At 37.6% G+C, this 57671-nt stretch carries 51 protein-coding genes, 1 pseudogene and 1 other annotated feature (1 of these 53 only partly in view); of the genes and pseudogenes, 38 read left to right on the plus strand and 14 right to left on the minus strand.

Annotated elements, in window-relative coordinates:
• The first annotated feature begins 95 nt into the window (after positions 1 to 95).
• Entirely contained in the window at positions 96 to 1094 is a 999-nt protein-coding gene (ccpA, locus tag J2Z23_RS11290) for a catabolite control protein A (RefSeq protein WP_057985295.1), read from the plus strand.
• A 125-nt stretch (positions 1095 to 1219) separates the two neighbouring features.
• On the opposite strand, the gene J2Z23_RS11295 is transcribed toward ccpA, so the two are convergent.
• The 3 genes from J2Z23_RS11295 to J2Z23_RS11305 are packed head-to-tail and all read right to left on the minus strand — an operon-like array spanning position 1220 to position 3712.
• Positions 1220 to 2398, minus strand: a complete 1179-nt coding sequence (locus J2Z23_RS11295; protein ID WP_064468551.1) for an acetoin utilization protein AcuC — start codon at positions 2396 to 2398, stop codon at positions 1220 to 1222.
• A gap of 1 nt (position 2399) precedes the next feature.
• Positions 2400 to 3041 (minus strand): acetoin utilization AcuB family protein, encoded by a 642-nt coding sequence (locus J2Z23_RS11300; RefSeq protein WP_338011597.1) that lies wholly within the window; start codon positions 3039 to 3041, stop codon positions 2400 to 2402.
• 38 nt (positions 3042 to 3079) lie between these two features.
• Positions 3080 to 3712, minus strand: a complete 633-nt coding sequence (locus J2Z23_RS11305; protein ID WP_057994691.1) for a GNAT family N-acetyltransferase — start codon at positions 3710 to 3712, stop codon at positions 3080 to 3082.
• 212 nt (positions 3713 to 3924) lie between these two features.
• Here J2Z23_RS11305 and acsA point away from each other — a divergent pair, with 212 nt between their 5' ends.
• Entirely contained in the window at positions 3925 to 5643 is a 1719-nt protein-coding gene (gene acsA, locus J2Z23_RS11310; protein WP_209973948.1) for an acetate--CoA ligase, read from the plus strand.
• A gap of 532 nt (positions 5644 to 6175) precedes the next feature.
• On the opposite strand, the gene J2Z23_RS11315 is transcribed toward acsA, so the two are convergent.
• Positions 6176 to 9160, minus strand: a complete 2985-nt coding sequence (locus tag J2Z23_RS11315) for a transglycosylase domain-containing protein (RefSeq protein WP_064468554.1) — start codon at positions 9158 to 9160, stop codon at positions 6176 to 6178.
• 137 nt (positions 9161 to 9297) lie between these two features.
• Positions 9298 to 9519: a binding site (T-box leader), on the plus strand.
• A gap of 49 nt (positions 9520 to 9568) precedes the next feature.
• Between J2Z23_RS11315 and tyrS the strand changes: the two genes are divergently transcribed.
• The 6 genes from tyrS (at position 9569) to J2Z23_RS11345 (ending at position 14744) form a co-directional block, all read left to right on the plus strand.
• Positions 9569 to 10834 (plus strand): tyrosine--tRNA ligase, encoded by a 1266-nt coding sequence (gene tyrS, locus J2Z23_RS11320; protein WP_209973950.1) that lies wholly within the window; start codon positions 9569 to 9571, stop codon positions 10832 to 10834.
• A 191-nt stretch (positions 10835 to 11025) separates the two neighbouring features.
• Complete coding sequence (locus J2Z23_RS11325) at positions 11026 to 11655, plus strand: HD domain-containing protein (protein ID WP_174517081.1); 630 nt, start codon at positions 11026 to 11028, stop codon at positions 11653 to 11655.
• Between the two features lie 197 nt (positions 11656 to 11852).
• Positions 11853 to 11996, plus strand: coding sequence for a hypothetical protein (locus J2Z23_RS11330; protein ID WP_165589611.1), 144 nt, complete (start codon positions 11853 to 11855; stop codon positions 11994 to 11996).
• Positions 11997 to 12136: 140 nt separating this feature from the next.
• Positions 12137 to 12358 carry a hypothetical protein gene (locus J2Z23_RS11335; RefSeq protein WP_209973952.1) on the plus strand — a complete coding sequence of 74 codons (222 nt, stop codon included), beginning with the start codon at positions 12137 to 12139 and terminating at the stop codon, positions 12356 to 12358.
• A gap of 775 nt (positions 12359 to 13133) precedes the next feature.
• Entirely contained in the window at positions 13134 to 13769 is a 636-nt protein-coding gene (locus tag J2Z23_RS11340; RefSeq protein ID WP_057985276.1) for a DUF1232 domain-containing protein, read from the plus strand.
• Positions 13770 to 13784: 15 nt separating this feature from the next.
• Positions 13785 to 14744 (plus strand): LCP family protein, encoded by a 960-nt coding sequence (locus J2Z23_RS11345; protein ID WP_057985274.1) that lies wholly within the window; start codon positions 13785 to 13787, stop codon positions 14742 to 14744.
• 388 nt (positions 14745 to 15132) lie between these two features.
• Here J2Z23_RS11345 and J2Z23_RS11350 read toward each other — a convergent pair whose 3' ends face one another.
• Entirely contained in the window at positions 15133 to 16431 is a 1299-nt protein-coding gene (locus tag J2Z23_RS11350; RefSeq protein WP_064468558.1) for an ABC transporter substrate-binding protein, read from the minus strand.
• A gap of 808 nt (positions 16432 to 17239) precedes the next feature.
• Between J2Z23_RS11350 and J2Z23_RS11355 the strand changes: the two genes are divergently transcribed.
• The 5 genes from J2Z23_RS11355 (at position 17240) to J2Z23_RS11375 (ending at position 21635) form a co-directional block, all read left to right on the plus strand.
• Positions 17240 to 18322: a Gfo/Idh/MocA family protein gene (locus J2Z23_RS11355; RefSeq protein ID WP_057985269.1), complete on the plus strand. Its 1083-nt coding sequence runs from the start codon at positions 17240 to 17242 to the stop codon at positions 18320 to 18322.
• A 296-nt stretch (positions 18323 to 18618) separates the two neighbouring features.
• Positions 18619 to 19638: an ABC transporter substrate-binding protein gene (locus tag J2Z23_RS11360; RefSeq protein ID WP_209973953.1), complete on the plus strand. Its 1020-nt coding sequence runs from the start codon at positions 18619 to 18621 to the stop codon at positions 19636 to 19638.
• A complete protein-coding gene (locus J2Z23_RS11365; protein WP_082881411.1) occupies positions 19628 to 20659 on the plus strand; it encodes a FecCD family ABC transporter permease in 1032 nt (343 codons plus the stop codon). The genes J2Z23_RS11360 and J2Z23_RS11365 overlap by 11 nt, the downstream gene beginning before the upstream one ends.
• Positions 20659 to 21441 (plus strand): ABC transporter ATP-binding protein, encoded by a 783-nt coding sequence (locus J2Z23_RS11370; RefSeq protein WP_057985266.1) that lies wholly within the window; start codon positions 20659 to 20661, stop codon positions 21439 to 21441. Before J2Z23_RS11365 ends, J2Z23_RS11370 begins: the two co-directional genes overlap by 1 nt.
• 50 nt (positions 21442 to 21491) lie before the next feature.
• Complete coding sequence (locus J2Z23_RS11375; RefSeq protein ID WP_209973982.1) at positions 21492 to 21635, plus strand: hypothetical protein; 144 nt, start codon at positions 21492 to 21494, stop codon at positions 21633 to 21635.
• Positions 21636 to 21910: 275 nt separating this feature from the next.
• Here J2Z23_RS11375 and rpsD read toward each other — a convergent pair whose 3' ends face one another.
• On the minus strand, positions 21911 to 22513 hold the full coding sequence (rpsD, locus tag J2Z23_RS11380; RefSeq protein WP_057985265.1) for a 30S ribosomal protein S4: 603 nt from the start codon (positions 22511 to 22513) through the stop codon (positions 21911 to 21913).
• 364 nt (positions 22514 to 22877) lie between these two features.
• Between rpsD and J2Z23_RS11385 the strand changes: the two genes are divergently transcribed.
• Positions 22878 to 24275 carry a sensor domain-containing diguanylate cyclase gene (locus J2Z23_RS11385; protein WP_209973955.1) on the plus strand — a complete coding sequence of 466 codons (1398 nt, stop codon included), beginning with the start codon at positions 22878 to 22880 and terminating at the stop codon, positions 24273 to 24275.
• Positions 24276 to 24363: 88 nt separating this feature from the next.
• Here the strand turns inward: J2Z23_RS11385 and J2Z23_RS11390 are convergent, their stop codons facing one another.
• Positions 24364 to 24843 (minus strand): GAF domain-containing protein, encoded by a 480-nt coding sequence (locus tag J2Z23_RS11390; RefSeq protein ID WP_057985261.1) that lies wholly within the window; start codon positions 24841 to 24843, stop codon positions 24364 to 24366.
• Positions 24844 to 25156: 313 nt separating this feature from the next.
• Between J2Z23_RS11390 and refZ the strand changes: the two genes are divergently transcribed.
• The 5 genes from refZ (at position 25157) to J2Z23_RS11415 (ending at position 31430) form a co-directional block, all read left to right on the plus strand.
• Positions 25157 to 25810, plus strand: a complete 654-nt coding sequence (gene refZ, locus J2Z23_RS11395; protein ID WP_057985259.1) for a forespore capture DNA-binding protein RefZ — start codon at positions 25157 to 25159, stop codon at positions 25808 to 25810.
• Between the two features lie 886 nt (positions 25811 to 26696).
• Positions 26697 to 28412 carry a septation ring formation regulator EzrA gene (ezrA, locus tag J2Z23_RS11400; RefSeq protein ID WP_209973957.1) on the plus strand — a complete coding sequence of 572 codons (1716 nt, stop codon included), beginning with the start codon at positions 26697 to 26699 and terminating at the stop codon, positions 28410 to 28412.
• Between the two features lie 335 nt (positions 28413 to 28747).
• Positions 28748 to 29890 (plus strand): cysteine desulfurase family protein, encoded by a 1143-nt coding sequence (locus tag J2Z23_RS11405; protein ID WP_057985348.1) that lies wholly within the window; start codon positions 28748 to 28750, stop codon positions 29888 to 29890.
• Positions 29891 to 29894: 4 nt separating this feature from the next.
• Positions 29895 to 31103 (plus strand): tRNA uracil 4-sulfurtransferase ThiI, encoded by a 1209-nt coding sequence (gene thiI / locus J2Z23_RS11410; RefSeq protein ID WP_057985256.1) that lies wholly within the window; start codon positions 29895 to 29897, stop codon positions 31101 to 31103.
• Between the two features lie 126 nt (positions 31104 to 31229).
• Positions 31230 to 31430: an alpha/beta-type small acid-soluble spore protein gene (locus J2Z23_RS11415; RefSeq protein ID WP_057985255.1), complete on the plus strand. Its 201-nt coding sequence runs from the start codon at positions 31230 to 31232 to the stop codon at positions 31428 to 31430.
• Positions 31431 to 31551: 121 nt separating this feature from the next.
• Here J2Z23_RS11415 and J2Z23_RS11420 read toward each other — a convergent pair whose 3' ends face one another.
• On the minus strand, positions 31552 to 32355 hold the full coding sequence (locus J2Z23_RS11420; RefSeq protein ID WP_057985254.1) for an NAD kinase: 804 nt from the start codon (positions 32353 to 32355) through the stop codon (positions 31552 to 31554).
• 128 nt (positions 32356 to 32483) lie between these two features.
• On the opposite strand from J2Z23_RS11420, the gene sppA reads away from it, so the two are divergent.
• The gene (gene sppA, locus J2Z23_RS11425; protein WP_209973959.1) at positions 32484 to 33494 is read left to right on the plus strand and encodes a signal peptide peptidase SppA; all 1011 of its coding nucleotides are present in this window, start codon (positions 32484 to 32486) and stop codon (positions 33492 to 33494) included.
• Between the two features lie 263 nt (positions 33495 to 33757).
• Positions 33758 to 34276, plus strand: coding sequence for an RDD family protein (locus J2Z23_RS11430; RefSeq protein ID WP_209973961.1), 519 nt, complete (start codon positions 33758 to 33760; stop codon positions 34274 to 34276).
• 192 nt (positions 34277 to 34468) lie between these two features.
• Here the strand turns inward: J2Z23_RS11430 and J2Z23_RS11435 are convergent.
• Positions 34469 to 35102: pseudogene (locus J2Z23_RS11435) on the minus strand (transposase); the annotation flags it as partial.
• A gap of 418 nt (positions 35103 to 35520) precedes the next feature.
• Between J2Z23_RS11435 and J2Z23_RS11440 the strand changes: the two are divergent.
• From J2Z23_RS11440 to argH, 9 genes are all read left to right on the plus strand, one after another.
• Entirely contained in the window at positions 35521 to 36168 is a 648-nt protein-coding gene (locus J2Z23_RS11440) for a DUF2953 domain-containing protein (protein ID WP_209973963.1), read from the plus strand.
• On the plus strand, positions 36161 to 36622 hold the full coding sequence (ytfJ, locus tag J2Z23_RS11445) for a GerW family sporulation protein (RefSeq protein ID WP_057985242.1): 462 nt from the start codon (positions 36161 to 36163) through the stop codon (positions 36620 to 36622). Before J2Z23_RS11440 ends, ytfJ begins: the two co-directional genes overlap by 8 nt.
• Before the next feature lie 469 nt (positions 36623 to 37091).
• Complete coding sequence (gene tpx / locus J2Z23_RS11450; RefSeq protein ID WP_057985240.1) at positions 37092 to 37592, plus strand: thiol peroxidase; 501 nt, start codon at positions 37092 to 37094, stop codon at positions 37590 to 37592.
• Positions 37593 to 38097: 505 nt separating this feature from the next.
• Positions 38098 to 39087 (plus strand): class I SAM-dependent methyltransferase, encoded by a 990-nt coding sequence (locus J2Z23_RS11455; RefSeq protein ID WP_128738625.1) that lies wholly within the window; start codon positions 38098 to 38100, stop codon positions 39085 to 39087.
• Between the two features lie 141 nt (positions 39088 to 39228).
• A complete protein-coding gene (locus J2Z23_RS11460) occupies positions 39229 to 40416 on the plus strand; it encodes an acetate kinase (protein ID WP_057985236.1) in 1188 nt (395 codons plus the stop codon).
• 31 nt (positions 40417 to 40447) lie between these two features.
• Positions 40448 to 41290, plus strand: coding sequence for an EcsC family protein (locus J2Z23_RS11465; RefSeq protein WP_057985233.1), 843 nt, complete (start codon positions 40448 to 40450; stop codon positions 41288 to 41290).
• Positions 41287 to 41790 (plus strand): MogA/MoaB family molybdenum cofactor biosynthesis protein, encoded by a 504-nt coding sequence (locus J2Z23_RS11470; protein ID WP_057985230.1) that lies wholly within the window; start codon positions 41287 to 41289, stop codon positions 41788 to 41790. The genes J2Z23_RS11465 and J2Z23_RS11470 overlap by 4 nt, the downstream gene beginning before the upstream one ends.
• Positions 41791 to 42188: 398 nt before the next feature.
• Positions 42189 to 43394, plus strand: a complete 1206-nt coding sequence (locus J2Z23_RS11475; RefSeq protein WP_064468566.1) for an argininosuccinate synthase — start codon at positions 42189 to 42191, stop codon at positions 43392 to 43394.
• The gene (argH, locus tag J2Z23_RS11480; protein WP_057985226.1) at positions 43391 to 44785 is read left to right on the plus strand and encodes an argininosuccinate lyase; all 1395 of its coding nucleotides are present in this window, start codon (positions 43391 to 43393) and stop codon (positions 44783 to 44785) included. The genes J2Z23_RS11475 and argH overlap by 4 nt, the downstream gene beginning before the upstream one ends.
• 305 nt (positions 44786 to 45090) lie before the next feature.
• On the opposite strand, the gene J2Z23_RS11485 is transcribed toward argH, so the two are convergent.
• Positions 45091 to 45552 (minus strand): universal stress protein, encoded by a 462-nt coding sequence (locus J2Z23_RS11485; protein WP_057985224.1) that lies wholly within the window; start codon positions 45550 to 45552, stop codon positions 45091 to 45093.
• Positions 45553 to 45652: 100 nt separating this feature from the next.
• Here J2Z23_RS11485 and J2Z23_RS22610 point away from each other — a divergent pair, with 100 nt between their 5' ends.
• From J2Z23_RS22610 to J2Z23_RS11495, 3 genes are all read left to right on the plus strand, one after another.
• Complete coding sequence (locus tag J2Z23_RS22610; protein WP_274380130.1) at positions 45653 to 45787, plus strand: hypothetical protein; 135 nt, start codon at positions 45653 to 45655, stop codon at positions 45785 to 45787.
• Between the two features lie 131 nt (positions 45788 to 45918).
• On the plus strand, positions 45919 to 47034 hold the full coding sequence (ald, locus tag J2Z23_RS11490; protein ID WP_209973965.1) for an alanine dehydrogenase: 1116 nt from the start codon (positions 45919 to 45921) through the stop codon (positions 47032 to 47034).
• A 102-nt stretch (positions 47035 to 47136) separates the two neighbouring features.
• Positions 47137 to 47343, plus strand: a complete 207-nt coding sequence (locus J2Z23_RS11495; RefSeq protein ID WP_057985220.1) for a zinc ribbon domain-containing protein — start codon at positions 47137 to 47139, stop codon at positions 47341 to 47343.
• A gap of 200 nt (positions 47344 to 47543) precedes the next feature.
• Here J2Z23_RS11495 and J2Z23_RS11500 read toward each other — a convergent pair whose 3' ends face one another.
• Positions 47544 to 48644 (minus strand): M24 family metallopeptidase, encoded by a 1101-nt coding sequence (locus J2Z23_RS11500; RefSeq protein ID WP_057985216.1) that lies wholly within the window; start codon positions 48642 to 48644, stop codon positions 47544 to 47546.
• A 198-nt stretch (positions 48645 to 48842) separates the two neighbouring features.
• Here J2Z23_RS11500 and J2Z23_RS11505 point away from each other — a divergent pair, with 198 nt between their 5' ends.
• The 3 genes from J2Z23_RS11505 (at position 48843) to J2Z23_RS11515 (ending at position 51409) form a co-directional block, all read left to right on the plus strand.
• On the plus strand, positions 48843 to 49526 hold the full coding sequence (locus J2Z23_RS11505) for a metal-dependent hydrolase (protein ID WP_057985214.1): 684 nt from the start codon (positions 48843 to 48845) through the stop codon (positions 49524 to 49526).
• Between the two features lie 248 nt (positions 49527 to 49774).
• Positions 49775 to 50020, plus strand: a complete 246-nt coding sequence (locus tag J2Z23_RS11510) for a hypothetical protein (protein ID WP_057985212.1) — start codon at positions 49775 to 49777, stop codon at positions 50018 to 50020.
• Positions 50021 to 50098: 78 nt separating this feature from the next.
• Positions 50099 to 51409 carry a DRTGG domain-containing protein gene (locus J2Z23_RS11515; protein ID WP_057985210.1) on the plus strand — a complete coding sequence of 437 codons (1311 nt, stop codon included), beginning with the start codon at positions 50099 to 50101 and terminating at the stop codon, positions 51407 to 51409.
• 50 nt (positions 51410 to 51459) lie between these two features.
• Here J2Z23_RS11515 and J2Z23_RS11520 read toward each other — a convergent pair whose 3' ends face one another.
• The gene (locus J2Z23_RS11520) at positions 51460 to 51762 is read right to left on the minus strand and encodes a YtpI family protein (RefSeq protein WP_057995509.1); all 303 of its coding nucleotides are present in this window, start codon (positions 51760 to 51762) and stop codon (positions 51460 to 51462) included.
• 341 nt (positions 51763 to 52103) lie between these two features.
• Here J2Z23_RS11520 and J2Z23_RS11525 point away from each other — a divergent pair, with 341 nt between their 5' ends.
• Positions 52104 to 53036 carry a DHH family phosphoesterase gene (locus J2Z23_RS11525; protein ID WP_057985206.1) on the plus strand — a complete coding sequence of 311 codons (933 nt, stop codon included), beginning with the start codon at positions 52104 to 52106 and terminating at the stop codon, positions 53034 to 53036.
• Positions 53037 to 53231: 195 nt separating this feature from the next.
• Here J2Z23_RS11525 and ytrI read toward each other — a convergent pair whose 3' ends face one another.
• Complete coding sequence (gene ytrI, locus J2Z23_RS11530) at positions 53232 to 53738, minus strand: sporulation membrane protein YtrI (protein ID WP_057985204.1); 507 nt, start codon at positions 53736 to 53738, stop codon at positions 53232 to 53234.
• Complete coding sequence (gene ytrH / locus J2Z23_RS11535) at positions 53735 to 54067, minus strand: sporulation membrane protein YtrH (protein ID WP_057985202.1); 333 nt, start codon at positions 54065 to 54067, stop codon at positions 53735 to 53737. Before ytrH ends, ytrI begins: the two co-directional genes overlap by 4 nt.
• A 461-nt stretch (positions 54068 to 54528) precedes the next feature.
• Here ytrH and dnaE point away from each other — a divergent pair, with 461 nt between their 5' ends.
• Positions 54529 to 57671 carry the 5' portion of a DNA polymerase III subunit alpha gene (dnaE, locus tag J2Z23_RS11540; RefSeq protein WP_209973968.1) on the plus strand. 205 nt of this gene lie beyond the right edge of the window, so only the first 3143 of its 3348 coding nucleotides appear in the window; the start codon lies at positions 54529 to 54531; its stop codon lies beyond the right edge, outside the window.

A 57671-nucleotide genomic window follows, 5' to 3' on the forward strand; every position in this document is an offset into this window, starting at 1 on the left:
TCATTAGCGTATGATAATAAAAATGGGATATTTTGTTTAAAAATGGTTAGTTTTTAGGTTTTTTGTTGACAATAAATAAGAGGAGTGTGAGACCAATGAATATCACAATATATGATGTCGCAAGAGAAGCTAATGTCTCCATGGCAACTGTATCCAGAGTTGTTAATGGTAATCCAAATGTGAAACCTGCGACCCGCAAAAAAGTAATGGAAGTAATCCAACGTCTAGAGTACCGTCCAAATGCTGTAGCAAGGGGTCTTGCAAGTAAAAAAACGACAACAGTCGGAGTGATTATCCCTGATATTTCAAGTATCTTCTATGCAGAATTAGCTCGAGGAATTGAAGATATTGCTACAATGTATAAATATAATATTATTCTAAGTAACTCTGATCAAAATTTGGATAAAGAAATGCACCTGCTAAATACAATGTTAGGAAAACAAGTGGATGGTATTGTCTTTATGGGTGGTCATATTACTGAAACTCATATCGATGAATTTAAACGTTCACCTGTTCCTGTTGTGTTAGCGGGATCCATAGATCCATCTGGAGGAGTTCCTTCGATTAATATTGATTATCGTCAAGCAACTTATGATGCAGTTTCTTCTCTCATTGAACAAGGTCATAAACACATCGGTTTTGTGATTGGACCTTTAAATAATCCAATTAATCTTGAACAAAAATTAGTTGGTTATAAGGATGCACTTGAAGCTGCAGGCATTGAATTTCAAGAGGAGTATGTTGTTGAAGGTGATGAAACATACGAATCAGGTCTTGAAGTTTGGAGCAAATTCACCGAAATGGAAAAACGCCCAACAGCTATTATTGCCGGAAATGATGATATGGCAATTGGAATTATGAATGGGGCACAAGATGAGGGAGTTTCCATTCCGAATGAATTAGAAATTATTTCCTCTGATGATACGAAATTAGCTACTATGGTACGACCACAACTATCTTCAATCTCTCAACCTCTTTATGATATTGGTGCAGTTGCCATGCGGTTACTAACAAAGTACATGAATAAAGAGGAAGTCGATGAAGGAACAGTCTTGCTTCCACATCGTATTGAATATCGTGACACAACGAAATAAACGACAAGGCAAATAACCATTTCTTTTCATATGTAGTAGTAGGTAGATCCAAATCAAAGTGATTTGGATCTTTTAATTATTTTGGAATGATAAAACTAGCCTAAGTAGACGCTTTCATATTGATTTTAATTTTTTCCTTTTAATTGTTTCTGTTGTTGTCTAACAAAGTATAATGCCCGTTCTAATGTTTGCTCGTTTTTTTCTTCGATGTCTAAGCGGCGTGGGATTGGTTCATACATATCAGCCGGATCTTCCCAATTTTTAATTAAGGGAACAGGAGCCTTTTCTTGCCAGCTATCAATCCATTCCTTTGGTAGGGGACCAGACATTTTAGTTTGCTCTGTCATTTCTAACCAAATAAATGACCAGGCTCTTGGGACTACTCTCCATATGTCATATCCGCCACCCCCAACTGCTATCCATTTTCCACCACAATATTGATGGGCGATTTTATGGGCTAACTTAGGAATTTCTTGATATGTCCTCATAGTAGTTGAAAGATGTGTTAATGGATCATAATAATGAGCATCAGCACCATTTTGGGTTAATAAAATATCAGGTTTAAAATACTCGGCTATTTCCGTAACAGCAGTTGAGTATGCGTTCAAAAAGGAATCATCCTCAGTAAAGGCATCGAGTGGAATATTAAAAGAATAACCATATCCACGGTCTTGTCCCCATTCATTGACATTCCCAGTCCCTGGAAAAAGATAGCGACCTGTCTCGTGGAGGGACAATGTACAAACATCATCATCATCATAAAAAGAAGCTTGTACACCATCTCCATGATGGGCATCAGTATCAACATACATTACTCGTGCATTGTATTTTTCGCGTAAATATTTAATGGCAACAGCACTATCATTATAAATACAAAATCCAGATGCTTTCCCACAAAATCCATGATGAAGCCCACCACCAAGATGAAGGGCGTGTAAGGCTTTCCCTTGCATGACTTGATCGACTGCCGTTAATGTACCTCCAACTAGTCTGCTACTCGCTTCATGCATACCTGGAAAGATGGGCGTATCTTCTGTACCAATACCATAGTTTTCAGCTTGGCTACTTGATAACTGGCCAACACTAGCAAGTTTGACCGCTTCAATATAGGACTGCTGATGATTAAGCCGTAATTCTTCCTCTGTCGCTATCCTTGGGACGACAATATCTTCTAAGCTAATTGCATTGATATTCTTTAGTAAATCCAAAGTTAATACTAATCTGTGCTGGTTAAAAGGGTGATGCTTCGAAAAGCGATAGGTAAGTAACTCATCGGAATAAATAAAAACGGAATCTTTTTTCATATTATCCTTCCAAACCAGGCGTATTTGGCCAAATAACATCAAGTCCAAACTCTTTCAAAGTTTGAACTAGCTTAAGTGGATTCATAGTGGCGACCCTAAATACCAGCACTTTATGGTCAAGGCTAAGAGAATCAGGATAAAGCAAGACACTTAAGACATTTATTTGGTTATTTTTAAAGATAGAAGTGACTTCATGTAAAATACCAACGCGATTAGGGACTCTAATTTCAATTTGTGAGCCAGGTTGATCAGCACCAGTTAACTTAACAAACGTATGTAATAAATCTGTCCCAGTTACAATTCCAACGAGTTTTTTATTTTGAACAATAGGCAGACAACCAATACGATGAATGTATAATACATAAGCCACTTCTTCAACAAAATCTAGAGGATGACCAGTGATTAAGCTTGTGATCATTAGTTTTGATAAAGGCTGTTCAAGTAAATCTTCGGCTTTATCTCCTTCTAATAAAACAGGTGTAGCGGCTTTAATATCTCTCTCTGTTACAAGTCCAACGATTTCATGCTTGTCATTTATCAGTGGTAAATGACGAATTTTAGCTTCATGCATAAGTTCTATCGCTGATCTCAATGAATCATCGGGAGTAAGGGTAATAACATTCTTTTTCATTATTTCTTCCACAATCAATCTAGTCAACTCCTTTTCTAGTAGTGAAATGATTAATACATGAAACGGTTAATAAATCGTATATTATCAAATTTCTGGATAGAATCTGGAGAAACTCTTTTGCCGACACGAACCATTAGACAATTGGCTGGGTGAGAGGTAATCTCTGGGTCGTCTGTTGCATACCAAACTAATCCACCTGAGCTCATCATTTTTTCCATCACTTTTCGGTATTCCCACACATTTAATCCTGTCCCCTTCAGATCCCAATGCCAGTAATACTCTGTTGTAATAATAATATAATCCTCCATTGCGTCATCCATCATCGCCACATCTAATAAAGCTTTACCGACTCCTGAGCCACGGAAATCGGGAGCAACCTCTATAGCACCAAGCTCGATTAAATTTTCGATATTTCCTTGAGACCAACGCTCAAGGGGATCAGGATAAAGAAAGGTGACATAGCCAACTACTTGGTTTTCCTCACGAGCAACAATAATTCGCCCTTCAGGAAGATCAGCAATTTCGATTAATGCTTCATGTTGCTGTTTAGCAGGTCTAAAAGCTACTAAACCTTCATGAAAATCTAGACTTGCTAGCGTATCCCCTGAGATCGGACCTTCGATAAGCAATGTCCCGCTTTTACTTTTAAGCTGTCTAGCATTATATGTTTTTTTATGTTCCATTAAAATGCCTCCTTCAGCTTACATCTATATAACGATAAAAATTATTAAATATATTGTGAAAAAATTGTGAATGCGTTACTCTTATATTATAATAGTATACACCATTTATAGTAAGCGTATACAGATAATGCTATATTTAAATGTTAGATTTATAGCGGTACGAATCTATAAAAATGGTTACTGTAAATCGAACAAAAGGGAGTTGTCAAGAAATGAACTTGGAAGCGTTACCAGTTGTTCAAGGAAAGTACAATCTAGAAAACTACGAAGACACATGTGCAAATTTTGATTGGTCTGATACAGAGAAACAATTCTCATGGTATGAAACAGGTCGAGTAAATATGGCTTATGAAGCTATTGATCGCCATGCGGAAACGTTTAGGAAAAATAAGGTTGCTCTTTATTTTCGTGATGATAATAGGGAAGAAAAATATACGTATCGTGATATGAAAATATTGACAAATAAAGCCGCCAATGTCTTGAAGACCCATGGTAATGTGGAAAAAGGAGACCGAGTGTTTATCTTTATGCCACGTTCTCCAGAACTGTATTTTGCCATATTAGGAACAATCAAGCTTGGTGCGATTGTTGGTCCGTTATTTGAAGCTTTTATGGAAGGGGCTGTAAAAGATAGATTAGAGGATAGTAAAGCAAAAGTTCTTGTTACTACTCCAGAATTGCTTGGGAGGGTGCCTGTTGAGGAATTGCCAGATTTAAAAAGCATTCTCTTAGTTGGGAATGATATTGAAGAAAATGACATAATCGTTGATTTTAATAAACGGCTGGCTGAAGCCGATCGCAAGTTAGACATTGAATGGGTTGAACGAGAGGATGGTTTAATTCTACATTATACTTCTGGTTCAACCGGTCGTCCTAAAGGTGTTCTTCACGTTCATAATGCAATGGTTCAGCAATACCAGACAGCACGCTGGGTATTAGATTTACAGGAAGAGGATGTATATTGGTGTACTGCTGATCCAGGATGGGTGACAGGGACTTCGTACGGAATTTTTGGTCCATGGTTAGCAGGTGCATCCAATGTGATTGTAGGCGGAAGATTTAAGCCAGATACTTGGTATCAAGTATTAGAAGATTTTGGAGTAACCGTTTGGTATAGCGCTCCAACCGCTTTCAGAATGTTGATGAGTGCTGGTGATGAGCTAGTTAAGCAATTTAACCTATCGGAACTTCGCCATGTATTGAGTGTGGGAGAACCGCTTAATCCAGAGGTTATACGTTGGGGATTAAAAGTTTTCAACAAGCGGATTCATGATACTTGGTGGATGACAGAAACCGGTGCACAATTGATTGTGAATTTTCCTTGTTTAGAAATTAAACCGGGCTCAATGGGCAAACCAATTCCTGGAGTTGAAGCGGCAATTGTAGACGATCAAGGAAAAGTCTTACCGCCTAATCGAATGGGGAACTTAGCAATTAAGAAGGGATGGCCTTCAATGATGCGGGAAATCTGGAATAACCAGGCGAAATACGACTCCTATTTCCTCCCAGGAGACTGGTATGTTTCAGGTGATTCAGCCTATGTTGATGAGGATGGATACTTCTTTTTCCAAGGCAGGGTAGATGATGTGATCATGACCTCAGGTGAGCGGGTTGGTCCGTTTGAAGTGGAAAGTAAAATACTTGAGCATCCTGCTGTGGCAGAAGCTGGTGTAATCGGAAAACCTGATCCAGTACGTGGTGAGATCATTAAAGCATTTGTGGCACTACTTGAAGGCAATGAGCCAACAGATGAATTAAAAGAAGATATTAGGCAATTTGTGAAAAAAGGTCTTGCTGCTCATGCAGCACCGCGTGAAATTGAATTCCGCGATAAGCTACCTAAGACACGAAGCGGGAAAATCATGCGTCGTGTATTAAAAGCTTGGGAACTTGATTTAGCAACAGGTGACCTCTCCACAATGGAAGACTAGAAAAGCGGAGGGCGGTTGCTTAGGGGCGACAAGCAAATGTTCTTGAACTAAAGAAGGGTGAACTATCCCTTCATTGGTTCAAGGTTATTTGACCTCGAGCCCCTACCGCCTGTAGCTAGCCTAAAAAAGCGGAGGGCGGTTGCTTAGGGGCGACAAGCAAATGTTCCTGAACCAAAGAAGGGTGAACTATCCCTTCATTGGTTCAGGGTTATTTGACCTCGAGCCCCTACCGCCTGTAGCTAGCCAAAGAAAAGCGGAGGCGCCTGTCAAGCGATGTACAAATTTGGCTAACAAGGATGAATGGCTAAAATCGCGCCGTCCTAGCGCAACGTTGTTCTAGCCAACATTCAGAAAGATTGAATAGCTATTGTCTCGTTAATAACGATAATATTAGTTATAAAATGCGGTGGTTGCTCTGTGATGGAGTAACCACTTTTTGTTGTATTCCATGATCACGTTAAGGAGGAATAGAATACAATAGAAAAACGGAGAAACAAAAGTTTCTCCGTTTTATTTAATGGACAATCGTGCTCTATTCTTCTTTTTTCTCTTGTTCTGGCTCAGGTTGTTCTTTCTTTTCTTCTTTCTCTACTTTCTCTTCTTCTTTCTTTTCCTTTTCTTTTTCTTTCTGTGCTTCCGCTTGTTGTTTCTCTTGTTCTATCTTTTTTGCTTCTTCAGCATTCTTTTGCTCTTCTATCTTTTGTTGATCCTCTTTTTTCTTGTTTGCATCATCCGCGCTCTTTTTTGCTACTTCTTCCTCTTTTGCCTTTTTCTCTTGGGCAGCTTTACCAACATGATTAGATGGTTTAGATTCTCTTCCTGCTATATCCACTGCTACGACATAGTATTTACCATTTCCAACATTATGAGAGAGTGTCCCATCAGAGAGGACAGAAGCAACTTTTTTACCCGCTTCATTATAGACACGATAACCAACTACATCATGACTTCCAGATTTATTCCATGTAATGGTTTGTCCATTCATTTTGGCAGAAACCGCTGCTGGAGCTTTTCCATCATCCTCTAATTTAGCATCTGCGACAACGAGCCTTTCCCATTGGGAATTAGCTGGAACGAGTTGGGAAAAGTCATTCACATAGCCGTATGTTATTCGATTCAGAAAACCTGGATTAATGATTAATCCTTCCCTAGTAAATTCTTTTGGTGTAGAAGATAAGGCGGCATATTTTTTTCCGTTTGCTAAAATATAACGACCACCAGCACCTAAACTATCATCGGTTTTGTTCGGTACATATTTTGCGTTGTATATATCTGTACGAACAAGTCCCGCTTTTTGACAGGCTTCGGAAGGAGCCATACCTGAAACAGCACAATAAGATCGGCTGACAATTCCTCCTGGAGCTTTAAAGCGTTCCTTAGGAGCAATCAAATCTGGATCAACATCATACGCCGAATTTATCAAGTTAGCCCAAATTCGATAATTCCGTTGACCATTATCTGTATTAGATGTCCGATTAGAGGCATAACCAATCCAAGTTCCGAAGGTAATATTTGGGTTCGAGCCGATTAACCATGAATCACGATACTCATTGGTTGTCCCTGTTTTACCTGCCCAATCTGTAGAAAACTTTAACATTCCTGGAATAGAGGAGGCTGTAGCTCCTGGTCGGTTAAAGACACCACGCATCATATCAATCATTAAATAGGCTGTTTGTGGACTAAATACTTCAACAGGTTTCTTCTTATGTTCATAGACAATATTGCCATCATGATCGGTAATTTTTTCAATCATATAGGCATCGACGAATTTACCACCATTGGCAAAAGTTGTATAGGCATTGGTATTCTCTTCAACCGTTACCCCGTGAGTGAGACCGCCGAGTGCAGAGGAGAGATAGCTCCCTTCCTCTTTACTTACAGAAGTGATCCCCATCTTACGTAAATATTGCCCAGGATCTTTATCGCGAATTTTCCAAAATGTACTAACAGCTGAAGCATTATAAGAATTAGCTAAAGCTTCCCGTGCCGATACAAGGCCATAATATCTCCAGGAAGAGTAGTTTCTCGGTGTGTAGGTCCCACCGGAGCCATTAGGAAAATTATATGGTAAATCTGCAATTACCGCGCCTGGTGCACTTTCGCCCATTTCGATCGCTGGTCCATACACAAGTAATGGTTTCATACTTGATCCATTTGCTCTTGGCACACTTGTAGCGTAATTCCATTGATCCAGTTTAAAATCTCGTCCACCAACAAAACTTAAGATTTTTCCTGATTTATTGTCAATTAGAATAGCACCAATTTGCATCGGATCGTCAACTTCTTCCAATTTGCCTGTTTCCGGATTCTTTCGCTCCCTTTTATAAGTGGGACCGAAGTTTTGAAAATCATTCTTTGTTTTATCAAGTGCCTCATACAGCTTTTTATCAATTGTAGAATGAATTTGATACCCATTTTGGCGAATATCTCGGTCTGCTAATGTCAAGTATTTACTGCTTAATGCTTCATCTTCCTTTAAGTCCTTCTTTTCATATCCATCTTGTTTAGCAAGTATTTCTGCTAATATTTCAATCGATCTTCCTTCAATTTCCTCGATTAAGGCAGGATACTTATCATAAGAACGTGGCTGTTTAGAAATGAAATCTTTAGTGATATCATATGCAATGGCCTCTTTGTATTCTTTTTCTGTAATGTATTCCTCTTTTTTCATTCTTTTTAACACAGTTTTCATCCGATTTAAACCAGGCTCTAGTAGCTCAGCATCTTTTATTTCCCCTTGATTTGTAAATGGGGTATATCGGAATGGACTTTGTGGCAAACCTGCAATAAAGGCCGCCTGTGGCAGTGAAAGATCTTTTGCGTCTTTTCCAAAGATCCCTTTAGCAGCTGCTTGGACACCACCAATATTTTGTCCAGAAGAATTTCGCCCGAACGTCGTGACATTCAAATAAGCTTCGAGTATTTCATCTTTTTCCATAAAACGTTCGATCCGCAGGGCGAGTAAAACCTCTTTTGCTTTTCGATCGAAGGAAACTTCATTTGTAAGGATTTGGTTTTTTATCAATTGCTGTGTAAGTGTACTTCCTCCCGATTGAACAGAGGAATTGGTAAACTCCTGGAATACAGCGCGAAATAAAGCTTTAGGTACCACTCCTTTATGCTCGTAAAAATATTCATCTTCCGTGGCAATTACGGCTTTCTTTAAATGATCGGAAATTTGATCTATCTTAATTTCTTCGCGGTCAATATCAGACCGTAATTTCCCTAAGGTTTTATTATTGGCAAAGTAAACCGTGGAAGTTTCTTCATATTGATAGACACTTTTGACCATTTCTTCTTTTGCTAATACTTTTTGGTCTTTGACAAGTGAGGCAAAATATCCTAAGCCAATCCCGCCAGCAAAGGCTCCCCCAATAATAAAGACAATGATAAATAAAAGCAGAAGATTCCAAGTTACACCATAGGTTAGCCTTGCTCCCCTTAAGATAGATTTATAATGAATTTTGGAAGCAAATGTTTTTATACTCTCCCAAATTTTATGCATCTGGTCTTTCATTCGTTTTCATCCCTCCCAAAAATCATTCCTATTATAGCATAATTAATGAATAGGAATGATAGAGTAAATGAAAATTTTATAGAAATTTGACAACCAAGGGGAAATATGGTTAAAATACTTTAAAGTTCATTAAAAATATACTTGCTTTGACAGGAATAAGTAGCGGGCTGTCCCTGTAAATTAGAGAATCGATGGTTGGTGCAAATCGATACACACAGTCTGACGAATTACCTCCTTGAGCATTTGTCGTGAGAAATCAATAATAGCGACAAACGGTATAATGCCGTTATAGATCAAGAGTGGGGAGTGGAGTAATCCATTCTCAAGTTGGGTGGTAACACGGTTAAATCGTCCCTTCGTTTTTACGAAGGGGCGTTTTTTTATTTTTTCAGGAAGAGAGGATCATATATGAGTACATTATTAGACGATTTAAAGTGGAGAGGGTTAATTTATCAAGAAACTGATGCAGATGGATTAGCAGATACATTAAATAAAGAAAAAATCTCTTTATACTGTGGGGTCGATCCAACTGCAGATAGTATGCATATCGGTCATTTATTGCCATTCTTAACATTAAGACGATTTCAAAATCATGGACATCGCCCTATTGTTTTGGTTGGTGGTGCAACTGGATTAATTGGTGACCCAAGTGGTAAAAAGGAAGAACGGAAGCTACAAACATTAGAACAAGTTGATAGCAATGTGCAAGGGCTTAAAAAGCAGCTGGAACAAATTTTTGATTTCCAAGGTGAAAATGGAGCCATTCTTACTAATAACTTTGATTGGGTAGGATCGATGGATCTAATTACTTTCCTAAGGGATTATGGTAAGAATATTGGTGTTAATTATATGTTGGCCAAGGATATTGTATCCTCACGGCTGGATTCAGGTATTTCATTTACAGAATTTACGTACACCATTCTACAAGCGATCGACTTTTATCAATTATACGAAAACTGGAATTGTAAAATGCAAATCGGTGGAAGTGATCAATGGGGAAATATTACAACTGGTTTAGAAATGATTCGAAAAATGGCGGGAGAAGGAGCAAAAGCCTACGGAATGACGATTCCACTGGTGACAAAAGCCGATGGAACGAAATTCGGAAAAACCGAGAGTGGTGCGATTTGGCTTGACCCTGTCAAAACGACACCATATGAATTTTATCAATTCTGGATTAATACATCTGACGCAGATGTGATTAAGTATTTAAAACTATTTACATTTTTGGATAGAGCAGAAATTGAAGAATTGGAAAAATCGGTACAAACAGAAGCACATCTACGAAAAGCACAACGGACATTGGCGGAAGAAATGACAAGGCTAATTCATGGAGATGAGGCCTTAGCACAAGCTATACGTATAACAGAAGCTTTATTTAGCGGAAATATCGCAACTTTAAGTGCGAAAGAAATTGAACAAGGCTTAAAGGATGTTCCTACATTTGAACATGAAGAAGGAATGGATGCTGGATTAGTTGAAATTCTTGTGCAAGCAAAAATCTCTCCATCTAAGCGACAAGCTAGGGAAGATATTCAAAATGGAGCTGTTTCTATTAATGGAGAAAAGACAACAGATCTAAACTATCAGCTAGAAGAGGAAGATAAGTTGGACGGAAAATTCACTGTCATCCGTCGTGGAAAGAAAAAATATTTTTTGATTCAATACAAGTAAGAAAAGCATTTGTCAAATGTAAAGCTTTTTACGAAAGCTGAACCATTAGTATGAAGAATCTATAGTTGTTAGGCAGCTGCAGATGTTTCGATTCCTACACTGAATGGGGTTCTAGTTATAAAAATGATCACATGGATAATATCTGTGTGATCATTTTACATATGTAACCAAAAGATATGGAGGGGAAAAACATGGATAAAGCCATGATCATTAACAAAACAGAAGAATGGGTCTTTCAAGAATTGAAGACAGAGACAAGTGGGCATGATTGGTGGCATATTTATCGGGTTACACAAACAGCAAAATCCATTGCACGGGTTGAAAAAGCAGATATATTTATTTGTGAGATGGCAGCGTTATTACATGATTTGGCTGATCCGAAATTATATGAGAATGAAGCAGCACAAATTGAAAAAATAAAAAAATGGTTAAAGGATTTAACAGTAGAAGAGCGGTTCATAACAGCTATAATAGAGATTATCAGTACAATGTCCTACAGAGGGGGAGGACGTCCAGCCATGAAGACAAAAGAAGGAGAAGTGGTTCAAGATGCCGATCGGCTTGATGCGATTGGAGCTATTGGAATCGCTCGTACATTTGTTTTTTCAGGAGCTATGAATCAATTAATTTATGATCCTTCTGAACAAATTCAAAACATCTCACTGAAAAATGCTAGTGCAATTCACCACTTTTATGATAAATTATTAAAATTAAAAAGTTTGATGAATACGGAATATGCGAGGAAATTAGCGGAATCCAGACATAGCTATATGGAAAATTTTTTAAAACAATTTTTTCAAGAGTGGTCAGGTGAACTTTAAATTCGCGAATTGAAAATGCGGGTTTATAAGGACTCAATAAAGGGAATATAATAAGTAGGAAACATAAATGGTATGTAGGCTTGATAATTGGCTAAATCAAGCTTTTTGTTTTGAATAGAGAGAATAAAAAAACAAAGCAACCGCCAAATGTTTTTAGAATATGGGGAATTTTATAAAAATGGGGAGGAAAGAACATCTTGAATAGTCCCGATAAAAACGTATTTGTAAATGAACTGGGTTGGTTACTTGATGAATATCGCCAGGCCCCAGCTTATTTGCGTGCTGTTATCCTGGATGATATATTGTTATTATGTAATGCTATTAGTTTGGCTGAAGCATAGTAATACCGTCATAGATATAGAACGAATTATTATCTATTACAATACTTCGTATTTTCATAAATATCAAGTATTTTGATCTTTCTTACGTTGTTCATAAGTTTGAATGGAAGGATGTGTTCTTAAGCTGATTGGAATTGGTATTGATAAACTTTAATAATTTATCAATACCATTTCCAATAGTGGATCATATGGATGTACTAATCGCGATTTTACCGCTCCTTATTATGGTTGTTGCTTTTATTGTGGTAATAGGCCTTGTCGTTTGGTTTGCCGTTACCGTTTTAAAAAAACAGAAGGAAAATAATATACTTTTGAAAAAGATACTGAAAAAATTAGATAGTTCTTATGAAAAAGTTGAATGAACTTTTTCATAATAAATCACGATTTGGGTGAACCGTAAAGAGTCTTCTTTTTTACAACCAATCTAGGTTTGTAAAAAAGAAGACTCTTTTAACTTTTTGTAGTGTAGCAATCCTGGATGATTTCCATAGAGGCTAATTTCTCATCTAACAACTCTATTTTATGACCTCTTATACAGGCTTATCCTAGCGCTTCTTTTAACTTGTCAGCTCATTTGTACTTGGTTTTGGGAAAGCCTTATAGGGTATGCCTATCATATCTCACTAATCCTTTTTTTGCTAATATCTCAAAATAATAACTTAATACAACAAGAGGTTTTAATACTTTTCAATACAAGCAATTCCGTGATGTATTTGACGTTTTGTCAACAGTCTCCTCTGGATATCGATTATTCTAGGAATTGCCCTTTCAGTAAATGCTCTTACAAATGGAGTAGGAGCAGGGCTTTTAGGGATATCCCCGATTATTATTTCAATATTATCAGCTGTGGGAAGTTTTATGGCGATTAGGGTTGAAGTAACCTGGGGAATGAAACTAAGGAATGTGCATCTAGGTAGATATACTTTAGGTGAATTCGGAACTTTCATAAGTGGCATCCTATTATTTTTTGTGGCGATGCTACTCTTTGTATAAGGGAAATATGATTGGTAAACCAAAACATTTAGAAGCTCGAGCCTGTGCTTTAAAATAGCTCGGTTTTTTCGTTGACAAAATGTCAATATTTTTATATCGTTTATAGCGAGGGGAATATATAGCATTTCAGAGGGGGAATATGAAATGAAGGAAAGTCAAGAGGAAAGGACTAAACTAGGTCTGCTTTTAAAGAGTTTATTAGATAGAAGGTCCCTTTCAATGAGAAGATTAAGTGAACTAACCGCGATTGATACTGCCACTATATCGCGAATTATAAATGGCAAGAGGAAAGCGACACTTGAGCATTTACACAGCTTTTCCATTCACTTGGATATTTCGATGAATGAGCTATTGGACGCTGCAGGTTACCCAATTAGGGAAGAAGAAAAAGCTGGATCAAAGCTTAGTGAGCATATAGAAAGTATCCAGCATTCACTTGAGTCATCCATCGCTCAACTTTCTGAGGAAGATATCGATCGAAAGTTAGAGGAATATGCAACATTTGTCCAAACAACTGATGGAAGAGAAGAAATTTTATCCGGGTTTGATCAGAAAGTTAGGAAAGTGGACAGTGTTGGACCGTTTATTCAGCATTTAAAAGGATTCTTTGAAAAATTCCAACTGAAAAAGGGCTCTTCAGCAGAATTAATTTTAATTGGTAGTGTCCTCTTATATTTCATTATCCCAGTTGATGTGATACCAGATTATTTGTTTCCTGTTGGTTATATTGATGATGCCATAGCAGTGCAATTGATTGCGAAAAAAATAGGGGAAAGTTAAAAGGGGGGAGAGGACTTGAGAACGAAAAACAAGAAATCGCGGCTAAAAAAAGGAATAATCGGATTTTGCTTATTTACTAGTTTTATAGTCACTTTACTTATTATTTATAGTATTAGCGAATATCAAAAGGGATTGGCAAATAACGCGGATGGGCAAGAAATAAGTGATATAGGAGAATCAACCCAGGAACCTTTTCAAGGAGAGGAAGTGCAGTTTGGTGAAATAAAGATCTTATTGATCGGCAGTGATGCTAGGAAGGAAGAACAAGGACGATCGGATGCTTTAATGGTTGGATATTATAATCAACACACTCATGAAATAAAGCTTGCGTCACTTATGCGTGATACATATGTGGATATTCCAGGATATGGGATGCAAAAGTTAAATGCGGCATATTCATTTGGAGGGCCTGAGTTAGTTAGAAAAACAATCAAACATAATTTTGATTTAGACATAAATTATTATGCCATTGTTAATTTTACCGGTTTCCCAAAACTAGTCGACTTGGTTGCTCCAGAAGGTATAGAAGTGGATATCGAAAAAGAAATGTCCACCGGAATCGGTATGACATTACATCCTGGAAAACAATTATTAGATGGCAATGAATTATTAGGTTATGTACGATTTAGAAAAGACCAATATAATGATTTTGGACGAGTTGAGAGGCAACAAGAAGCAATAGCCAAGGTCTTGGAGGAGGCTGTTAGCGTTCATAATATCGTCCAACTTCCCAAAATTGTCGGTACTGCGGCATCTTATGTGGACACGAATATAGATTCTCGAATTTTATTTACAATGGGAAAAGACATCATAATGAACAAGACAAGAGAAATGGAGAAAATGCGCATACCTATTCCAGATTCATATACCGATCAGAATGTCGATGTCGGAGCAGTACTAAGCATCAACCTTGAAGAAAATAAACAAGCATTGAACGAATTTTTCTCGGGAGAGGCAGTTGCGATAAAAGAATAGAACTTAAACCACTGAAAAAAACGATATTTTATTGTCAGAGTGTAGGTGTAGCTTATACTAGAAGAAAGCAAGCTAAAAAACAATACGTTTTCGTTTACCTGGCGTCAGTCTTATACGGTTAATCCCCAATGATTATGTTTTACTAAATTTTTCGGGTATGAATCTCTCTTTTCCTTAATATATTGTTTCTTAAAGAGTGAATGCACCTTCTGAGATAGAAACGTTGGCAATAAAAAAGCAAATCCTAAAGGAGAGATCCCTTAGGATTTGACCTTTATCCCTAAATTAACTCGTAGTAAATCTCCACTTCAAGAATTCGAGGAAGATAGAATGATAGTGTGGCCGACCTGCTAATTTAGCGGAAGAGAAAAAGAAATATACCGTTTCTTTACTGTGAGCTTTTTGCGTTTTGAATTTCTGCAGCGGCTTCTTCGGCAATCACTCGAAGGTATTCATTGCTATCCATATCGGATTCAGAATATCTTAGAAGATCTAAATTTACATACTGATCCCATTGACTAATTTGTTCTGGTGGTGTTGCTGGTGGATGGGCAAAAATGGAAGATACATTTTTATCGTGTGTTGATTCATAATCTTGAAAGAATGAATCTAGGACATCTTCATTTGTGCTTGAAGGTCCGATTCCATTGCGAGAAGCCCATTCCTGGTACTCATTCTCAGTAAAAAAGGTGATCACATCAAAAGCGGCATCCTTATGTTCACTCTCTGGATTGATGCTTAAACCGATAAGACCACCATCTGGACGGTGACTTACCGCTGGTCCATTATCCCAAACTGGTAAGGGAGCGACATCCATATTTAAACCTTCCGTTTCTTTCCACCAGTTTAATCCTTGCACGAATGCCACAACCATGGCTGTAGTTTGATCTCCATCGAATCTACCTTGGTTGAAAGCTTCTCCATCGCTCTTTCCTTGAATATCTAATATTTGATCAATGAGATCAAAATATTGGCCGAATTCTGGTTGATCTAATAATACTTCACCAGTTTCTGGATCTGTTTTATTCACAGCTAGTTGTTGAAGAGGTGCCTCGGCATTACCTAAATCAAGCCCTCGATAATGGACACCATTTCGTTCGCTAGTTAAATTGCGTGCAAGGTCTAATGCTTTATTCCATGTCAAATTTTCATCTGGATATGGCTGACCAAACAGATCAAAAATATCTTTATTGTAGAACAAAACATAGTAAATGACTTCATAAGGTAAGGCTAGTAATCTACCTTCTTTATCTTTTGATCGAATTGACTCAAGAAAAACGGGATTAATATGACTCAAATCATATGAATGTTTTTCAATCAACTCACTTAAATCATAATCAAGCTCGAGATATTCCATCGTTTGTTGCGAAAGCTCAAAGAAAATATCGGGAGACGTTCCACTTGCAAACACTTCTTCTAAATCTTCTTGTCCAGACCCCGCTCTCACCTGTTCTAACGTAATATGGGGAAACTGCTTTTCAATCGGCTCTTTAAAGCGTTCATTAAACATTTCTTCATCCCAATGGACAAGTACAGAGATCGTAACAGGTTCTTTTTCATCCTCCTTTGCGGAATCAGGAGAATCGGTTGGATCTACTTTTTCGTTCTTGCCAGAACAGGCTACACACAATAGGCCAAAAAATAAAATCAATAATAACGAAATAATCATTCTAGAAATCGCTTTCACTTTTGAATACCCTCCAATACGATAAATTTGAAATCCTCCATATCTTGTTAGGAGTTAGGATTAGATTTTCTTTGATCGTGCAAAGAAGGATGTATGTTAACAAATGTATGCATTTATATGAACATCTATTCTATTAAGGAGAATTTAAAAAGATTGCAATCACAAATCGAGAAATTGGAAAGTTAACTTCAGGGAAATCTTTTTATACATGAAAAACATGGCTTATTTGTCTCAAGTCTTTTCAAGGGGGCGAAGCCCAACGATAAGAGGGAGATGAATGTCGGTTGGCGCAAGCCAGGGAAAGCACTTTCATCTTTGGAACGAATGTTCTATAATGGAGTTAGATATAGCAGAGGAAGTGATGGATGTGTTGGTCAATCAAAAATATGAGGTTTTCCCAACAGAAAAACAAAAAATGCGGAACGATACTTGATCGTGACCATAACACTAGTCGAAACATCTTACAAAAAGCATTAGATGAATATTACCATAACGAAATAGTCATAACTGTAGGGCAAGGTTGTGTCCGAACAGTATAATCTACGCCTGTGGAGACCGTGTAGACATATTGGCACAACCCCATTATGCGACGGTTCATGAAACAGGAAGCCCCTTCTTCAAACAACTCTATAGGGGGGGAAGAGGGATCATTCACCAAAGAGACAAGGATATTTCTGAAAAAGATAGAATATATAGTAAGATGTGGGAATACACATACATTGTCTGTGTACACGGATCCTCAGGAATGAATCCGTGCACATCATATGGGACAAGTCTTTTAAAAATCTAATGTAAAGGGTGGAATCATTTGAAGAGCAAAGTGAAAATTGGGATTATTGGTAGTGGTGGCATTGCTGGAGCTCATGTTCGTGCTTACAAACAAATGCCTGATGTGGAAATTGTAGGAGTTGCAGATGTAATCCCAGGGAAAGCGGAGGAATTTGTACATAGACAGGAATTAGCGAATGCTCAGGCTTTTGAAAGCCATTTGGAGTTATTAGAAATGGACATAGATGGTGTAAGTATTTGTACCCCGAATATTGCCCATCATCAAACAAGTGTCGATGCTCTACAAGCTGGAAAACATGTATTAGTAGAAAAACCACTTGCAATTACCCTTGAACAAGGGATTGAGATGGTACAAGCTGGTAAGAAAGCGGAAAAAATATTAACAGTTGGGTTTCAACCGCGTTATGATCCAAATATGCAAGCCGTCAAAAAAATCGTTCAATCTGAGTTAGGGAATGTCTATTATATACAAACCGGTGGTGGTCGTAGAAGAGGAATGCCTGGTGGCACTTTTATCAGCAAGTCATTAGCCGGTGCTGGGGCCATGGCGGATATTGGCTGTTACTCTCTAGATTTGGCCTTGAATGCTTTAGATTACCCAAAACCACTTAGTGTGTCTGCTTTCACCTCTAATCATTTTGGAACAGATCCTCTCTATCATCCAGAAGCAGAGCGATTTGAAGTTGAGGATTTTGGAGTAGCCCTTGTAAGATTAGAAGGTGGAAAAGTGCTTAACTTTAAAGTTTCCTGGGCGATGCATGCAGATTCACTAGGTCCAACACTTTTTCTTGGAACAGATGCCGGTTTAAAACTAACTCCAGCGGGCAGTGGACCGTGGAGTGGTGTCTGGGATGGTGGCATTGGCTCCATTACAATGTTTCATGATGTCCAAGGTCATCATACAGAAAGCATCATTCCAGTCCAGCAACATCATTACGACATTTTCTTCGAAAAAGTTCGTGACTTTGTTGTTGCGATTAAGGAAGATAAACCTGCACCCATTCCTGGTGAAGAAATTCTTATTAATCAAGCGATTATTGATGGGATTCTTAGGTCTTCCGAATTAGGCAAGGAAGTGGAGATTGACATACCTGAGCTTTAGTAAAAAATTGAATGATTCACCTGCAGAAACTCAAACACTACATAACGTCCACTATGAGAATGGTGGACGTTATGTAATTTTAGAAAAAGAAATTCCAAGAAATGGTTGACATAAATCGGATATCTAATTAATATATATAAATCGTAATCGTTACGATTTGCGTTTTATTGAAAAAAGCTGTGTAGCAAATTCTTTAATGAAAATTTTTATCTGTTAAATCGTAATGATTACGATATATAGTTGGATAGGGGGAGCAAAAATCTTGCCAAGTATGACAAACAAAGGGGGAAAGAATTTTGAAAAGCAAAATTTGGGTCATTGCTTTATTCGTTATCATTTTTTTAGCTGGTTGTGCGACAAAGGAGGAAGTGGATGGGCAAAAGAATGGTGAAAAAAATAGGAATCAATCTGAAGAAAATAAAGTGGAGAAGGAAGCTAACGGCAAGCTAACAGTCACAGATGATTTAGGAAATGTGATGATCTTAGAGAAAACACCGGAAAGAATTGTCGTTTTGTCACCATCCCATTTAAATTTATTGTATGACTTAGGAGACGAGGCTGTTGGAAGAACGACGCTTAGTCCAGATCGTATTCCTGAAGGGGCCGAAGATATAGCAGATATTGGTCACCATACGAATGTAAATGTGGAAGAAGTTTTAGCCTTAGACCCTGATCTAGTCATTGGAAATACTACCTTACATAAAAAATTAATTCCGATTTTGGAAGATAGTCATATTCCTTTTATAAATCTAGATATGATATTACTAGAAGATGTTAAACGAAATGCAAAGCTTGTTGGAGAGGTTTTAGGCGATCGTGAGCAAGCTGAAGAACAAATTGCGGAGCTAGAACAAAAAGTAACAACGATTCAAGAAAAAATCAATCAATATCGTGGTAAGGAAGAACCGAAAAAAGTAGCGATTTTTAATATCACTCCTAATAATGTCACAGTCAATCGAGAAAATACTATCCCTGGTGAAATATCCCAAATATTAGGATTAACCAATATCGCAGAAGGTGTGCCTGCGCTTGAGGAAAATCCGACGCAAACAGCATTTAGTTTGGAAAAGGTGGTTGAGGAGGATCCAGATATGATTTTCGTTGTCCATCATGGTGAAAAGTCCAAGGCAGAGGAAAGAATGGATATTGATATGAAAAATAGTCCTGCGTGGTCTACCTTAACCGCTGTTCAAAATGATCAAGTGCACTTCTTACCAGGAAATTTATTCTTATCAAACAGCGGATTAAACTATGATGAATCAATCCAATATTTAGCAAAGCTTGTATATCCTGAGGCTTTTAATGATGTTGAGTGAAACAGCGGTGAAAAAGCCAGTTTTTAAGTGGGAGAATATAAGGGAACGCCGAACATGGCGTTTGTTCATTCTATTCATCTTCTTTATTCTTGCCTGTGTAAGTATTCTATTCAGCCTATCCAAAGGGGCTGTCGACATTTCATGGTCTACGATTTGGACATCGTTGACTTCCTTTGATATGGAATCCAAACAGCAAATATTATGGAATATACGTCTTCCAAGAGTGATTATTGGCGCATTAGTTGGGGTGAATTTGGCTTTAGCTGGAGCTATTTTACAAGGGATTATGCGCAACCCTCTGGCTGATCCAGGAATTATTGGTATTAACTCTGGCGCAGGATTAGTGGGAGTCGTCATTTTACTTTTATTTCCACATTTAGAATTCATCGTTCCAATAGGGGCTTTTTTTGGTGCCATGGGTGCTGCGGTACTTATTTATGTTTTAGCTTGGAAAAGAGGGATTCAGCCGGTCAGGATAGTATTGGCTGGTGTAGCTGTTTCTGCATTTTTAGGATCATGGATTTCTATATTGATGATTTTTTATAGTGATCGTGTTCAAGGCGCCCTTATGTTTATGGTGGGAGGCTTGTCTGCAAGAAGCTGGAATCATGTCGAAATGATCTGGATTTACAGCCTACTAGGTCTACTTTTTGCTATTTTCGGCACAAGATGGATGAATATATTGCTTTTGGGGGATGAAACAGCACGGGGATTAGGTCTTTCAGTAGAGCGGACAAGAATCATCATGACAGCTGTGGCATCTCTGCTTGCAGCAAGTGCTGTCAGTGTTGTGGGCTTATTAGGCTTTGTTGGACTAATTGTTCCACATGCGGCTAGATTACTAATCGGAAATGATTATCGTCTACTTATCCCTGCTTCTTGTTTTCTAGGGATTGCGGTTGTAACTTTTAGTGATACGGTTGGACGGTTGATCATGGCACCCGTTGAAATTCCTGTCGGTGTGATTATGGGGATTTTCGGAGCACCGTTCTTTCTTTATTTGTTAAGGAGGGAGACATAATGAGTATATTAGAAGCGAAAAAGATTGATCTACGTTATGAAGAGAAATTCATTGTTCAATCCCTTGACCTTTCAATTCAAAAAGGAAAGATTTATTCCCTGCTAGGACCAAATGGATCGGGAAAAAGCACGATTTTAAAGGCTTTATCAAGGAATTTAAAAATAGAACAAGGTGCAGTGTATTTGAATGGACGGATGATTCGTGAATTGAAGGCCAAAGAGATCGCCCAAAAAATGGGGATTCTTTCTCAGTCACCATACACACCACCTCATTTTACGGTAAGAGACCTAGTGGAATATGGTCGTTTCCCTCACAAAAAATTTTGGGAGAGACTCTCAAAGGAAGATCTTGATATTGTGAATTGGGGGATTGAGCAGACAGGATTAACGACTTTTGCCAATCGAGTTGTTCATACTTTGTCAGGGGGAGAACGGCAAAGAGCATGGATTGCGATGGCGCTTGTTCAAAAACCCTCCATTCTGCTCCTTGATGAACCGACTACTTATTTAGATATCGCTCATCAATTGGAGATTATGGAACTTGTAACGTCTATTAATAACGACTTTGGCATCACTATAGTGATGGTATTACATGATATGAATCACGCATCTAAATATTCTGATGAACTGATAGTATTGAAAAATGGTGGGATTTTTGCACAAGGATCACCTATTAAAGTATTGAATAAACATACGATTCGAGAGGTTTTCGGAGTGGAGGCGGATATATGGGTCGATCCACTTCGCCAAAAACCGATTTGTATTGCACAAGCACTAGCATAATATCTCAGCTGAACGATCAGAACTTCATCAATCGAAGGGAGATGAAAAAATTGAAGAGTGATAGAGTTTATTATCCTTTTACTGCGATTGTCGGGCAAGAAAATATGAAATTAGCACTTTTATTAAATAGTATTAATCCTGCTATTGGCAGTGTTTTAATTAAAGGGGAAAAAGGAACGGCGAAATCAAGTTAAACAACATCCTGTCTGCTGGAACAGTTAAGCAGGGGAGAGTTAGCTGATAATAAAAAAACCGCCATTTATTCGGCGGGTTTATTTCATTTCTCTGTTATTAGTAAGCGTCTGTCCGCGTATTTTTTTTGCCCCCAAAAGCACCCCCAAACCACCCCCAAATGGTTAATTTTATATGGGGGTTGGTTACAAACCTGATAAAAACAGAAAAACCCTAGAAGCGTTGATATAACGCAATTTCTAGGGTTTTAAATACTGTTCTTTAATTAGCTCTGAACTTAACGTGAGTAGAACTCAACGATAAACGCTTCATTGATTTCAGCTGGGAGCTCAGAACGTTCAGGCAAACGAGTGAAAGTACCTTCAAGCTTGTCTGCATCGAAAGAAATATATTCAGGAACAAAGTTTGTTGCTTCAACAGATTCTTTGATAACAGTAAGATTACGAGATTTTTCACGTAGGCTGATTGTTTGTCCAGGTGTTACTTTGTAAGAAGGAATGTCTACACGACGTCCATCTACAAGGATGTGACCATGGTTTACAAGTTGACGTGCTTGACGACGCGTACGAGCTAGGCCAAGACGATAAACAAGATTATCAAGACGCTGTTCTAGAAGGATCATGAAGTTTTCACCATGCTTACCTTTCATTTTACCAGCTTTGATAAAAGCGTTATGGAATTGACGCTCATTTACTCCATACATATGGCGTAGCTTTTGCTTTTCTTGAAGCTGTAAGCCATACTCAGAAAGTTTTTTACGTTGGTTTGGACCATGTTGTCCAGGCGCATAAGGGCGCTTTTCAAGTTCTTTCCCAGTTCCGCTCAAGGAAATGCCTAGGCGACGGGAGATTTTCCAGCTTGGGCCGGTATAACGAGACATATAAGTCTCCTCCTTAGGTTTTATTTTTGTAAAATAAAAACCGATGATACAGCAATAATGGGTATTTTATTTTCATGTACCTTCGCCCTAGCAGCAGTGGGTTACACGATACACCTCATGGAGAGGAATAAAATACAAACATTATCTGTTCATTTAGGCTGCATTATTTTACACAACGACCATTATATATCGATATAACGAGGAAGTCAATATCAAGAAATATATCTGTTTTTATATAGGTATAAAGTTCTATTTGTGGTATGATTAAAGATATTATCCATTATATAAAGAAAAATCAGTAGGTAAAAGAGCCTTGTTTTGTAAAAACGGATCTACTTTGGGAATTGCGAGGGGGGGAATACAAATGGTACATAAACAAAAAAATGCACAAACTCTAGAGGAAATGATGTTTAGGGAGTTGTTCAGAGTGACAGATAAATGTCATTCATCCATGGACACGAGCCTAGTACTTGCTGAGATTATTGATACATTAAAAAGGGTATTTCCTGAAAACGATTACTTCCTTATACTTGCAAATGATGAGGAAGTAGATGAAGAATTACCAGTGAAAAGTCTTGAATTTGGTACTGCCCATCAGATTGCGATCACTGCCTATGTCAATGCTACACTTGAAATTGAGTTAGCGGATTACCCATCCATTTACGCCCCATTGAAGGGGAAACAAGGGGTATACGGAGTTTTACAAGTAACTTCTCGATTACAATCAGTATTTGAAGATGTACAAATTGATTTTATTCGCCTGTTGGCCAATACAGTTGGAAACGCCATGGAGAACGCAAAGCTCTATCAACAGTCACAAAAACTAATTGAAGACTTGCGGCTGATAGACGAAATGGCCCAAGCTTTAAATTCAATTTCAAGTTACAAAGGGGCTATTCGTTATTTGCATAGGCAAATTACGCAAATATTTGAAAGCTCTGCTATAGGATACGTCATTTTAATGGAAGAACGACCAATAATCTTACAAGAAAGTTCTTCATTTTTTAAAAGGAAGTTAGGAAAATGTCTTGCCCATTATGTCTACGAACAAGCAGGCCATAATGGAGAAAGTTTATTTATGGGGAAAACAGAAAATTTGCCTGGAAAACTTGAAAGTAGTATAGGTTCATTGATGGCTGTCTATTTTCATAATCAGTCTTGGGAAGGCTTTGTTATCATAGTTGGGGCAGAGCCATACATGTTCACATTTGAAAAGTTTCGCTTATTTCAAACCCTAGTACAGCGATCTTCTCTTAGTGTGACGAATGTGTTTCTACGTGAGCAATTGGAAAAAATGGTGATTACAGATCAACTAACTCAGCTATTTTCTAGGGGATATTTAGATAAGAGAATCAAAACATCTATGGAAAATGATCGTGAAGGTACATTTATTTTAATTGATTTAGATGATTTTAAAAATGTGAATGATACATATGGTCATCAAGCAGGTGATAAAGTATTAATTCAAGTGGCGGAATTGATCCAAGCAAATCTTCGGGCATCAGATACGGCCGCTCGTTGGGGTGGGGAGGAACTTGCTGTTTATCTCCCCGATATATCCTTGGAAAATGGAATAGCTGTTGCTGAAAGATTGCGAAAGCATATTTCTGAACAGACCAATCCTAAGGTGACGATATCTTGTGGTATTGCGAGTTGGGAACCATCCCAATTAGGTAATGTATCTGATCTATTTAGACGGGCTGATGCGGCATTATATGAGGCAAAGAACTCTGGGAAAAATCAAATTAAAATTTCATCTTGAAGATATCAAAAGAAGATCTGCCCTCAATTAGACAGATCTTCTTGTTAGGTTATGGAGAATTATCAGTAACTAAATGATGAATATGCGCCTATAGGAAGCTTTCCAATGTTTGAACAAATTTTTCCAAATAGATTTGATCTGTGTGATCAAATCTATTTTTTTCAGGACTATCAATGTCTAGCACACCAAATAGTTGCTCATCTTTAAAAATAGGGATAACTATTTCTGATTGGGACGCTGCATCACAGGCAATATGTCCGGGAAAGTCATGTACATCTTCAACAATAACCGTTTTTTCGCTTGCGGCAGCTGTTCCACAGACACCTTTAGCAAAAGGAATACGAACACAGGCTGGTAATCCTTGAAAGGGCCCTAAAACAAGTTCATTATTTTCCACTAAATAAAAGCCAACCCAATTAATTCTATCTAAAAACTGATTAAGGAGAGCAGATGCATTACTTAAATTTGCCATGACATTTGGTTCTCCCTCTAAAAGTGCTTCGAGCTGTTTAATAACAATTTCATATTGATCTTTTGTATTGCCTTCATAGGCCTGTGTTTTAAACAAAATTACCCCTCCTTTTCTCTCTTTCGACAACCTCTAAAGAAACTGTCGAGAAGTATTGAAAGGAATTTTTCTTGTCTTACCGAAATGGTTTGTAAAGGTGCTGAAAGTCTAACATGGTTGTAAGTAAATGAATCATCTGATGATAAGGTGGTCAACCATTCCTGTACAAAGTCCAGTTAGCGATAAGTTAGTTCCGCACACTTAACGGCAAGATTCCAATTTCGTATTGGACTAGAAATCCTATCAAAGTTCTAAAAATTTATATCATTTTCTCATATCCAAATAAATTGTTCAAGAAATGGGGGACAGAATAATGACAACTCAAAAAGGAACAACAAAAGAGGCAATTGTAGAAGCGGCCATCGCGTTATTTTATGCTAAGGGGTATAAAGGAACGACAATCCGTGATATTGCTTCAGAAGCAAAGATTAATCCCGCCAATATCTCATACTACTTTAAAGGGAAACAAGGCCTGTTAGAAGAATGTCTTATCAGATTTTTTGAGCCATACTTAGCTTGTTTGGAAGAAGAAACGGGAAAATTGGAGAAAGACCAAGCAGATCACTGTTTAAAAAGAGCGATAAAACGAGTTTTGGTTTTTCAAAGTGAACATAAGTTGCTTGCACGTTTTGTTTGGAGAGAAATTAGTATTGATTCCCAAACATCCCGTGAAATTATATCGTCTTATTTAATGAAAGAACGCTTCTTTTTAAAAAACTTGATTCAGGCCACATTGAAAGAGCAAAAAATGGCTTTTCCTATCAGTATGTTGATCATTCAATTAAAGGGAATACTGATGATGCCTTATGTAAATAGCCTATATGTATCTGAAGTTTGGGGAATGGGTCCGCATGAACCTTATTTTATTGATAAATATCACCTAATGATAAGTAAATGGCTAGAATCATGGTCAGGTAACCAAACTTTTGTAAAGCCAATCGAATCTGTTGCTTCAAACCACTATTAAAAAATGGGGACTTATTTAAATGTTGGAGAATGATTGAATCATGTTTTGATAGTGGTTATGTTTTTCGCCTTTAAATCAATCTCTATCAATATTTTGTCTCGTGTATAACAAGGCGTTTTTCACAAAATGAGCAAATTTAAACATGTACCCAGGATTGAATTTTTTAACAATCTATCAAAAAAATTCTGCTCTTCCTCGCTAAATCTTTTGGTAAGATTGAAGGAATATAAACACAGGATGATTTTATTCATTCTGCGTTAATAGTTATTTCATCCTGTTCTTCACCACGGTATAATTTATGCAAATAATACCATTTTTGTCCATTGGAAATCCATTTGATAGATAGCAGCATTTAAAGTAGATAGACTAGTTATATATGTCTTACGAACTTGTTTGTGTATCTTAAGCTAATCCTTATGAATATATTTTCTAATTCCTCTGCCTACTTAAAATATTCTCTTTTTCAAGCTCCCCTAAACTTCTCGTTTCATTCGTCGAAAACCATTAAGAGAAGTATTGATAACACCCAAACTCGATTTCTTTTTTTCGTTTGCTATTTTCTTTAGAAGTTCTATAAGATTAATCACCCTTTCAGGATCGGGAATAACTCCCTAATAATAAAGAGAATGACGGTTATAACTAAAAGTTTTTGAAAATCAGTTAACAATTCAAGACTAGATTTATAAAAATAGAATAGTTCTATGTATATACGCCTTTCAAGGTCATAAATCGATCCTAGACTGGCAAACTTCATTTTATCGTTAAAAAAAATGCTTTTCATAGTCAAAAATTGTCGTTGACATGGTATTATAGAGGAACATATCATAAAATTTAATTTCATTTACATAGATGTATATAGGAATGACTGAGAAACAGGGGGCTTACAATGAATTACGGTGTGGAGATTTTAATATCTGCAATTTTGATCATATTAATTTTATTCGTCGTTGGATACATAATTAGGAAAAAATATTATAAAGAGGTTGATCAGTTAGATTCCCAAAAATTAGAATTGATGAACCGTCCCGTTGCGGAAGAAATGGCGAAAGTAAAACAATTAAATATGACGGGAGAAACGGAAGAAATGTTTGAACGGTGGCGGAGTACGTGGGATGATATTCTGACCGTGCGTCTACCTAAAGTAGACGAAATGATTTTTGCTTCCGAAGAATTTGCAGACAAATACCGTTTTAAACAAGCGAAAGAGAGTAATCAGCAAGTAAAAGAATCATTACACGAGATTGAAAAAGACATGGATGCAATCCTCCAAGAATTAAATGAGGTTGTTGGGAGCGAAGAAGAAAATCGCAAAGAAATGACCGATGTATTCAAACAGTATCAAGAAAATAAAAAATATCTCTTAGCCCATCGTCATTTGTTTGGTATCGCAGGTGAAAAGCTAGAAGAGCTACTGAAAGCAGTTGAAGTGAAAATCAATCACTATGAAGAACTAACAGATCAGGGAAATTACCTGCAAGCGCGAGAAGTTGTGCTCGTGCTTACTTCAGAGATGGAGGAACTGGGAGACAAAATGGAAAAAGTCCCCGATCTTTTAACGGAATGTCAATCCATTCTTCCATCTCAAATCGATGACCTGAAAAGTGGTTATAAAGAAATGACTCAACAAGGGTTTATTCTCGAACATTTGCAATTAGAGAAACAAATAGAAGAGTTATCGCAGGAAATTGAACGCTGTCAGGAGTCTTTGCAAAATGCTGAGATAACGAGCGTTGAAGAGGGACTTCAAGGTACTAAGGATAAAATAGAAACTCTTTATGATTTGCTAGAAAAAGAAGTGTATGGAAAACATTATATTTTACAAGAAATTGAAAATGTTGAAAATACACTTGAACAATTGTTGGAAAAAAATAATGACATGAACCATGAAACAAAAATTGTTCAAAACAGTTACCAATTACAAGATAAAGATCTTGAAATACCAAAAAAGTTAGATAAATCCTTTAATCAATTGGTGAAGCGATATGAATTTTTACAAGCTAAATTAACCGATCAAATGACACCTTATTCACAGCTTGAAGAAGAATTAAAGGACATCGCTGAACAATTGAAAATAATAAAAGAAGACCAAACAAAATTCACGGAACGTCTTCATAATTTGCGCAAAGATGAATTAAGTGCAAAAGAAAGCATTCATGCTTGTCAAAGAAAGATCAAAGAAATCATCAGACTTGTCCATAACAGTCATATGCCTGGACTCCCATCTGATTGTGAATCCTTATATGAACGTGCAAAAGAGCAAATCGAAAATGTTTATAACAGCTTGAATGAAAAACCGTTAAACATGAATTTAGTCCAGAAATATCTTGATGAGGCACAAGATACCGTTGATCATTTATATGAAAAAACGGAAGAATATATTGAAACAGCCCAGCTTGCAGAACGTGTAATTCAATATGCAAACCGTTACCGGAGGCAAAGTTCCGAATTAGCCACTAATTTAGAGGAGGCTGAACAAGCTTTCCGAAGTTACGAATATATGGCTGCACTAGAGCAGGCAGCAACTGCTGTAGAGAAAATCGAACCCGGCGCTTTAAAACGGATTGAAGAAATCTATGAAAGTGAAGAATATTCTCGTTCCTAACTAGAATTCGTTATGAATAAAGAAATAGGGTAAAATAAGAGGGGCTCTCTGAAGCTCTTCTTATTTTTTTTGAAAAAATATGATATGATTACTAACTGTGCATGTTCAAAAAGGACTAAGCCGGCGACTATGCTGAAGTCAATTGCAACCCCCGATCCTATGCGGCGAAAGTTCGAGGCGGCATAGCTCCGAGTAGCGGAGAAGCAAGTCGCGTGTTGTGGTGACTTCGACATTTGGCACAGGACATGTCAGTACATAGTCGAAGATCATATTTTACAGGACATTTTGAACAACCTCTAACTGGAAAAATAACTAAAAATATAGAAGGTGTCATTTTGATATATTTTGATAACAGTGCAACAACTAAGCCATATGAAGAAGTCCTAGATTCTTTTCTAAAAGTGAATCAAAATTTTTATGGGAATCCTTCATCCTTGCATAATTACGGTGGAAAAGCCGAACAGTTAATTACCGGAGCAAGACAACAAATTGCTGATGGAATAGGGGTAAAACCAACAGAAATTATCTTTACTTCAGGGGGGACAGAAGGGAATAACTTAGCAATTAAAGGAGTGGCCTTAGAATATCAAGGCAGAGGAAATCACATTATCACAAGTGAGATTGAACACTCCTCTGTTGGAAATACATTGAAGCAGCTAGAAGAAAAATTCAATTTCGAAGTGACAAGGTTACCAGTACGATCAAATGGACTTGTGGATCCAGATGATATAGAACAGGCCATCACTGACAAGACAATTCTTGTTTCTTTAATCCATGTAAATAATGAAGTGGGCACCGTACAACCGGTTAGAGAAATAGGTGAGAGACTAAAAAAATATCCAAAGGTCCTCTTCCATGTTGACCATGTTCAAGGAGCTGGGAAACTGACACTCCCACTTCGTGATTCAGGGATTGATTTATGTACATTTTCAGCTCATAAATTTCACGGTTTAAAGGGTACTGGGTTTCTCTACAAACGAAACGGAGTGAGAATCGTCCCACTTTTAACAGGAGGAAATCAGGAGCACACATGGAGAAGCGGTACAGAAAATACTGGAGGCATCGTTGCAATGGCAAAAGCATTCCGGTTAGTGGAACAGAACCGTCTTCACAAAGCCAATTCTCTATTGGAAGTGAAAGATTATTTATATAATAAACTAAAAACTAATCGCGAAATTATTATTCATACACCAGAGGGTGCTGCGCCACATATTATCAACTTCTCTGTTAGTGGATTAAAGGGAGAAGTACTTGTCCATGCCTTAGAGGAAGCTGGATTTATGATTTCAACGACAAGTGCTTGTTCTTCTAAAGATAAAACACCAAGCCCAACATTAAAGTCAATGGGTGTTTCGAATAATATAGCAATTGGTGCTGTTCGCTTAAGTCTTAGTTACGAGAATACAATACAAGAAGCGACTCAATTTATAAAGATATTAGAGCAAATTATCATTAGATTAAAAAAGGTAGTGGGGTGATTCGATGAATTATGATAGAATCATGATTCGTTATGGAGAAATGTCGCTCAAAGGGCGGAACCGAAAACATTTTGTCCATAAACTCAAGAAAAATATCCAATTTATGTTAAGAGACTTTGAGAAAATTCAAATTGAATCGGGTTGGGATCGCATGTATATTGTACTGAATGGCGATCCTGTAGATCCTATTATCGAACAATTGAAGAATGTATTTGGAATTCAATCTTTTAGTCCTGTGATCAAAACGGAAAAAAATATAGAAGAAATTCGAGCAGCTGCCCTACATATCGCGAATGAGGTCCATTCTCCAGGGAATACGTTTAAAATATCTGCACGTAGGACAGATAAAACGTTTGAATATGATACGAACGGATTAAATCATGCTGTTGGTGCCCATATCTTAATTCATCTTGACGACATTAAAGTCGATGTTAAGCAACCTAATTTGAATATTATTGTAGAAATTAGACAGGATGCTGCTTATATTTCAGGACAAATTATACATGGGGCAGGAGGTTTTCCAGTTGCTTCCTCTGGTAAAGCTATGCTAATGCTCTCTGGCGGAATCGATAGTCCTGTTGCAGGATATTTAACGATGAAAAGAGGCGTGGGAATTGAAGCTGTACACTTTCACAGCCCACCTTTTACAAGTGAGCGGGCAAAGCAAAAAGTGTTGGACTTAGCGCGGAAACTAGCCCAATATTCAGGAAGTGTAAAAGTCCATATTGTCCCTTTTACAAAGATTCAGGAGATCATTCATAAGGAAATACCATCGGGTTTTTCTATGACAGCTACTAGAAGGATGATGCTAAGGATTACGGAAGAAATTCGAAAAAAACAGGGTGGATTAGCGATTGTAACTGGGGAAAGTCTAGGACAAGTAGCAAGCCAAACTATGGAAAGTATGCTCGCTATTAATGCTGTTACAAACACTCCTATTATTCGCCCTCTTATTGCAATGGATAAATTAGAAATCATTCAGATTGCGGAAGAAATTGATACAATTGAAATTTCTAATCGTCCATACGAAGATTGCTGTACTATTTTCACTCCACCGGCTCCAAAAACAAAGCCGAAATTAGAGAAAATGGAACAGTTTGAGGAAAAAGTGGATTGGACTCCTTTACTTGAAGAAGCAGTTCATGACACTGAGACCATTATGATTAGTGCAAGGGTTCAATCTTCAACTGCGGACTTGGATAGTCTTTTGTGATTTACTCATAGGATTGAATGAGGAAGGAAAACGGAGACCTCTTCATCGTAACAATAATTACCAATGGAATAATGAATGATGGCATGTGTTTTTGCACATTCTACACTTACAGGGAGGTGAAGACACATGCCAAGTAATAATAGTAACCAACTTCTAGTTCCTGGAGCTGAGCAAGCTCTAAACCAAATGAAAACCGAAATTGCCCAAGAATTTGGTGTGAATCTTGGAGCTGATACAACTTCTCGTGCTAACGGTTCTGTTGGTGGGGAAATTACAAAACGCCTTGTTCAAATGGCACAACAACAAATGGGCGGTCATGGACAATAACCACATATAGTATGGAAATGAGAGGCGGAAATCCGCCTCTCTTTACTATTTGGTACAGTTTTTGTCACTGTCGCCTTTTTCGTTGATGATTTTAAAAACAGGATCTAACTCCTTCACGATATTACAAAAATGTTCTTTTTACTTTTTCCCAGAATGAATTATTCTTTAGTTTGAGCGTTTTAATCCGCTGTTCACCTAATTTAATATCTACTTTTTCAACATGCTGGACACTTAAAGCTTCGTTATCCATCCCCATAGATGGATAATCATTTCCATCTTGAACAACTTTTAGTTGGAGGTTACGTTCAGCACTTAAAATAAAAGGGGAGCCCAAAGTACGATACGTATTATTGTTTAAGGAAGCTAGTTCTGTCACTTGAAGACAAGGGAGTAACGGATCAACAACTGCTCCACTAACGGATTTATTATATGCTGTGCTTCCAGTTGGAGTGGCAATTACAAGCCCGTCCCCTCGAAAAGTTTCAAAATGAAGGCCATCAATAAATACTTCCATAACAAATGTTTTGATAATACCTGAACGGATGGTGAACTCGTTCAGACAGCGAAACGAAGCTTCTCCATCAATATTCACTTCGATCGTAGGATAACGTCTAACTTCTATTTGTTCCATTGTTGCGGCATCGATCATGTCATGAATATTATCGATGTGAAAATCGCAATAAAGTCCTTGATTGGTACCAACCGCAATCCCAGCATATAAGCAATCTTGTCTGAAGCCTGTTTTTCGAACGGCTTGGAGGAACATTCCGTCACCGCCTATACTCGCGATAACATTGGCTTTTCGGTAATCACTTACAATATTAAACCCGTGACGTTCTGCCGCTTCTTGTAATTTCATTAATTTTTCTGCTAAATCGGTATCGTTTTTATGGAAAAAATAAATATTGTTTCTCTGGTCTTTCATGATGATGTCCTCCCTCTGTGATTCAATCTTTGGATATCGCTTTCTATTTAGTTTATCATGACAGTGAAACTTTTTAAAAGAATTGAACGTATACTAAGGTGGGCACAATTTAGAAGGAGGAGTTTTATATGAATGGAAAAAGGTGGATTGCTCTTGGTGTAGCTGCATTTGTGTTTTTTGTTTCCACCATTGTGAATCTTGCAAGTAGCTTTCTTTTTACAGATTTCACTAAACTTTTAAATGAGGGTGTCGGAGTTAATGAGGCCTTTGCAGAAGAAGTGTTAGAATCGGGAAGCCCGACACAAAAAATAGCGGTATTGGAAGTAGATGGGGTGATTCAGGATACTGGAGAGACATCACTATTTCAAACTGCAGGTTATGTACATAAGGAGTTTATGAAGCAGCTTAATCATGTAAAGGATGATAGCACGGTAAAAGGGATTATTCTGCGTGTTAATTCACCAGGTGGAGGAACAAATGAATCTGCGGAGATTCACCATAAATTAGTACAAATTCAGGAAGAAACAGATAAACCAATTTATGTTTCTATGGGATCAATGGCCGCTTCTGGTGGATATTATATTTCAGCCCCTGCTAATAAAATCTTCGCGAGTCCTGAGACTATGACAGGTTCATTGGGCGTTATTATGCAAGGAGTCAATATTGCTGAATTGGCTGACAAGTTAGGGATTGATTTTACAACGATAAAAAGTGGTCCCTACAAGGACATAATGAGTCAATATCGTGATATGACAAAAGAGGAAAAAGAGATTCTCGATTCCATGCTGAAAAATTCATATGATGAGTTTGTGAGGATTATTTCGGAAGGTCGAGACATGTCTGAAAATGAAGTTAGAGAGATTGCAGATGGCAGGGTTTATGATGGACGCCAAGCAAAAGAAGTTGGACTTATTGATGAATTTGGCTATCAAGAAGATGTAATTGAGCAACTGAAAAAAGATTATAAATTGGAAGATGCTCAAGTTATACGTTATAGTGCTGGTGTTGGTTTTGGTTTTGGTTCGTTATTCGGTGTAGTCGCTCAACAATTCGGTGGTAAAGAAGCAGAAATGCAAGGAATTACGAAGTTGTTAACTCAGCCTAATGCACCAAGATTAATGTATCTTTATTCTGAGTAATAGAGGATATTTCAAAATGTGCGGATCAACAAAGGGATAAATGGATAAAGGTGTCACATCCGCATGTCTTCGCCGTTTGACCAACGTCTAGTAGGTTTGGATGAAAGGAAATTACGAGATGAAGGATCTTCAACTAAATAATCGACACATCCTGTGTTGAACGTCGAAGTCATCACAACATACGCAAGGTCGTTGGCTTGTTTCTAGGTTTGGTCCTTTTTATCGTCTTTTTGAACAGGTACTAATAAGGAGGTGTCATGTTCATGACAGAGAATTATGAGCAATATACAAATGAAGATAATGCTGAGCTAAAGATTGAACGAACAAAAATCAAGACACAAGCTCCTGCTTATGCGGGATTTTGGATGCGATTTTGGGCTTATCTCCTTGATTTAATTATGGTCTTTAGTATAAATGGGATGATCATTAAGCCGATCTTTCGCGGAATAGGAGTATCCCTAGTAGATACTGGTTTTTTCTCGGCGTATGGGATTGTCTCTGGGATTGTTTTCTACGCTTATTTTATTTTAATGACAAAATATTTTCAGCAGACAATTGGAAAGATGGTTTTTGGGTTAAAAGTGATTCCGTTAAATGAAAAACCATTAAGTTGGGGAACCATTATTTTTAGAGAAGGAATTGGCCGTTATATCTCAGCCACGATAACAATTCTTTATGCTATAGTAGCATTTACACCGAAAAAACAAGGATTGCATGATATTTTTGCTGATACATCTGTTGTGCATGAGCGGAGAAACATAACAGAACCCGCTTATTTATAAGGATTTTCAGAATGGAGACAAAAGGGTTGGAAATCAAAATGATTTCCAACCCTTTTGTTATTCATACAGGATCATTCTATGAAAAAGAGCCATAAATGCTCTCCTTATGGTTTCTATTACGCCATGGTTGGCAAGTGCAAATCCCTTTTCATCCGTGGCAGTGTGAAAAGAATAAGCGAACTACTTTGTTCATTCATCTTTAACGTAATAACCACTTTCCGGGTCTGTTGTCGACTCCTTACTCTCCTTGTACTCTTCCTTATCAAACTTTTTCGGTGGGAATGGTTTCTTCCCATTTTTTCCCCGATCTAAGTTGAGTTCCTCTTGGAGCCTCTTCTCATAAGCTCGCGTCTCTTTACGAACAACCTTCTTCTCAAACTTTCTTTTATTCGCGCTGGCTTTCACATGGATCGAATCAATAAAGACATGGTCAGGGCTGAGAAGCTCGCGGTTTGTCACCTCGTTTAGAACTTTATAGAAGATCTGCTCGAATAGATCTGTATCTGCAAATCGACGCACATAGGTTTTTCCGAACGTGGAAAAGTGAGGAACCTCTGCATGAAGGCCAAGGAACCAGCGATATGCCACATTCGTTTCAATTTCCTTGATTGTCTGGCGCATGGAACGGATGCCGAAGGTATACTGAATGGCCAGGATCTATGCTGAGTCTCCCAATGGTTAAGTAAAGATCTTCAACTAATGGATAGATAAAGGAGAAATCAATAGCCGCATCCAGTTTGCGCACCAGATGGTCGTGGGGAACCAACTGCTCTATTGTCAGCATTTCTAGCTGTTCGCGTTCATTAATTTGATTCTTCGTCATCATATCCATCACCTCATTCAGTTAATAGGAAACACTGTTGATTGGAGCGGAGAGCGGCGACTCCAGCGGGAACAGCACGAGCTGAAGACCCTGGACTGTGCGCAGCGAGGGAAGCGGCTGAAGCCGTGCCCGTGGAAAGCGTCCGCTCGCAGCGGAAATCAACCTTTCTAGCTTTATCTCTATTTTAAAAGAAAAAAGACTGTAGACAAAGTCATTTTAGACTTTGTCTATTTTCATTTATATGGAAAATTTGTAGGAATGGTTTTCGAGCTTGAAACTATCTAGATAAGGCTAATGTTTAAATGGATGCGTAATTTCTTGTCAATTATAAAATTGCATATCCATAAGCGGGTTTATTTTTCTACCAGCGGGAAATAATGAATCTTTAGCTTCAGGTGTTATTCCTTTGGAGGGATCAGCTATGCAATGGTTTTACATTTCAGTACTATGCTTAGTAATTTTCACTATTATTATGGCTCCTTTATTGACAGTACAACTATCCTTATCAGCTATTTTAAGCTCTGCTACTATAGAAATAAAAATAAAGGGGAAGAGTCTTTTTGGATTGCTTCGTTTCCAAAAAGAATGGAACATAGCCGATATTTTGGAATTTGAAAAGTCGATAGAAAAGGATGAAACAGAGCAAGAGATTCCCCTTCAATTCTCTTCCCTTTGGGATGAAGTGAAAAATATTCCGCGAAATATTAGACCATTTCGAAGGATTATCAATCAATTTTTAATGAAAATCAAAATAAATCAGTTTGAATGGAAGACTACTATAGGACTTGGCGATGCAGCTGATACAGGGGTCGCCACTGGAGTCATTTGGTCTCTAAAGGGAACTTTAATTTCATGGTTAAGAAATTATCTTTCCTTTTTAAAAAATCCTGTCTTAATTGTCCAACCTAATTATCAGCAAACAGCATTTGAATCAAACTTTCAATGTATGATGAAAATAAAAGTAGGAAATGCTATGGTAACAGCCTATAAATTAGCGAAAGAATGGAAAAAACATAAAAAACGATCATTTTCACACAACGAAAAAGACAGGAGGATATTTAATGTCTGATCATCCTATTCAAGCCTTAATGACAACGGCCATGGAAAATCTGAAAGATATGATTGATGTGAATACCATCATCGGGGAACCGGTTGAAACACCAGATGGCGGTGTCATATTAACTGTTTCCAAAGTGGGTTTCGGTTTTGCGATGGGGGGAAGTGAATTTCGAGGTGGATCATCAGGAAACTCCTCAGATGATCAATCATCTGAGGATGAAAGTGGTTCAAAGTTTCCTTTTGGAGGCGGGAGTGGTGGCGGTGTTTCCATTACACCAATAGCTTTTCTTGTCGTGAATAAACATGGAGTCAATATGCTTCATTTAGAACAAAATACCCATTTACTTGAGAAAATGATTGATAATGCACCGGCAGCTATAGACAAAATCCAAAAAATGATCAAGAAAAATAGCCAACAACAGCAAAATAGCGGACAAAATAGCGATTTAGACTTTGATATTTGACCAACAGGATGTTGGTCCAAAGTCGTTGCGACGTACAGGAAGTACTAGTGCAAGGGAAGCGATAGGATGTCGCGCCTTGACCTTGCCAACGTACAGGAAGTACTAGTGTAGTTGAAACAGGGGATATTGTACAACTTAGCTTTTAGTCTTATTGAGGCTAGGACAAAATTAAAATGTTAAACATTAAAGACGAACGGTTATTGCTATAGCAGCACAGGAAATATACGTAGACCCCTGTGGAGAAAGGCATCGTCGAGATTCCGGAGTGCACTAGCATTAGGAAGCTCACTAGCCGCCCGCGGAAAGCGAAGTATATTTCCGGAGCAGGTTACACATAGTAGTTCGGCTTTCTTTGGTGAAACATTTTTGTCCTAGTCTCATTTAAATTCGAAAATAACGTTTATTACTTGCATCGAAATGAAATATAGTCAATGATTAGTACATACTTACTTTAAAGGAGGAAATATCCATGGCAACTGTTACATTTAAGGGAACTCCAATGACTTTGGTTGGAACGGAAGTGAAGGTTGGAGATCAAGCCCCTGATTTTACGGTACTTTCTAATGATTTATCTGAGGTGAAATTGAGCGATTTCGCAGGGCAAGTAAGATTGATAAGTGTTGTTCCCTCAGTTGATACTGGAGTATGTGCTGCACAAACAAAACGTTTCAATGAAGACGTAGCAAAACTCGATAACGTTCAAGTTCTAACTATTTCTGCTGATCTACCATTTGCGCAAGCGCGTTGGGCTGCAGAAAATGATCTAGGATATGCTAAGATTTACTCAGATCATCGTGATCTCTCCTTTGGAGAAGCTTACGGAGTAGTAATGAAGGAATTACGTCTCCTTGCTAGAAGTGTTTTTATCATAGATAGTAATGATAAAGTAGTTTATACAGAATATGTAAGTGAAGGTACAAATCATCCCAATTACGATGAGGCTTTAAAAGCGGCAGAAGCAGCAAAATAAGGAAACGTGAACTCCGGGCCATCCCCGGGGTTCTTTATCAGGTTATTGGAAGGGATGATCAGATATTTGTATGAATCTTGACTGGGTCTCAGCAGCAAAATAGTCATCATTATTAGTATCTTTTTTCTTATTTTAACCACTAAAAAACAACCATCATAATTAAAGCGCTTTTAGAATCCCCTTTCATATGTTAAATATTTCACAAAAGTCCGAACTTCGTTAAATCCGGACTTTTTCCTTGTTTCCCACCCTCGTGAAAGCTAAACTAGAGATAAAGTGAAACTTCATTCAATGGTTTCATTCCCCACTGAATGTTAGTTGAACGAATCGGGGATTTACTGGCAGTTGATCCCTCATTTTATTCTTGGTCTCCCTTGAATTTTTGAGGTGGGGGTCTTACTGCTAGTTAATCCGGGATAAATAAAAGATCCATGTATAGAATGGTAAACATCTGCCAGAAACTATTAAGTAGCATGATAGGATTGCATGGATGGGAGGTTTTATTTTGTCTAATTCTTCAATTGAAAGGCTATTTACCATCTTTGATCAATCATCAACGACGTTGCAAGATGAGTTGGCTTGTACTTATTTGGAAGCACTAGTCGAAACAGGCGATAATATATTCCAAGATAAAATTTTGCAAGAAGGCTTGAGCGAAATTAGCATAAAAAGGCTACAGAAAGAATATGCGGAGTTAAACCTTGTTTCTTATACAGCGGAAGAAATTAGAAGAGCTTATCAATTAGCGATTTTAAAGGGTATGAAAGGTACGACTCAATCCAATCACCAAATGACACCAGATTCTATAGGCTTATTGATAAGCTATTTAATTCAGAAGTTTATTGGGGATCGAGAGCAACTGTCGATCTTGGACCCTGCCGTCGGTACAGGTAACTTGCTATCTACGGTACTGAATACGTATGAGCAAAACTCGACAATTGATTCATTTGCTGTTGAAGTGGATGAAGTTTTGGTTCGTTTAGCTTATATTGGGGCCAATTTACAAAGGCAGCAAACAGAATTTTTTCATCAAGACGCATTAGCCCCACTATTCATTGACCCTGTAGATCTTGTTGTATGTGATCTACCTGTTGGTTATTATCCTAACGATATGCAAGCTTCCGAATATGAGTTGAAGTCAACAAAAGGACATGCTTATGCACATCACTTATTTATTGAGCAAGGATTAAAGCATACAAAACCAGGTGGATATCTTTTTCTTCTAATCCCAAATGGCTTATTTGAATCAGAAGAAGCAGAGAATTTGCAACGGTACCTGAAAGATACAGCTTATATACAAGCAGTCTTACAATTGCCATTTTCGATTTTCAAAAATGATCAAGCGGCAAAAAGTATATTTATTCTCCAGAAGAAAAGTCCAGAAACCAAAGCACCGAAAGAAGTTTTATTGGCATCCCTCCCGAGCCTTACTAAAAAAGAAGCTGTTGATAAAATGCTTTGGAAAATGGAAAAATGGTTTAAGGATAACAAATAAAGAAAAGCGTAGCGGGCTATTTAGATGCGTAATAAGGATAAACGGCTAAGGTCGTCATATCCTGTGGTAACACCCTCAGACCTACATATCCTGTAGGTCAAACAAAAACATGATTAATGATATAAAGGATGCTGATGATTTATGGCTAAAATTTTTGCGGTTAACGCGGGAAGCTCATCTTTGAAATTTCAACTTTTTGATATGCCGGAAGAAAAGGTCATCACAAAAGGCTTGATTGAGCGGATTGGATTAAAGGATTCTGTATTTAGTATAAATTTGGGAACAGATCGACATAAGGAAACAAAAGATATTATGAATCATGAAGAAGCAGTTGCTTTATTGTTAGAGCGTCTGATTTCTCTTGGTGTAATTCAATCCCTTAATGAGATTGACGGGGTTGGTCATAGGGTTGTTCATGGTGGAGAATTGTTTAGTGATTCTGCCTTAATTGATGAGGATACATTGAATAAGATTGAGGAGTTATCTGAACTTGCACCACTTCATAACCCTGCCAATGCGACAGGAATTAAGGAATTCCAAAAAGCGCTACCTGATGTTCCGCATGTGGCAGTCTTTGATACAGCTTTTCACCAAACAATGCCTGAAAGCTCATTTTTGTATAGTCTCCCTTATCAATATTATAAGGATTATGGTATACGTAAATATGGTTTCCATGGAACTTCACATAAATATGTCTCAGAGAGAGCAGCTGAATTATTAGAACGCCCTTTAAGTCAATTAAGACTTATCTCTTGTCACCTTGGAAATGGTGCAAGTATTGCTGCTATTAAAGGTGGAAAGTCATTAGATACATCAATGGGCTTTACGCCACTTGCAGGTGTGACAATGGGGACTCGTTCTGGAAATATTGACCCTGCACTTATTCCATATGTGATGGAAAAAACTGGGAAGACAGCAGAGGAAGTCATTACTGTCCTTAATAAAGAGTCTGGCATGTTAGGTGTCTCCGGTTTTTCTAGTGATTTACGTGACATTGAATTAGAAGCAAATAATGGGAATTATCGCGCAGAGTTGGCGCTAGATATTTTTGCGGACCGTATTCATAAATATCTCGGTTCATATGCTGCAAGAATGTCTGGAGTGGACGCGATTATCTTTACAGCTGGTATTGGAGAAAATAGTGCCTCCATCCGAGCTAAGGTCTTAAATGGACTTGAATTTATGGGCATATACTGGGATCCTAATTTAAATAATATTAGAGGACAAGAGGTGTTTGTAAATTATCCGCACTCACCTGTAAAAGTTATTGTCATCCCGACTGACGAAGAAATCATGATTGCTAGGGATGTTGTACGTCTTTCAAAATAAAAAAACTATAAAATTAGTTGAGGTGTTAGACATGAATTTTAGCAAGAGAGAGGAGCATCTATGGGAAGAACTTCATGAATGGCGTCAAAGTTTTTTTGAGTACGAACCAACTGATTTAGAGAATACGTATGATAAATGGCTTGATAAGGCATTTTCCTTATTACCAGAAAATATTCAAGACCAATTTTTCTTAAAAGTGGATGACTGGCTTTTTCAATTAAATGCTCTTCTTAGAGGAACAACATTACAACAAGAGGCGGCAGAGCGCGTTTTAGCGGGTGCGAGATCGATGGATGAGCAAATTCATTCAATGGAAGACATGAGAAGTATGCCAGTTGATAAACTTACCTTTTTAGCGGAACAGCAAGCAAGTAAACATCGTCTATACTCTTTGTTTCAAGGTGGTATGACTGGTTCTGGACAAACATTGGCGATATCCAGTGATTTTATTGCGATGCTCGTAATCAATTTACGAGCTGTCCAGCTAACAGCCATGTCTTTTGGATATGAGGTACAATCACCCAAGGGGCTATTAGAAACATTGAAAGTATTCAATGTTTCTACGATGCCTGAAAGGATGAAGATGTTTGGTTGGGAAGATTTAATGGAAGATATTCAAAAGGATGATCAGCAATTTTACTATGATGTACCTGATCGAATTACAGAACCTATTTGGATTGATGAACCATTAAAACAATTATTAAAAACAGCTTTTATTTTGATGTTTTCTAAGCGGAAAATATCGGGTGTCCCGTTTATTTCCATTATGATTGGTGCGGGTGTTAATTATCAAACGACTAGAAAAGTCACACGATTTGCGATCAAATACTATCAGTACAAACATTTGTATGAGAAGAACAGTAGTAGCCTATGAGTGTGGCAGACCATTTAAGTAACAGATCCATGTCGATCGCTTGTTCCGTCATCACTGTTAGTGACACAAGGACGAACTTAACGGACAAAAGTGGAAACTTAGTGAAAGAATTATTAATGAAAGCTGGGCACCAAATTGCTTTCTATAATATTGTAAAAGACGAACCTTCTGAAATAATGACATCATTAAATGAGGCAGCTAAAAAAGCTACGGATGTTATTTTAATAACTGGTGGCACAGGGATTGCTAAGCGAGATGTAACAATTGAAACGATTTCCCCTTTATATGAGAAAGAAATAATCGGGTTTGGTGAATTATTTCGTATGCTTAGTTATACAGAAGATATCGGCTCCGCAGCAATGATGTCCAGAGCTTCTGCGGGTGTATACAAGAATAAGGCTGTTTTTATTATGCCTGGCTCTACTGGAGCTGTTTCACTGGCTATGAATAAATTGATTTTAAAAGAATTAGTCCATGTTGTAAAAGAATTGAATAAATAAAGTAAAAGTCATTTGGAGTGGATCAATGAGTAACGTGAGGGTGGGATATAAGTAAAAAATTTAAAAGATCAAAGACGAATGAAAAATTACCATAGCGCAGTATATTTCCGGAGCGGGTTATATGCACTTAGTAGTTCAGTTTTTCTTTGGCGAAAACACTTTTGTCCCAGCTTTTCCACTTATAACGACTTAGCTGGAATTCATGGGGAAGCATCTAGATAATTTTCTAGATGCTTTTTTGCATTGAAATGGATAAATCTGATATTTTGAATGATTTTTTATACATTTTTATGAATAAGTATTGAAAAACATAGTTTCATATGATAATATCCATAATAACAAATGATTAAAAATAAACTTTTATGTATAAGTATACAATTTGTTCAGGAGGGTTTTTAATGAAAAAGAAAGTTGTTATGGCTTATTCGGGTGGTTTAGATACTTCCGTTGCAATTAAATGGTTTTTAGATCAAGGTTATGATGTAGTAGCTTGCTGTTTAGATATTGGAGAAGGAAAAGATTTAGCCTTTATTCAATCCAAAGCATTGGATATGGGGGCATCAAAAAGTATTGTCATTGATGCAAAAGAAGAATTTGCTAATGAATATGCTTTGTTAGCTCTTCAGGCCCATGCAATGTATGAACAAAAATACCCACTTGTTTCCGCCCTTTCCAGACCGTTAATTTCCAAGAAACTCGTTGAAGTAGCAGAACAAGAAAAGGCTGATGCGGTTGCACATGGCTGTACAGGAAAAGGGAATGACCAAGTGCGTTTTGAAGTTTCCATTAAAGCGTTGAACCCTAGTCTTGAAGTGTTAGCACCAGTGAGAGAATGGAGCTGGTCTCGTGAAGAGGAGATCGAATATGCTAAAGAAAAAGGAGTTCCGATTCCGATTGATTTAGATAGTCCTTTTTCCATTGATCAAAATTTATGGGGCAGAAGTAATGAATGTGGGGTACTAGAGGATCCATGGGCAGCACCACCAGAAAATGCGTACGATCTAACAGCTGCTTTAGAAGATACTCCTGATCAACCTGATGTAATTGAAATTGAATTTATTAACGGAGTACCTGTTTCTATAGATGGAAAAAAATATCCATTAAGTGAACTAATTTTAACTTTAAATAAATTGGCTGGAAAACACGGTGTTGGTAGAATTGACCACGTTGAAAATAGATTAGTGGGAATTAAATCGCGTGAGATTTATGAATGTCCTGGTGCAGTTACTTTGCTAACAGCCCACAAAGAATTAGAGGATCTAACACTTGTTAAAGAATTGGCACATTTTAAACCTAATATCGAAAAGAAACTAACAGAAATGATCTATGAAGGTTTGTGGTTCTCTCCATTAAAACCTGCATTAGAAGCTTTTCTTAAAGAATCGCAGAAATTTGTCAATGGAATTGCAAGAGTAAAGCTATTTAAAGGTCATGCGATTGTAGAAGGACGTAAATCTGCAAACTCTCTTTATAATGAGAATTTAGCAACCTATACAGCTGACGATGAATTTGATCAATCAGCCTCAGTTGGCTTCATTAAACTTTGGGGATTACCAACAGAAGTACACAGTATGATTCATAATAAGAATAAGGTGAAGGCATGAAAAAAGCATGGGGTGGGCGCTTTTCAAAATCCCCTGAACAGTGGATCGAGGAGTTTGGGGCCTCGATCTCATTTGATCAGGAACTTGTTTTTGAAGATTTAGAGGGAAGCATTGCTCACGTAAAAATGTTAGGTAAAATGAATATTATTCCTTTAGAAGATAGTGAGAAAATTGTTCAAGGTCTTTTAAAGTTGAAAGAAAAGGCAAGTGCAGGCGAGTTAGTTTACTCTGTTTCAGAAGAGGATATCCATCTTAACCTTGAAAAAATGCTTACTGAGGAAATTGGACCAGTTGGTGGGAAGTTACACACAGGTAGAAGCCGAAATGACCAAGTTGCTACTGACATGCATTTGTATTTGAAAAAGCAAGTGTTAGTTATTATGGAGCATCTAAAGGAGTTACAGGCATCTTTATTTGAGCAGGCTGAAAAAAATGTGGAAACTGTATTTCCGGGTTATACACATTTACAAAGGGCACAACCTGTTTCATTTGCACATCATCTACTTGCATATTTTTGGATGCTAGAACGGGATTATGAACGGTTTCAGGAAAGTTTAAAGCGGATCGATTTGTCTCCACTTGGAGCAAGTGCTTTAGCTGGTACGACTTTTCCGATTGATCGTCATTTTACAGCTGAACAGCTAGGGTTTTCTGAGGTCTATGAGAATAGTATGGATGCAGTGAGTGATCGGGATTTTATTGTTGAATTTTTAAGTAATTCTTCATTAACGATTACACATCTCTCGCGTTTGGCGGAAGAATTCATTCTATGGTCAAGTAAGGAATTTAACTTTATTGAGTTAGATGACACATATGCGACAGGTAGTAGTATTATGCCACAGAAGAAAAATCCAGATATGGCAGAGCTTATCCGCGGTAAATCTGGAAGAGTGATCGGCCATTTGATGGGTATGCTGACGACTTTGAAGGGATTACCACTTACATATAACAAAGATATGCAAGAGGATAAAGAGGGCATGTTTGACACAGTTCATACAATGATTGGTTCATTGAAAATCTTTGCAGGAATGGTGCGAACAATGACGGTAAAAGCGGATGTAATGGAAACTTCTGTTCATCAGGACTTTTCTAATGCAACAGAACTTGCTGATTATTTGGCCTCAAAGGGAATACCTTTCCGTGAAGCTCATGAGATTGTAGGGAAATTAGTTTTGAGTTGTATTCAGAAAGGCTGCTATTTATTAGACCTCTCATTAGAGGAACTACAAGATTCATGTGCACAAATTGAACAAGATATCTTTACGATCCTGTCACCGCGAGAAGCGGTTAAACGAAGAAATTCGTACGGTGGAACTGGCTTTAACCAAGTTCGTAAACAATTAGAAAAAGCACAAATAAAGCTAGAGAACGGAGCTGTCCAAAAAGGATAAATAAGACCTTTTTGGATAGTTTTTTGTGGTTTTCGAAGAATACGTATGAAAACCTACTGAATTTTGAACCTGTTGTGAGCATTGATCTTATTAACTTTCAGTGCCCGCTTTCGGATTAAGATTAATATAGTGGCTAGTCTAGTTAGAGGGGGATAAGTTTAAAAAATTTAGACCTATCAAGAGGATGTTTTTTCTGTAGATTTGGATTAGTTCTGAAATTTAAAGAGGGGCTGGACATTTTAATTATGTTCCAGCCTCTTATTTTAGCTCGGGCTTTACTGGCCCATTCTAGAAGATGTGTTGAGTTATACTTCTTCCTCTTCATCTTCTTCAGAGCGTACAACTAATACATCACATGTTGCTGAACGAGTAATATGTTCTGAGACACTTCCAATTAAAAGGCGTTCTACAGCATTAAGACCGGTTGCTCCACAGATAATTAAGTCAGCTCCGATTTCTTTCGCTACTTTTTTCGGGATAACAGTTTTCGGGGAGCCATACTCAATGATCGTGTCCATATTTTCTAAGCCAAGCTTCATCGCTTCCTCTTTATACCCTGAGAGCAGGTCTTCGGCATAATTTTCGGCACGATTAGCCATGGTTCCGTTGTAAGCATCAATTGCGACATAGGCTCTTGTATCAATAACATGAACAAGGCTTAGTCTGGCTTGGTTTCGGTTTGAAATTTGTAAAGCTTTTTTGAAGGCGCATTCCGCTGCTTTTGAACCATCAACAGCAACTAAGATATTAGAGTATTTAAGAGTCATTCTCATTGCCTCCTTTTTCTTTATTTTAACATTTTATTGCCTGTATATGTTCTAATTCCCCAACAAATAATAGAAAAAACCTCGAAAAGGAGTATGACTAATGGAAAAATCAAAACAAAATCAATTTGAATATAGAGAAGAAGATAATGAAGAAACTGTAAAGCAGATTAAAGATGTTTATACGAGTGGCGCTATAGAGCAAGAGGACATTAATAAAGAGCGATATGACGGATAAACAATAAGAGCCAAGTAGCAGTTTTATCATGCTATTTGGCTTATTTTTATGCGGAATTTGCTAAAAAAAGCTGTCAAGATAGGCGCATAATGATATGATAAAAATGTAGACTTCGAACGGGAGGCATTATAATGAAAATTGGAATACCCAAAGAATTAATTAATAATGAAAATCGAGTAGCTATGACGCCAGCAGGAGTAGTTACACTTACAGCCGCTGGACATGAAGTACATATTGAGAAAGGTGCCGGAGAAGGATCTGGATTTTCAGATCAAGCTTATTCTGAAGTTGGTGCACATATTGTTGATACGGCAGAAGAGGCATGGGCACAAGAGTTAGTATTGAAAGTAAAAGCACCCATTGAGGAAGAGTTTAGCTTTCTACGCGAAGATTTGATCTTATTTACTTATCTACATTTGGCCAATGAGAAAGCACTAACAGATCAATTACTCGCTAATCATACAACATCTATCGCTTATGAAACAGTCCAGCTATCCAACAGATCTTTACCACTTTTAACACCGATGAGTGAAGTTGCTGGGAGAATGTCTGTACAAATTGGTGCGCAATTTCTAGAGAAAAATTATGGCGGGCAAGGAATTCTTCTATCAGGTGTACCAGGCGTGAAACGTGGAAAAGTGACAATTATCGGTGGGGGGATTGTAGGAACGAACGCAGCAAAAATTGCAGTTGGTTTTGGGGCTGAAGTGACAATTATTGATCTGAACGCCAATCGTCTGCGCGAGTTGGAAGATATTTTTGGAAGACAGGTGACGACATTGGTCTCCAATCCGTTTAATATTGGGGAGGCGGTCAAAGATTCTGACCTTGTCGTTGGTGCAGTATTAATTCCAGGGGCAAAAGCACCAAAACTTGTGACCGAAGATATGGTTAAAGCGATGAAGCCTGGAGCAGTTGTTATTGATATTGCGATCGATCAAGGCGGAATTTTTGAAACAAGTGATCGTGTCACCACACATGATAATCCAACATATGTCAAACATGGCGTTGTCCATTATGCAGTAGCAAATATGCCTGGTGCTGTTCCTAGAACTTCTACAATTGCTCTAACGAATGCCACCATTCCATATGCTCTACAAATCGCTAATAAAGGATTCCAACAAGCTTGTCAAGAAAATGAGGCATTAAGAAAAGGCTTGAATACTCTTAAAGGTCATATCACTCATGAAGGTGTAGCCACTGCTTTCCAATATAATTATCAGGATGCAAGTACTTTATTATCATAATAGCTTGAGCTAATAACCAATAATGGTTGTTAGCTCTTTTTTATCTAAAGGTGAAACCGTTATAGAAAGAGATTCGTAATAAAAGCAAGGAGATGATTCTATATGAATGATAAAAATGGCTGTTTAAAATGTGGAAGTAAGAATGCTGCTCAAAAGGAAGTGGCAATGACTGGTACTGGACTATCGAAAATGTTTGATATCCAGCATAATCAGTTTATCGTAGTTTATTGCCAAAATTGTGGCTATGCGGAATTCTATAATAAGCAAAGCTCGACAGGAAGTAATATCCTTGATCTATTTTTTGGATAAGGGATACCAAAGGTAGAAAACTAGGTCCGGGGAAAAGGCGAATTCCCTTTTATGCTGGGAGGGAATTGATCTTTGCAAACTCAATAACACCCCAAAAAGGGAGAGCCAAGTGTCACGCTCTCCCTGTGTTTCAAAAATCTCTCCAAGAGAGGGGATACCTATTCCTTTTATTTGAATATCCCATTAGCCAAACAGCACTCCTATATGATTTGTAAGCTTTTTGGATACTTTGTTAACGTTTCTACGCCTTCTTTTGTTACTAATAGATCATCCTCTATTCGGACACCGGCAATACTTGGAACGTAAATACCTGGTTCAATCGTAAATACCATACCTTCTGTCATGCGAAGTGGATTTGTGGCAGTAATAGAAGGATATTCATGGACACTGATGCCCAGACCATGACCAAGGCGATGTGGAAAATATTCGCCATAACCAGCATTAGTTATCTGATCACGTGCAATCTTGTCTAACTGTTTTGCTAGTATTCCAGGTTTAACGGCATTAACAGCGGCTTCTTGTGCTTGCAGTACGGTCTGATAGATTTTCTCCTGATCGACAGAAACCTCACCGAATGCGACAGTTCTTGTAATATCGGAACAATAGCCTTCATAAATAACACCTAAATCAAATAGGACAAAATCACCTTTTTTGATTTTCGTCATTCCAGGGGTCCCGTGGGGGGAAGCGGCATTGATTCCTGTTAAAACCATCGTATCAAAAGACATGCCTGAAACGCCTTTTTTCTTTACCTCATATTCAATTGCAGCGATTATATCTAATTCTGTTTTTCCTTCTGCAATTTCACTTACACCAACTTCAACAGCAAAATCAGCTAATTCACATGCTTTCTGAATGTATTCTAATTCTTGGGCAGTTTTTAACATTCTAAGTTCGTTTAGAACAGGCTCGACATCCTGCAAACTTATACTAGAAAACCGGGATTGTAACTCTTCATATCGACTTACATTCATGTGATTTTTCTCAACCGCCCACTGGCGAATATTGGAAATTCTTGCTTTTACCGCTTGCTCAATAAAATCCCATGGTTGGTCTGTGTCTTGGTAGCCAATAATTTCGTGCTCCCACCCGGCAGCGCGAGCATCTGCTTTTTCCATTGCTGGACAAATGATAAATGGTTCCTCTTCTTGGAATACGACTAAACCTAATAAGCGTTCATGTGGTTCACTACGGAACCCAGTTAAATAAAAAATATTGTCTGGAGACGTAATGAATGCTGCCTCTATATTTTCCTTACTTAACCATGCTGAAAGTTTCTTTAATCGATTCAATGATTTCATCTCCTAAATAGCTTTTCTCAAATATGCGTGTTCAAATCGGGATAAAAGGACTGAAAATCATTTTGTCATTTTATCTTTTTTGAACACCTTTCAAAAATGTTATCAGCTTTTTAAAAATAAAGAAAGAAACATGCAGGAAATTCGGGGAAAAAATCGAAATGATACAGTGAGACCGAATTATGCATAGGAGTGGTAAATATGAAAATTTCATATCATGGTCATTCCATTATTAAAATCGTCACAAATGGAAAAACAATTTTATTTGACCCTTTTATAACAGGAAATGAATTAACTGATCTAAGGGTAGAAAATGAACAACCTGATGCCATTATTTTAACCCATGGACATAATGACCATGTAGGGGATACAGAAACGATTGCGAAAAAGAGCAATTCGTTAGTAATAGCGCCCAATGAACTGGCTGTTTATCTTGGATGGCAAGGACTTAATACACATGGCATGAATATTGGTGGTGCATACCAGTTTGATTTTGGACAAGTGAAATATACGAAAGCATTCCATAGTTCAGCTATCACGACAGATGACCAGCAGATTATTTATATGGGAATGCCTGCAGGTGTTTTGTTTACAGCAGAGGGGAAAACGATCTATCACGCAGGGGATACCGGCCTTTTCTCAGATATGAAGTTAATAGGGGAACGTCATAAGATTGATATAGCTTTTTTACCGATTGGGGATAATTTTACAATGGGGCCAGAAGATGCGGCCTTAGCAGCGAAATATATCAACGCTAAAATGGTTGTGCCGGTACACTATGATACATTCCCACCTATTCGACAAAATCCACAAACATTTATCGATTTATTAGACGAGGGAATTCAAGGGAAAATTATGAAGCCAGGTGATTCATTAGATTTATAGTAATAAAATATGGACGCTTTTTATTCAACTACAAACAGTGTTAGGCTTAAGTCTAACGACTTAATGATCAATTATTTCAGGAATACGAGTTTGTTGTTTAGAAAGCCTTTGTTCCTCGATTTGCCAGGTAACTAAAATGTTGTAAACTTAGTCATTCCTTTTTAAGTTTGTACATCAATAACAAAGTGCATACGCATTTCTCAATCCCTCCCCGCATACAATAGCAAAAAGTGCTGGGAGGGATTTTTTTGAAAAGATATCGGTATTTGCTCTGTTTATTACTGTGTGGAGTAATGCTCTATTTTGCATTGCCAAGACTTTCGCCAATAGATTCTGGAATAGGCGGGACATTCTCCATTGTTTGGCTTGTGTTTGCCTTTTTGGTTTTAGCCGGAAATTTAACTGCCCTTTTATTTAATCACAATTTCGGCAACACCCCTGCAAAAGAAAATGAAAAGAACTACAAAAAAGGAAGAATTCGTGCTAGATCATGACTGAAAATTGTCGATTATTACTTTACTCGTTATAATAAGAGATAGAAAATAGAACGGGTAAAGAAAAGGGTGAAGAATTTGGCGACCAAACATGAGCAAATTATTCGCCATATTGATAGTCTTCCTGTAGGAGAAAAAATATCAGTTCGGCAAATCGCTAAAGAACTGAATGTTAGTGAAGGAACAGCCTATCGTGCGATTAAAGATGCGGAAAATAAAGGATATGTTAGTACCATTGAAAGAGTAGGAACAATCCGAATTGAACGAAAGAAAAAGGAAAATATTGAAAAGCTTACGTATGTAGAGGTTGTCAATATTATTGATGGACAAGTGCTTGGGGGAAAAGCGGGTCTCTACAAAACTTTAACCAAATTTGTGATAGGTGCCATGGAAATGGAAGCCATAAAGAGATATACAGGTCCGGGGAATCTGCTAATTGTCGGTAATAGGACAGAAGTGCATGAATTCGCATTACGTGCTGGTGCAGCGGTTCTCATCACAGGTGGTTTTGATACAAGTGAAGAAGTGAAACAATTAGCTGATGAATTGAAGCTTCCTATTCTATCCACAAGTTATGATACATTTACGGTCGCCACGATGATTAATCGAGCGATTTATGACCAATTAATAAAAAAAGAAATTACTTTGGTAGATGATATTTTAACGCATGCCGAGGAATCAGCCAGTATGAGCGTTAAGGCAACTGTTGCTGATTGGTATGCGAAAAAACGGGAAACTAACCATAGTCGTTTTCCTGTCCTAGATTCGATGAATCGAGTTGTAGGGATTGTGACGGGAAAGGATGTTATTGGACAAGATGAATCCTTGGCTTTGGATAAAATTATGACACGTAACCCATTAACGGTTGGAAGAAATGTCAGTGTTGCTTCTGTTGCCCATATGATGATTTGGGAAGGGATAGAAATGCTCCCTGTTGTAGATGACCAAAAGCGTTTTGCAGGGATTATCAGTCGACAAGATGTGTTAAAAGCTTTGCAAATGATTCAAAGGCAGCCTCATGTCGGTGAAACAATCGATGATACGATCACGAAGCAATTCACAGCAGGGGAGTATGCAGGAAGACAGGCTTTTGATTTCGAAGTGACTCCACAAATGACGAACCAACTAGGAACAATCTCTTATGGTGTATTCACCACTATTATGACAGAGGCGGCTACTAGAGTTTTTAGGCAACAAAAAAAAGGTGAACTTGCTGTCGAAAATTTAACGATTTATTATTTAAAGCCAGCTCAAATAGACAGTGTATTGAGAATAGAACCAAATATTCTCGAGGTTGGCCGCAAATTTGGAAAAGTAGATGTCGAGGTGTTTAATGGGGAAGAGCTTATAGGTAAAGCATTGATGATGTGCAAGCTTATTGAGAAATAGGGATATATAGGATGAAACGCATCGATATTAGCGTTTCATCCTATAAATAATTATTTAGACCCCTCATTAGCCTCTTTCACAGCATAGGGGATATGATAGCGATAAGATTTAAAGCCTGCCCATGCGCTTGCAACACCTAGTAAGATGAAGAGGATTCCTATTACATAGGTAAGGGTAGTTTGAAATAAAAAAAGTTGATTGAGCCCGAAAAATGCAACGAAAATTCCGAGCGCCATACTCGATTTCCCATTAAGCAATTTTTTCTCCATAGGCAAGTGACTGCGTACATATTTTATTTTATAAAAGACATAAAAAGATAATGATAATACAATGATAAACACTAAAATAGGCATAAGGGTGGATCCTCCATTTTTATATTACAGTGTGTGTTCAAAAAGAAAGATAAAAGGACGTGCATCTATGTGCATGAACAGTGGACCTATGTGTATGTCTGGATTTGGGCGAGTTTACTGAAGTTCCTCTGCAGAGTCGTTTTACCGAGTCCTACAGGACGTCGGACTCAAAGGCATTGCGACGTACAATCTACTAATGCTAGGGAAGCGACAGGATGTCAAAATTAGCCCTTGATCCTTAATTTTTGAACATCCACTTAACCATTTATACTATTTATTGTAACCTAAATCATGAAGAAGACAATTGAAAACTATTTGAACAATAGAAAGAGGTTTGACTAATGAAGCAACAAATACTAGATATGATTAAGCAGTATGACACAATTATTATTCACCGTCATGTTCGCCCCGATCCAGATGCGTATGGATCACAAGGAGGATTAGCGGAAATTCTTAAGGCATCCTTTCCAGAAAAAAATGTTTTAGTAACAGGAAAACATGAAGCAGAATTAGATTACTTATTTGTTCCAGATTCCGTAACAGATGAGCAATATAGGGGAGCCCTAGTGATTGTTTGTGACACAGCCAATCAAGAAAGAATTTGCGATGATCGCTACTCCCTAGGAGAGAATTTAATCAAAATAGATCACCATCCAAACGAAGATCCATATGGTGATCCTTGTTGGGTTGATACGACTGCTTCTTCAACGAGCGAATTGATTTATGAATTCTATCTGTCTGGAAAAGAACAAGGGCTGAAAATGACTGACAAGGCAGCGAGATTGATCTTTTCAGGGATTGTTGGTGATACGGGCCGTTTTCAGTTTCCCAGTACAACGAAAAAAACTTTTCAATATGCGAGCGAGTTAATTGAATATCATTTTGATAGAACTGAGCTTTTTAATCATATGTATGAGTTAGAACCGAAAATGATTAAGCTTCAAGGCTACGTATATGAACATTACGAAATGAATAAGGATGGGGCTGCTATTGTTAAATTAAATCAGTCCATTCTTAAGGAATTTAATGTAACTGCTTCTGAAGCTTCTATACTTGTAGGCTCTTTAGGAAACATCAAAGGCATAAAAGCTTGGTGTTTTCTCATTGAGGAGGAGAAGGAAATTCGCGTTCGGTTGCGCTCAAAGAAACCAGTGATTAACACAATTGCGAGAAAATATGGTGGTGGAGGACACCCGTTAGCAGCTGGAGCCTCCGTTTCTTCATGGGAAGATGCAAAGCTAGTGCAAGAAGATATAGAGGAAGTATGCCGTTAGGCTCAATAAGAATCGAACATGATGATGGGGTTGCCATAGTAGATCAATGAAAATGATCTGCTGTGGCAACTCTTTTTTTCTATATATCAATGCTCAAAAATAACTGTAATATTTTTAATGGCTTGAAATAGTCTTGAAATTATGGAAAATGGAGCCATATTCTTTATTATTTTTTGGAATTTGTCTATAATTTTGTTAATCTGCTAGCCTCAGCTCTACCTCAATATGAATGGTTGTGTAATAATGGATTTCCCGGATCACAAATTCATATTTTTTTCCGTTAATTTTTACAATTTTATTTTCAATTGTTTTTTCAATCATTTCTTTATTTTTATATACGGTTGCTAGATCTTTTGCTAGTAAGGAGCGCAGATCATCTTGAATGGCTTCTTGAACAGTGTGAATGCTTTGACTGTCCTTAATCTCGTATTTTTCATAGTTTGTCAGTTCTACTTTTATTTTTTGGATGGTTAACATTTCTTCGTTTTTTTCGTTTAGCTCTTTATAATCATCTTGCCATATTTTAATATCACTTTGCAGCTCATGAATTTTATTTGCTTGTTCCTGCATAATCACGCTATTCCTTTCTTGCATTACCCCAAACATGAAGAGAAAGATTACCCAGCTAATACAACCACCAACAGCCATTCCTGCAAATAACCGTTGCCAGTTACTATTTCTATAAAATGGCGGAATTCTCATGTAATATGCTCCTGAGTGAGCCAAGCGATGATAAGGGCGGCAGATTTTGCTCCACCCATTGCTGAAAGAATAAGTAAGAATTGCTTGAACAAATCTTTTGTTCCTCCATCTAGAAATCCTTTTTCAAAACTATAAACCGTATCAAAAGTACCACCAATTGCGGCGACTATAGCCCAAATTCTAATTTGACTAGAAATGTTCTGGATTTGTGTAAGCAAAGGATCTCCCGTAACAAAGGCTGCCATCCCACCGATTAAGGATCCACCGATAACAACACCAAAGGCGATAAAATAACTATTAAAAAAAGCAGGAAAAAAAGCTTCGTTCATGTCAACATCTCCCTAAGAAAAGTCAAGGCGCTCGCTTATGGCGACAAGCAAATGTTCTGATCCACTTTCATCGGGTCAGGTTATTAAGCGGAACATTGGTTAAAAACACGCCGTCCTAGGCTACACCGATGGCGCCTAGAGCTAGACCTAGACCTCAAAAATAACCTTCTACTTATTACAATATATGGGACAAACATGAAATAAATGTATGAAAAAAAGGGTGAAAATAATAAAAGGCAAGTAATTGATGAGCTAGCGGAGGAGAGTGGCGGAGCTAGCAGACTGACGCAAAATCGCGGGATATCTTGGAACAGGAATTTTATAGTAATAAGTTGTGCTCACTAAAATGTATCTGTTCTATTCAATGTTTTTTATTTTATTAATATGGCACTCCACAATTATTTCATTTTTTGCCATGCTCGTTCATAATAGTAGTTAGAATAACGGAAAGGGTGGAATTCATGAGTTTTGCCCACTTGCAAATATCAACCTCTTATAGCTTACTTTCAAGTACAATCTCTATTCCTGCGCTCGTTGAAAAAGCGAGAAGGTTAGAATACACGGCATTAGCATTAACGGATTACAATGTACTATATGGAGTTTTACCTTTTTACAAGGCGTGTGTAAAAGCAGGTATAAAACCTATTATTGGCATGACGGCCATGTATAAAAAGGAGGAGAATGGACCTGCCTATCCGTTGATCCTCCTTGCACAAAATAATCAGGGGTATAAAAACCTCTTGAAAATCTCTACCATTATAAAAACTGGGGTAGGAGAATCGATCCTTTGGGGAGAATTAATACCTTATGTACAGGGACTATTTGCTCTTTCCCCGGGTAAAAAAGGCGAGATAGAGCAACTGCTTCAAAATTCCCAGGAAAAAGAAGCGATAGATGTTGCCAAACAATATTTAGAAGTTTTTGGGAGCAACCAATTTTATCTTACAGTTCAAAATCATCACGAAGCAGTGGAAAAAGAATTAAAGGAAAAAGTATTACATTTAGCAACTAGGTTAGACATTTCTCTTGTGGCTACAAATGATGTGCAATATTTAGAACCTGAAGAGGCTTTTGCCCAAGAATGTCTTTTAGCTATCCGAGATGGTGTTCAAATTACAGTACCAGAAACAAAGGTAAAGAAAGAGTATTATTTTAAAAGCAAACAAGAAATGGAGGAACTTTTTTCTGATCTTCCGGAAGCGATAACCAACATTGCTCAAATTGTTGAGGCATGTAATGTAATGGTTGAAACCAACCAGGAATTATTGCCAAAATATCCACTTCCTGAGGAGAAGAATTCTGCTGATTTCTTAAGAGAATTATGTGAGATTGGATTAGAACAAAGAATTGTTTCTCCAGGTAATCAATATTATGACAGATTAAACTATGAATTAAGCACCATTCAAAGGATGGGGTTTAACGACTATTTCTTAATAGTCTGGGACTTTATGAAATATGCCCAGGAGCATGGTATTTTAACAGGACCTGGAAGGGGGTCTGCCGCTGGATCCCTTGTCGCTTATTTACTTGGCATTACTGATGCTGATCCTATTAAACACCAGTTACTTTTTGAACGTTTTTTAAATCCCGAAAGAATAAGTATGCCTGATATCGATATTGATTTTCCTGATCATCGTCGCGATGAAGTAATTGAGTATGTGATGAAAAAGTATGGACGGAATCATGTTGCGCAAATTATTACCTTTGGGACATTTGCCGCAAAAGCGGCGATGCGCGATACCGCTAGGGTGTTTGGGCTCACCTCAGCTGAATTAGAGGAGCTTTCAAAATTGATTCCTTCTCGCCTAGGTATATCGTTAAAACAAGCTTTGCAGGAATCAGATGGCTTACAGAAATTTGTCCAACAAACGGAACGAAATCGAATGTTATTTGAAACGGCCCTTATTTTGGAAGGTTTACCGCGGCATACTTCCACACATGCTGCAGGTGTTGTCATTGCCGAACAACCATTGACAGAGCTTATTCCTCTGCAGGGCGCTGAGACAGGGACTTATTTAACACAATTCCCTATGGGGGATTTAGAAGAAATAGGCCTATTGAAGATGGACTTTTTAGGGTTGCGAAATCTGACTTTATTAGAACAAATCATGAGAAATGTTGAAAGAAATAATGGTAAGAAATTATCGCTCAACCAGATACCTTTTAAGGATGAAAAGACATTTGCTTTATTACAAAAAGGAGATACTTCTGGGATTTTTCAACTAGAGTCAGATGGTATGCGCAAAGTTCTACGCGAATTGAAACCAACAGAATTTGAAGATATTGTTGCTGTTAATGCTTTATTCAGACCAGGACCGATGGAAAATATACCTGAGTATATTGCTTGTAAACATGGAAAAAAACAAGTGTATTATCCACATCCGGATTTGCGGCCAATTCTCGAGCTTACATATGGAGTAATCGTCTACCAGGAGCAAATCATGCAAATTGCGGCAACGATGGCTGGTTTTTCATTAGGTGAAGCTGATCTACTACGGCGTGCTGTTAGTAAGAAGAAGAAAGCTGAATTGGCTAATGAAAGAATTCATTTTGTTCAAGGAGCCCTGAAAAAAGGACATAATGAACAAACGGCTAACCAAATTTATGATTTGATTGTTCGCTTTGCCAATTACGGATTTAATCGAAGTCATGCAGTAGCTTATAGCTATATTGCTTGGCAATTAGCTTATTTAAAGGCTCATTATCCAAAAGAATTTATGGCTGCCCTTTTAACTTCCGTAATTGGAAATGATCATAAAGTTGCGAAATATATTCATGAAGCGAAACAATTAGGGATTAAAATATTACCACCATCTATTAATGCCAGTCAGTATCCTTTTATAGCAAGTGCCGAAGGGATTCGCTTTAGTCTTGGTGCAATTAAAGGCATTGGTGTAGCGGCACTACGGGAGATCACTCAACATCGAAAAAGATCGTATCGAGATTTATTCGATTTCTGTATGAGAGTATCACCGAAAGCAGTCAATCGCAAAGTGTTAGAGGGGCTTGTTTATGCAGGGGCATTAGACGAATTTGGATATGATCGAGGAACTTTACTAGCTACTTTAGATGTGGCTTTAGAACATGCGGAATTGATGAGACCTTCTGCAGGTAGTGATTTATTTGCTGATGATAAAGAGTTTCAAATTCAGCCTAAATATGTAGAGGTTGATCCGCTGGAAATGGCAGATAAACTTTTTTATGAAAAATATTATTTAGGCTTGTATATTTCCGATCACCCTACTAGTATTTACCAAAAACAGTTTTCTGCAGCACAAGTTACACCACTTATTCAAATGCAACCTGGATTAAGAAATGTGGCGGCTGGAGTATATATTACGAATGTAAAAAAAATTAGGACCAAAAAAGGCGATCAAATGGCCTTTGTAAAAATGAGTGATCCCTCAGGTGAGCTTGAAGGTGTCATATTTCCTGAGGCGTTCCGAAAGTTCGAGGATCTTTGTCAAGAAGGAGAAGTCGTGTTGGTAATCGGGAATGCTGAGCAAAGAGAGAATCATATCCAGCTGATTATTAACAGACTTCAAAATCCGAAAACTCTTAAGGAATTAGATCCAGAGAAAAGGGCAAATTTATATATAAAGAT

Source organism: Lederbergia galactosidilytica (genome assembly GCF_017873565.1).
Classification (GTDB): Bacteria; Bacillota; Bacilli; order Bacillales; family Bacillaceae_C; genus Lederbergia; species Lederbergia galactosidilytica.

What these genes read in the sequence shown, in the direction of transcription:
- ccpA (WP_057985295.1), top strand. Translation starts at nt 96, where the DNA reads ATGAATATCACAATATATGATGTCGCAAGAGAAGCTAATGTCTCCATG.
- J2Z23_RS11295 (WP_064468551.1), bottom strand. Translation starts at nt 2,398, where the DNA reads ATGAAAAAAGATTCCGTTTTTATTTATTCCGATGAGTTACTTACCTAT.
- J2Z23_RS11305 (WP_057994691.1), bottom strand. Translation starts at nt 3,712, where the DNA reads ATGGAACATAAAAAAACATATAATGCTAGACAGCTTAAAAGTAAAAGC.
- acsA (WP_209973948.1), top strand. Translation starts at nt 3,925, where the DNA reads ATGAACTTGGAAGCGTTACCAGTTGTTCAAGGAAAGTACAATCTAGAA.
- J2Z23_RS11315 (WP_064468554.1), bottom strand. Translation starts at nt 9,160, where the DNA reads ATGAAAGACCAGATGCATAAAATTTGGGAGAGTATAAAAACATTTGCT.
- tyrS (WP_209973950.1), top strand. Translation starts at nt 9,569, where the DNA reads ATGAGTACATTATTAGACGATTTAAAGTGGAGAGGGTTAATTTATCAA.
- J2Z23_RS11325 (WP_174517081.1), top strand. Translation starts at nt 11,026, where the DNA reads ATGGATAAAGCCATGATCATTAACAAAACAGAAGAATGGGTCTTTCAA.
- J2Z23_RS11340 (WP_057985276.1), top strand. Translation starts at nt 13,134, where the DNA reads ATGAAGGAAAGTCAAGAGGAAAGGACTAAACTAGGTCTGCTTTTAAAG.
- J2Z23_RS11365 (WP_082881411.1), top strand. Translation starts at nt 19,628, where the DNA reads ATGTTGAGTGAAACAGCGGTGAAAAAGCCAGTTTTTAAGTGGGAGAAT.
- J2Z23_RS11370 (WP_057985266.1), top strand. Translation starts at nt 20,659, where the DNA reads ATGAGTATATTAGAAGCGAAAAAGATTGATCTACGTTATGAAGAGAAA.
- rpsD (WP_057985265.1), bottom strand. Translation starts at nt 22,513, where the DNA reads ATGTCTCGTTATACCGGCCCAAGCTGGAAAATCTCCCGTCGCCTAGGC.
- J2Z23_RS11385 (WP_209973955.1), top strand. Translation starts at nt 22,878, where the DNA reads ATGGTACATAAACAAAAAAATGCACAAACTCTAGAGGAAATGATGTTT.
- refZ (WP_057985259.1), top strand. Translation starts at nt 25,157, where the DNA reads ATGACAACTCAAAAAGGAACAACAAAAGAGGCAATTGTAGAAGCGGCC.
- ezrA (WP_209973957.1), top strand. Translation starts at nt 26,697, where the DNA reads ATGAATTACGGTGTGGAGATTTTAATATCTGCAATTTTGATCATATTA.
- thiI (WP_057985256.1), top strand. Translation starts at nt 29,895, where the DNA reads ATGAATTATGATAGAATCATGATTCGTTATGGAGAAATGTCGCTCAAA.
- J2Z23_RS11415 (WP_057985255.1), top strand. Translation starts at nt 31,230, where the DNA reads ATGCCAAGTAATAATAGTAACCAACTTCTAGTTCCTGGAGCTGAGCAA.
- J2Z23_RS11420 (WP_057985254.1), bottom strand. Translation starts at nt 32,355, where the DNA reads ATGAAAGACCAGAGAAACAATATTTATTTTTTCCATAAAAACGATACC.
- sppA (WP_209973959.1), top strand. Translation starts at nt 32,484, where the DNA reads ATGAATGGAAAAAGGTGGATTGCTCTTGGTGTAGCTGCATTTGTGTTT.
- J2Z23_RS11430 (WP_209973961.1), top strand. Translation starts at nt 33,758, where the DNA reads ATGACAGAGAATTATGAGCAATATACAAATGAAGATAATGCTGAGCTA.
- J2Z23_RS11440 (WP_209973963.1), top strand. Translation starts at nt 35,521, where the DNA reads ATGCAATGGTTTTACATTTCAGTACTATGCTTAGTAATTTTCACTATT.
- ytfJ (WP_057985242.1), top strand. Translation starts at nt 36,161, where the DNA reads ATGTCTGATCATCCTATTCAAGCCTTAATGACAACGGCCATGGAAAAT.
- tpx (WP_057985240.1), top strand. Translation starts at nt 37,092, where the DNA reads ATGGCAACTGTTACATTTAAGGGAACTCCAATGACTTTGGTTGGAACG.
- J2Z23_RS11460 (WP_057985236.1), top strand. Translation starts at nt 39,229, where the DNA reads ATGGCTAAAATTTTTGCGGTTAACGCGGGAAGCTCATCTTTGAAATTT.
- J2Z23_RS11465 (WP_057985233.1), top strand. Translation starts at nt 40,448, where the DNA reads ATGAATTTTAGCAAGAGAGAGGAGCATCTATGGGAAGAACTTCATGAA.
- J2Z23_RS11470 (WP_057985230.1), top strand. Translation starts at nt 41,287, where the DNA reads ATGAGTGTGGCAGACCATTTAAGTAACAGATCCATGTCGATCGCTTGT.
- J2Z23_RS11475 (WP_064468566.1), top strand. Translation starts at nt 42,189, where the DNA reads ATGAAAAAGAAAGTTGTTATGGCTTATTCGGGTGGTTTAGATACTTCC.
- argH (WP_057985226.1), top strand. Translation starts at nt 43,391, where the DNA reads ATGAAAAAAGCATGGGGTGGGCGCTTTTCAAAATCCCCTGAACAGTGG.
- J2Z23_RS11485 (WP_057985224.1), bottom strand. Translation starts at nt 45,552, where the DNA reads ATGACTCTTAAATACTCTAATATCTTAGTTGCTGTTGATGGTTCAAAA.
- J2Z23_RS22610 (WP_274380130.1), top strand. Translation starts at nt 45,653, where the DNA reads ATGGAAAAATCAAAACAAAATCAATTTGAATATAGAGAAGAAGATAAT.
- ald (WP_209973965.1), top strand. Translation starts at nt 45,919, where the DNA reads ATGAAAATTGGAATACCCAAAGAATTAATTAATAATGAAAATCGAGTA.
- J2Z23_RS11495 (WP_057985220.1), top strand. Translation starts at nt 47,137, where the DNA reads ATGAATGATAAAAATGGCTGTTTAAAATGTGGAAGTAAGAATGCTGCT.
- J2Z23_RS11500 (WP_057985216.1), bottom strand. Translation starts at nt 48,644, where the DNA reads ATGAAATCATTGAATCGATTAAAGAAACTTTCAGCATGGTTAAGTAAG.
- J2Z23_RS11505 (WP_057985214.1), top strand. Translation starts at nt 48,843, where the DNA reads ATGAAAATTTCATATCATGGTCATTCCATTATTAAAATCGTCACAAAT.
- J2Z23_RS11520 (WP_057995509.1), bottom strand. Translation starts at nt 51,762, where the DNA reads ATGCCTATTTTAGTGTTTATCATTGTATTATCATTATCTTTTTATGTC.
- J2Z23_RS11525 (WP_057985206.1), top strand. Translation starts at nt 52,104, where the DNA reads ATGAAGCAACAAATACTAGATATGATTAAGCAGTATGACACAATTATT.
- ytrI (WP_057985204.1), bottom strand. Translation starts at nt 53,738, where the DNA reads ATGAGAATTCCGCCATTTTATAGAAATAGTAACTGGCAACGGTTATTT.
- ytrH (WP_057985202.1), bottom strand. Translation starts at nt 54,067, where the DNA reads ATGAACGAAGCTTTTTTTCCTGCTTTTTTTAATAGTTATTTTATCGCC.